The sequence below is a fragment of the Cupriavidus sp. CPT47-8839-RL05A genome (assembly GCF_058792255.1).
The window spans coordinates 56884-111029 of sequence record NZ_JBYTEG010000009.1; the positions used below are offsets into that span (position 1 = coordinate 56884).

Below are 54146 nucleotides of genomic sequence, written 5' to 3' on the forward strand. Positions count from 1 at the left end.
TCGAGAAGGTCAATGAAGCGGTGGCCGAGCCGGTGGTGTACATGATCGACCGCTACGTGGTCGGCGGCTTCTACCGCGTGCACACGGGCCGCGGCAACGACGAGAACCTGAACGCGCCGGGCATGCATTTCGTGCCGCTGGCGTTTGCGCCCAACGGCATCCCGGACAGCCACGCCAAGCCTGGCGCCGCCGTGCCGAACCGCTTCTACATGTATGGCGTGGTGGCCCGGCTGGCACTGCTGGCGGCGTCGCTGGAACTCGAGAAGACCGACCCGAACCCGATTATCTGAGCCGCCGCCATGCGCATCCTCTTCATCACCGATCCGCTGGAGACCTTCAAGACATACAAGGACTCCACCTACGCCATGATGACCGAGGCCGCCGCGCGCGGCCACGAGTTGTACTGGTGCCTGCAGCCGCAGCTGGCGCTGTCCGGCCGCACCGTCGAGACCGTGGCCACGCGCCTGCACCTGACCGGCGAGACCAGCGACGCCGACCACAGCGCCTGGTACCGCGAGGGCAACAGCGCGCTGGAGCCGCTGTCGGCCTTCGACGCGGTGCTGATGCGCAAGGACCCGCCCTTCGACATGGAGTACGTCACCAGCACCTGGCTGCTGGAGCTGGCCGAGACGCAGGGCGCGCGCGTGTTCAACAAGCCGCGCGCGATCCGCGACCATTCCGAGAAGCTGGCCATTGCCCAGTATCCGGAATACATCACGCCGACCCTGGTCACGCGCGACCTGGCACGCATCCGCGACTTCCACGCCGAGCATCGCGACATCATCGTCAAGCCGCTGGACGGCATGGGCGGCATGGGTGTGTTCCGCGTCGGCGCGGACGGCATGAACCTGGCCGCGATCGTCGAGACGCTGGGCCACGACGGCGCCCGCACGCTGATGGTGCAGCGCTATATCCCGGCGATCAAGGACGGCGACAAGCGCATCCTGCTGATCGGCGGCGTGCCGGTGCCATATTCGCTGGCGCGCGTGCCGATGGCCGGCGAGGTGCGCGGCAACCTGGCTGCCGGTGGCACCGGCCGCGCGCAGGAACTGAGCCCGCGCGACCGCGAGATCGCCGAGGCACTGGCGCCGGGGCTGTGGGAGCAGGGCCTGCTGCTGGTGGGCCTGGACGTCATCGGCGACTACCTGACCGAGGTCAATGTGACGAGTCCGACCTGTTTCCAGGAGATCACCCAGCAAACCGGCTTCCATGTCGCGGCGATGTTCATCGACGCGCTGGAGCACGCCGTGGACGCGGCCGGGCGCTGAGCCTGGCCGGCAGCGGGAGCGCGGGGGGCGCCTGCTACAATCGGGGCAATCCAACGGATTCACCATCATGGCAGGCATTCTGATCATTGCGCACACCCCGCTGGCTTCGGCGCTGCGCGATTGCGCCGCCCACGTCTACTGCGGCCAGCCGCAGCGGCTGGAAGCCATCGACGTCCTTCCCGATGCCGACCCCGCCGTCGTGCTGGCCGAGGCCAGGCGCCGGCTGGCGGCCATCTGCGAAGACAACGGCGCGCTGGTCCTCACCGATATCTTCGGCGCCACCCCCGCCAATATCGCCGCACGCCTGGCCGAGCCGGGCCGCGTGCGCGTGCTGGCCGGCGTCAACCTTCCCATGCTCGTGCGCGCGATCTGCTACCGCGGCGAAAAGCTCGACCAGCTTGCCACCAAGGCCCTGGCCGGCGGCTCGCAGGGGGTGCTGCAGGTCGGCACCACGACTGTCCAGAACCAAACCGCAAACCATCCCGACAAATATGCTGCAGAGGGACACCACCATCATCAATAAGCTCGGCCTGCATGCGCGCGCGTCCGCCAAGCTGACCCAGCTCGCCGGCAACTTTGTCAGCCAGGTCAAGATGTCCCGCAATGGTCGCCAGGTCGACGCCAAGAGCATCATGGGTGTCATGATGCTGGCCGCCGGGATCGGCTCCACGGTGACCCTCGAGACCGACGGCCCCGACGAGCAGGAGGCGATGGACGCGCTGCTGGCGCTGATCGCCAACCGCTTTGGTGAGGGAGAGTGAGGCCGGCGGCCTCGACCCGAATTCTTAAACGTTCCTGACGGAGCGGTACATGCCTTTCGCCCTGCACGGCATCCCGGTCTCGCGCGGCGTCGCCATCGGTCGCGCGCACCTGCTTGCGCCCGCGGCGCTGGACGTGTCGCACTACCTGGTCGATGAAGACCAGCTCGACGCCGAGGTCGAACGGCTGCGCGCAGCGCGCGCCGCGGTGCGCGCGGAACTGGCCGCGCTCAAGCGCGACCTGCCGCGCGATGCGCCCGAGGAGCTGGGCGCGTTCCTGGACGTGCACGCGATGATCCTCGACGACGAGGCGCTGGCGCGCGAGCCCGAGGCCCTGATCCGGGGCCGCCGCTACAATGCAGAGTGGGCACTTACCACGCGCCTCGAAGAGCTGATGCGCCAGTTCGACGAGATCGAGGATGAATACCTGCGTGAGCGCAAGACCGATATCCGGCAGGTGGTCGAGCGCATCCTGAAGGCGCTGGCCGGGGCTCCGGTGCTGGTGCCCGCGCCGGTGCCGGCGCTGGCCGCCGACGGCGAGGCCGCGACCGGGGTGATCGTGGTGGCCCACGATATCGCCCCGGCCGACATGCTGCAGTTCCGCCATACCATCTTCCACGGCTTTGTCACCGACATGGGCGGGCGCACCTCGCATACCGCCATCGTCGCGCGCAGCCTGGACATTCCGGCCGCGGTCGGGGTGCAGAGCGCGAGCGAGCTGATCCGCCAGGACGACTGGATCATCATCGACGGCGATGCCGGGCTGGTGATCGTCGACCCGACCGCCATCATCCTGGAAGAATACCGCCACCGGCAGAGCGAGCGCGCGCTGGAAAAGAAGCGCCTGCAGCGGCTGCGGCATACCCCGGCGGTGACGCTGGACGGGCTGGAAATCGACTTGCTGGCCAATATCGAGATGGCCGAGGACGCCGGCGCGGCGCTGTCGGCCGGCGCGGTCGGCGTGGGCCTGTTCCGTTCTGAATTCCTGTTCATGAACCGGCGCGACGAGTTGCCGGGCGAGGACGAGCAGTTCCAGGCCTACCGCGGCGCGGTCGATGCCATGCACGGGCTGCCGGTGACCATCCGCACCATCGACATCGGCGCCGACAAGCCGCTCGATGCCCGCGGCGACGGCCGCGGCGAGGAATTCGAGACCGCGCTGAACCCGGCGCTGGGCCTGCGCGCGATCCGCTGGTCGCTGTCCGAGCCGGGCATGTTCCTGACCCAGCTGCGCGCGCTGCTGCGGGCTTCGGCCTTCGGCCCGGTGCGGCTGCTGGTGCCGATGCTGGCGCACGCCAGCGAGATCGACCAGACCCTGGCGCTGATCGCCAAGGCCAAGCGCCAGCTCGACGAGCGCGGCGAGGCCTACGACCCGGGCATGAAGGTCGGCGCCATGATCGAGATCCCGGCGGCGGTGCTGCTGCTGCCGCTGTTCCTGCGCAAGATGGACTTCCTGTCCATCGGCACCAACGACCTGATCCAGTACACGCTGGCGATCGACCGTGCCGACAACGCGGTGGCGCACCTGTTCGACCCGCTGCACCCGGCGGTGCTGCAGCTGGTGGCGCGCACCATCCGCGAGGCCAACCGCGCCGGCGTGCCGGTGGCCGTGTGCGGCGAAATGGCGGGCGACCCGTCCATGACCCGGCTGCTGCTGGGCATGGGGCTGCGCGAGTTCTCGATGCACCCGGCGCAGCTGCTGCGGGTCAAGCAGGAGATCCTGCATGCCCACTGCGAGCGGCTCGAGCCGCTGGTCGACCAGGTCCTGCAGGCCTTCGATCCCGAGGAGCAGGCGGCCGCCCTGCGGCAGCTGGCACGACCCTGAAGGCATCAGGGTTTTCTGATGCAGAAAGGCGGCTGGTGCAGCACTTCCGCAAGCCGGAAAGTGCCGCAAAAGCCGCCTTCTTTTTGCATCCTGTGGCGTCTACCCGACCTCTCCCAATGTGGCTTAATGGGAATTGTTATCATTATTGATCTCTGATATTCTGACGTTCATTCGCAGTGGCATGCCGGTGCCACGCGCCCCAACGGAGGGACTTGTGTACGTCTGCATCTGCAACCAGATCACCGATCGTGAGATTCACGGTGCTGCGCACCTGGGCATCGAAACCCTCGACGAACTGGCCGAAACGCTTGGCGTCGGCACCTGCTGCGGCCGCTGCCGCGAGTGCGCGCACCAGGTGTTGCAGGAAGGCGTGGCGGCGGTGCGCAACGTCACCGTGGCGACCCTCGCCAACATCCAGGTTGTGGAGATTTCTTCCTGTTCCGCGTCGGGCCCATGTACCATAATGGACACTCGGGACCCGGCAGTCGCGAACGACCAGCGCAAGGCGCTGGTGGCCTGAACGCGCCCATGAACTGAAGATCCAGTTCACGGCGCGCTTTTGCGCTTTTTCCTTTTTCACTGACTGCACGGCGCCATTGGCGCCGTTTCGTGTTTTTGCGCGGGCCCGATGCAACAGGAGCCGCCAATGAAAGGTGACAAGAAGGTCATCCAGCATCTGAACGCCCAGCTCAAGAACGAGCTGACTGCGATCAACCAGTATTTCCTGCACGCCCGCATGTATCGCCACTGGGGCCTGAAGAAGCTCGGCGACGTGGAGTACAAGGAATCGATCGGCGAAATGAAGCACGCCGACCGCCTGATCGAGCGCATCCTGATGCTGGACGGCCTGCCCAACCTGCAGGATCTGCACAAGCTGCTGCTCGGCGAAGACACGCCCGAGATGCTCAAGTGCGACCTGAAGCTCGAGCAGACCGCGCATGCCACCGTCAAGGAAGGCATCGCCTACTGCGAATCCGTGGGCGATTACGTCAGCCGCGAAATCCTGGTCGATATCCTCACCGATACCGAGGAACATATCGAATACCTGGAAACGCAGCTGGACCTGATCGACAAGGTCGGGCTGCAGAACTACCTGCAGTCGCAGATGGAGCCGGGCGAGCAATAAGCCGGTCTCCGGCGTGGCCGCTCTCGATGAGCGGCCGCCCCAGCGCGCGGCGCCGTTCGGCTCCGCCTTGTTGCTCGCCTGCAGGCAGTAACCCTTCTCATTCCGATTCCTGTTCTTTATCCAGGCGTCCCTGGCGGGCAAAGGCTCCTGTCCCGCCATGGCGCCGCGCAAATCTCACCCTATGACCAATGATGCGCCCTGACACCGCGGACTTCCGCACCCTGTTCCTCAGCGGCGTGGCCATGCTGGACGTGCGCGCGCCGCTGGAATTCGCACGCGGGGCCTTCCCCGGCGCGGTCAACCTGCCGCTGATGGATGATGCCGAGCGCCACGAGGTGGGCCTGTGCTATGCGCAGAAGGGCCAGCAGGCGGCAATCGAACTTGGCCACCAGCTGGTGGCCGGGCTGCGCAAGGCCGCGCGGATCGCGGCCTGGGCGGAGTTTGCGCGCGCGCATCCGGACGGCTACCTCTATTGCTTCCGCGGCGGGCTGCGCTCGCAGCTGGTGCAGCAATGGCTGCACGCGGCCGGTGTCGATTACCCCCGCGTGACCGGCGGCTACAAGGCCATGCGCGGCTTCCTGATCGAGACCACCGATGCCGCGGCGGCCGAGCAGCAGTGGTTCGTGCTGGGCGGCCTGACCGGCAGCGGCAAGACCGATGTGCTGGCCGATGTGCCCGCCGCGATCGACCTCGAAGGCCATGCGCGGCACCGCGGCTCGGCCTTCGGGCGGCGCGCGCTGGCGCAGCCGCCGCAGATCGATTTCGAGAACGCGCTGGCCATCGACGTGCTGCGGCATATTGACGCAGGCTGGCGCGCGCTGCTGGTGGAGGACGAGGGCCGCTTTATCGGCAGCCGCGACGTGCCGCAGGCGCTGACGCAGCGCATGCAGGCCAGCCCGCTGGTGTGGCTGGAAGCGTCGTTCGACGAACGCGTGGAGCGCGTGCTGCGTGACTATGTGCAGGGGCTGGCGGCGGAGTTCATTGCCGAGAAGGGCAGCACGGAAGGCTTCGAAGCCTACGCCACGCGCCTGCGCGAGGCCATGGCCGGGATCTCGCCGCGGCTGGGCGGTGCCCGCTACGGCAAGCTGTCGGCGTTGCTGGACCAGGCGCTGGCGCAGCAGGCGGAGCGGGGCGAGGTGGATCTGCACCGCGGCTGGATCGAAGTGCTGCTGCGCGAGTACTACGATCCGATGTACGCCTTCCAGCGCGAACAGCGCGAGGCGCGCATCGTCTTTCGCGGTGACCGCGCCGCAGTCACCGACTGGCTGCGGGCGCACACGGCGCAGCGCGACTAGTCTGCGGCTTCAGTGCCCGGCGCAGACCGGGCAATCCGGCGTGCGTGCCAGCCGCATCGTGGTCCATTCCATCGACAGCGCATTGACCATCAGCAGCCGGCCCGCCAGGCTCTCGCCGACACCCGCGAGCAGCTTGAGCGCCTCGGCCGCCTGCACCGTGCCGACCATGCCGACCAGCGGCGCGAACACGCCCATGGTGGCGCAGGCCACTTCCGGCGCGGGTTCGGCCGGCGGGAACAGGCAGGCGTAGCAGGGCGCGTCGGGCTGGCGCCGGTCGAACACGCTGATCTGGCCATCGAAGCGCAGCGCCGCGCCTGACACCAGCGGCACCTTGTGGCGCACGCAGACGCGGTTGACTGCCTGGCGCGTAGCGAAGTTGTCGCAGCAGTCGAGCACCACGTCGGCCGTGGCGACGAGCTGGTCAAGCTCTGCGTCGCCCACGCGCGCGGTCACCGTCACGATCTCCAGCCCCGGGTTGATGCGCAGCATGCCTTCGCGCGCCGAATCCACCTTGGGCCGGCCCACGTTGGCGGTGGTGTGGATGATCTGGCGCTGCAGGTTGGTCAGGTCGACTTCATCGTTGTCGACCACCGTGATGCGGCCCACCCCGGCCGAGGCCAGGAAGGGCAGCGCGGCTGCGCCCAGGCCGCCGGCGCCGATCACCAGCGCATGGCCGGCAAGCAGGCGCCGCTGGCCCTCGATGCCGAGCTCGTCCAGCAGGATGTGGCGCGAGTAGCGCAGCAGTTGTTCGTCGTTGAGGCCGTCGTCGCTCATGAGGTAATCCCTCGAGTGCTGAAGGGGAGGGCGGTTTTGGGTGCTCCAAAGCCGCCCGAGCTAGCCCAAGCAAGGTGTTCTCCCTCTCCCCTCAGGGGGAGAGGGTTGGGGAGAGGGGTGGACTGGCAAGGAACCACTTCAAGCGAAGCCAGGGGTGTTAACCCGCCGCCCTCAGCCTTTGACACTCCTGCCCTCTCCCCCTGCCCCTCTCCCGCAAGCGGGAGCGGGGAGCAAACCGGCAGCCTGACTAAAGCCCCAGGGTCTCAGGGTGCCTTGCCCGTCGGCGTGCCCAGCGGCTCGCCGATCGGGGCGCTGGCCGGCGGCTGCTTGCCGGGGGCCGGTGCCGCCGGCTTGGCTGCCGGTGCGCTGGCACCCTTGGCGCCGCTCTTGCCCGAGGGCTTTGCCGCCTTGCCGTTGTCGGCAGGCGGATTGGTTTCCAGCTTCGACTTGGAGCGCTTGACCGGCTGGCCGTTGAGCTGGGCGATGGCCTGCTGCAGCATGAAGTCGTCGGCCGTGCCGAATTCCACCGGCTTCTTGCGGCGATCCTTCTCGCGCTCTTCCGGCGTCTTCTTCGCGTTCTCTTCTTCCAGGCGGCGCAGCTCGTCCACGCGGCGCTGCTCGCGCTCGGTCATTTCCGGCTGTTCCGATTCCTGCTTGTTGTGCAGGTGGCGCTCGGTGTCGATCTCGCGCGTGATCAGCGCGTCGTCCGGATCGCCTTCGGGGTTCTGGTCGACCGGGATGTCCGGACGGATGCCCTTGGCCTGGATCGACTTGCCGCTCGGCGTGTAGTAGTACGCGATGGTCAGCTTGATGCCGGTGTCGTTGGTCAGCGGGCGCACGGTCTGCACCGAGCCCTTGCCGAAGGTGGTCTTGCCCATGATCTGCGCACGGTGATGATCCTGCAGCGCGCCCGCCACGATCTCGGAGGCCGAGGCCGAGTAGGCGTTGGTCAGCACCACCATCGGGATCTTCTTGTAGAGCGCGGGCAGGTCCTTGAGCGGATCGTCTTCCAGCGACGACAGGCGGTAGTTGTTGTACGTCGCCTTGTACACGCGCTTGGCATCTGGCACCTGGCCGTTGGTGGACACCACCGTGGCGTCTTCCGGCAGGAAGGCCGCGGCCACGCCGACCGCGCCCTGCAGCACGCCGCCGCCGTTGTTGCGCAGGTCCAGCACCAGGCCCTTCATGTTGGGGTTCTTCTGCGCCAGCTCGGCCAGCTTGCGGGACAGGTCGGCGATGGTGCGTTCCTGGAAGCTGGTCAGGCGGATCCAGCCGATATTGTTGTCCAGCATCTTGGCCTTGACCGACTGCACGCGGATCTCGGCGCGCGTGATCGAGACCGGGAAGGTGCGTTCCTCGCTCTTGCGGTAGATGGTCAGCGTGACCTTGGTGCCGGGTTCGCCGCGCATGCGCTTGACCGCCTGCTCCAGCGGCAGGCCGCGCACGGGCTTGTCGTCGATGCGGGTGATCAGGTCGCCCGGCTGGATGCCGGCGCGGAAGGCAGGGGTGTCCTCGATCGGGTTGATCACCTTGACCAGGCCTTCTTCCTGCGAGATCTCGATGCCCAGGCCGGCGAAGCGTCCGCGCGTGCCTTCCTGCAGTTCCTTGAAGTCTTTCTCGTCGAGATAGGATGAATGCGGGTCGAGGCTGGCGACCATGCCCTTGATGGCTTCGGTCAGCAGCTTCTTGTCATCGACCGGCTCCACGTACTCGCGCTTGATCTGCCCGAAGATATCGGCCATCAGCCGCAGCTGGTCAAGCGGCAAGGGCCCCGATGAATTCTGGGCGGTCGCCGAAATCTGCAGCGTGGCGAGCACGCCGGCGACGAGACCGACAGAAACTAGGCTGATGTTCTTGAGCGTCTTGCGCATGAGGGCTGCCTGAACGTGTACTCGAAGTACTGGTGTACGGTATGGGGATTATGCCGGCTGCGGCCGCCCGGCGCCGGGCGGTTTGTCCGACAGTATAAGTGCGAGTGGTGAAAAGGGCCTGTCCCGTCCCGGCTCAGGGTGGGCGGCCGCACATCCGCGCGCGGCCGCCCGGGCGGGCTTCAGCGTGCCTTGCCCTGGCTGGCCACGGCCGCCAGCGAGGCGGCGATGGCGTCCTGGTCACCCAGGTAGTAGTGGCGCAGGGGGCGCAGGTCGGCGTCCAGCTCATAGACGAGCGGGGTGCCGTTGGGGATATTGAGTCCGACGATATCGTCATCCGAGATCTGGTCCAGGTATTTCACCAGCGCGCGGATGCTGTTGCCATGGGCGGCAATGACCACGCGCTTGCCGGATTGGATGTCGGGGGCGATGGATTCGTTCCACAGCGGCATCACGCGGGCCACGGTGTCCTTCAGGCACTCGGTCAGCGGGATCTCATTGCGCGGCACATTGGCGTAGCGCGGATCGTCGTACGAGGCACGCGGATCGGTGGGCTCCAGCGCGGGCGGCGGCGTGTCATAGCTGCGGCGCCACACCAGCACCTGCTCGTCGCCGAACTTGGCGGCCGTTTCTGCCTTGTTCAGGCCGGCCAGCGCGCCGTAGTGGCGCTCGTTCAGGCGCCATTCGTTGCGCACCGGGATCCACATCAGGTCCATTTCATCCTGCACATGCCACAGCGTGCGGATGGCGCGCTTGAGCACCGAGGTATAGGCCACGTCAAAGCCCAGGCCGGCATCCTTGAGCAGCTTGCCGGCCTGGCGCGCCTGGTTGGCGCCGGTTTCGGTCAGGTCGACGTCGACCCAGCCGGTAAAGCGGTTTTCAAGGTTCCACGTGGATTCGCCGTGGCGGATGAGGACGAGCTTGTACATGCTGCTGCTTCCAGAGAGTAGGTAACCTGCATGCGTCCGCGCCGTCACCTGGAGGGGCTGATGAGTTCCTTTTGGACATCCCATGTCTCAGACAGGCGACAATGGCGGATGGCCATGCGACGGCAGGGCCTGGACGCCAAACCGCGTATTTTATAATGCCGCCGACCCAACCTACCGGAATGCCAACGTGAATTTCTTCGCCGACTACAACAACCTCGCTCTGATCGCCCTTGCCGTGGTCTCGGGCGGCCTGCTGGCCTGGCCCGCGATCTCGCGCAGCACCCGCGGCAAGACCGTCAATACGGCCACCGCGACCCAGCTGATCAACAAGCGCGGCGCGGTCGTGGTCGACATCCGCGAGCCCGCCGAGTATGCCAAGGGTCACCTGCCGCAAGCCAAGAGCGCGCCGCTGGCCGACCTGCCCTCGCGCGCGGCCGGCCTTGCAAAGGACAAGGCTGCCCCCATCATCGTCGTATGCCAGACCGGCCAGCGCTCGGGCAAGGCCCAGGCAGCGTTGAAGGAAGCCGGTTACAGTGAGATCTACGCGCTCGAGGGCGGCATCGCCGCCTGGCAGCAGGCAGGCCTGCCGCTGGTGAAGTAATCCCGGGCAGCACCGCCATATCCGTCACAGCGCGCGCGCCCGGCCAGGCCGGGCCGCGCGCGCATTGCAGTCAAGGAGAACCCGCATGGCCCGTGTCGTCATGTACAGCACCGTGGTGTGCCCGTATTGCCTGATGGCTGAACGCCTGCTCAAGTCCAGGGGCGTGGAAACGATCGAGAAGATCCTGATCGACCGCGAACCGGGCAAGCGTGAAGAGATGATGGCCCGTACCGGTCGCCGCACCGTGCCGCAGATCTACATCGACGAGACCCACGTGGGCGGCTTCGACGACCTCTCGGCGCTGGACCGCCAGGGCGGCCTGGTGCCGTTGCTGGCCGCCTGAGCCGGTTGCGCCGGCGCTGGCGCGGAATCGTCTGATTCCGCGCCGCGCTGGTTCCGGCATACCCCGGCGCGGGTGAATTCGCCACCCGCGTCATGTACCATATGCGTTTTCCAAGCGGGCACCGGCCAGCCTTGCACGACGCAAGGACTGCGGCCGCCGCGCCCGATGCACATCCAGCCCATCCTCCCGGAAGCCTTTCATGAGCGACCAGCAAAACACCCAGCAGGACGATCAACCCTTCTTCAACATCCAGCGCGTCTACCTGAAAGACATGTCGCTGGAGCAGCCCAATTCGCCCGGCATCTTCCTGGAATCGGAAGCCCCGTCGGTGGAGGTGCAGGTCAACGTCGGCGCTTCGCAGCTGCAGGAAGGGATCTTCGAGGTGGTGGTGACGGGCACCGTGACGACCAAGGTGCAGGACAAGGTTGCCTTCCTGGTGGAAGCGCACCAGGCCGGCATCTTCGATATCCGCAACGTGCCGGTGGAGCAGCTGGACCCGCTGCTGGGCATCGCCTGCCCGACCATCCTGTACCCGTACCTGCGCGGCAATATCGCTGACGTGATCACCCGCGCCGGCTTCCAGGCCATCCACCTGTCGGAAATCAACTTCCAGGCGCTGTATGAGCAACGCCTGCAGGCCGCCATGGAAGAAGCCCAGGGTGCCGAAGGCGGCAACAGCGGCATCGTGATGCCCGACGGCAGCCAGGCCCGCCACTGATTCCGGCGTCCTGAGCCATCATCGGAAACGGGGCTGCGGCCCCGTTTTGCCTTTGGGCTACCATCGACTGCGTCCATCCTCGGATCGAGCTGCCATGAAACTGACCTTCCTCGGTGCCGGTGCCTGGGGCACCGCCCTCGCCAGCCATGCCGCGGCCACCAATGACGTGGTGCTGTGGGGGCGCGACCCCGCGCAACTCGCGGCCATCGCGGCCACGCGTGAGAACGCCGCCTACCTGCCCGGCGTGACGCTGTCCGAGAGGCTGGCGGTGCAGGCAGACTTCGAGCAGGCCGTGGCGCATGCCGCCGACGATGCCGACGGCATCGTGGTGGTGGCCACGCCGGTGGCGGGCCTGCGCGAGATGACGCGCCGGCTGGCCGCGCGCGGCGCCAGGCCGGTGTCGATGCTGTGGCTGTGCAAGGGCTTCGAGTCCGGCACCCACCTGCTGCCGCACCAGATGGTGCGGGCCGAACTCGACGCCGCCGGGCGCACCGAGGGCTTTGCCTACGGCGTGCTGACCGGCCCCAGCTTCGCGCGCGAGGTGGCGCTGGGGCTGCCGTGCGCGCTGACCGTGGCGGGCAACGAGCCGTCGCTGGCGGAGCGCGCGCAGGCGGCCTTCCACCATCATGCGATGCGCATCTACGGCAGCGACGACCTGACCGGCGTGGAAGTCGGCGGTGCGGTCAAGAACGTGCTGGCCATTGCCACCGGCGCCAGCGACGGGCTGGGCCTGGGCCTGAACGCGCGCGCCGCGCTGGTGACGCGCGGGCTGGCCGAGATGACGCGCCTGGGGCTGGCGCTGGGCGGGCGGGTCGAGACCTTCATGGGCCTGGCCGGCGTGGGCGACCTGATCCTGACCGCCACCGGCGACCTGTCGCGCAACCGCAAGGTCGGCCAGCAGCTGGCGGCGGGGCAGAGCCTGGAGCAGATCCTGGCCGGTCTGGGCCACGTCGCCGAGGGCGTGCGCTGCGCCCAGGCCGTGGCAGAGCTGGCCTCGGCTAACGGTGTCGAGATGCCGATCGCCCGCGCGGTCTGCGCGGTGCTGTTCGACGGGCTGAGCGCCGCCGATGCGGTGGCGCAGCTGCTGCAGCGCGACGCGCGCGACGAATGATGACTCGCGTATCCACCTTCTGATCCTCCGCACCGCATGCCCACACGACGACAAGCGCTGATCGCGCTGGCTGCCGCCTGCGCCGCCGGGACTTCCGGCAGCGTCTTCGCCCAACCCTGGCCCGCGCGCCCGGTCCGCATGGTGGTGCCGTTCCCGCCGGGCTCATCGCCCGACCTGATCGCGCGCATCGTGACCGAAAAGCTGGCCGCCGCGCTGGGCCAGCCGGTGGTGGTGGAAAACCGTCCCGGCGCCGGCGGCAATATCGGCACCGGCATGGTGGCGCGCGCCGCCCCCGATGGCTATACGCTGCTGTTCACCATCAACGGCCCGCTGGTGACAGCGCCGACGCTGTCGCGCAACCTGAACTACGACCCGTTCCGCCAGCTGGCGCCGGTCACGCTGGTGGCGACCTCGCCCAACGTGCTGGTGGTGGATGCACGCCTGCCGGTGCACAACCTGCGCGAGTTCGTCGCGCTGGCCCGGTCGAAGCCGGCCGAGCTGAACTATGGCTCGCCCGGCAACGGCAGCGCCTCGCACCTGGCGATGGAGCAACTCAAGGCGATGGCGGGCATCGACCTGCAGCACGTGCCATACCCCGGCTTCCCGCAGATCACCACGGCGATGGTGGGCGGGCAGGTGCAGGCGGGCTTCATGGTGCCGGCGATCGCGATGCCGCAGGTCAACGCGGGCAAGCTGCGCGTGCTGGCCGTGACCACGACGGGGCGCACGGCGGTGTTGCCGTCGGTGCCGACGGTGGCGGAATCCGGCTACCCGGGCTTCGAGGCGATTTCCTGGCAGGCGGTGCTGGCGCCGGCGGGCACGCCGCAGGCTGTGATCGACCGGCTCTACCGCGAGCTGGTGGCGATCATCGGCAGCGCCGACGTGCGCGACAAGATGCGCGCGCAGTATTTCGTGCCGGCCGGCACCGCGCCGGCCTCGCTGCGCCAGACCATGGTGAGCGAGAAGGCGCGCTGGGACAAGGTGATCCGCGCCGCCGGCGTGCAGCCGGAGTAGGCACTGGCCGGGCGGCTCAGCTGCCGCCTTCGAACCCGTTCTGGCGCCACGCCTCGAACACCACCACGGCGACCGTGTTCGACAGGTTCAGGCTGCGGTTGTCGGGCCGCATCGGCAGTCGGATGCGCTGCGCGGCCGGGAACCAGTCGCGCCGCTCCGGCGATAGCCCGCGTGTTTCGGAACCGAACACGAACCAGTCCCCGGGGCGGAACGCCACCTGGCCGAACGGTGTCGAGCCGCGCGTGGTCAGCGCGAACATGCGCGCCGGGTCGGGCTGCTCGCTGGCCATCAGCGCGTCCCAGCTTTCATGCACGCGCATGGTGGCGTACTCGTGGTAATCCAGTCCCGCGCGGCGCATGCGCGCGTCTTCCAGCGGAAAACCCAGCGGTTTGACCAGGTGCAGCTGCGCGCCGGTGTTGGCGCACAGGCGGATCACATTGCCGGTATTGGGCGGGATTTCCGGTTCGACCAGGACGACGTTGAACATGATGCGGGGGATGGCGGGCGCACTGCGCCTTTCGTCAGAACGGTGCGCAGCTTACCGCGCGCACCGGCCACTGTCATCCAAAGCTACGGCGTGCGCAGCGCGACGATCACGCTGACGCGGGCCGCGCCATGCGCCTTGAGCACGCCGGCGGCCTCGTGCAGGGTGGCGCCGGAGGTCATCACATCGTCCACCAGTGCCACGTGCAGGCCGTCCAGCCGCGCGGCGCGCGCCAGCCTGAAGGCGCCGCGCAGGTTCACCTGACGGGCGGCCAGGTCCAGCGCACTCTGGCTGCCGGTGTCGCGCTGGCGCTGCAGCAGCACCGGGTCGGCGCGCAGTCCCAGGTGGCGCGCCAGCGGCCGCGCGATTTCCCAGGCTTGGTTGAAGCCGCGCGCGGCCAGCCGCTGCGGCGACAGCGGGATCGGCGCCAGCAGGTCGGGCGCGGGCTGTCGGGCCCAGGCCCCCTGCAGTCCTGCGGCCAGCCTGGCCGCGAGCCAGCCCGCCAGCGGCAGGGCGTGGCCGAACTTGAGCGCCAGCACCAGCTGGTCCTGCGGCGAAGCGTAGTCGCCCAGCGTGTGGGCTTGGTCGTAGGCCGGGGGCGATGCCGCGCAGGCCGGGCAGTGGAAGTGGCGCCCCAGCGCCAGCGCGCAGGCGGGGCAGCGCCGCACCGGGCGCAGCAAGTCGGCGGCACAGGGCGCGCAGACCACCTGCCGCTGCACCGCGCCGCACAGCGCGCAGGCGCTCGGCAGCAGCAGTTCGCCGGCGCCGGCCAACACCTTGCCGGCGGCGCCGGCAGCCAGCGCGGCGCGCGCGTATACTTGCCGTCCGGCCGCGGCCCATCGGGCGCGGCGGCCGCGTTCATCCGGCGCCCGGGCCTGATCCTGTATCTGTCCCCGCGCCGGTTCCTGGTTTTCTTGCTGCCCTGTCTGCCCGTGTCCCTGCATGCCGCTGATTCCCCCGATGCCTTCCTGCCGCCCGCGCGCCTGACCCGGCTCGCCTTCGACCGGCGCAGCCGCGGCTTCGGCCAGCTGGACTTCCTGCTGGGCGAGATCGGCCGCCGCATGCAGGAGCGCATGGAAGTGATCCGCCTGGCGCCGCAGCGCGCGCTGGATATCGGCTGCGGCCACGGCCAGGGCCTGGCCGGGCTGCGCGCGCGCTTCCCGGATGCGCAGATCGCCGGGCTGGACATCTCCGGCGCGATGCTGGCCGAGGCCGGCCAGCGCGACCCGCAGCGCCGGCCCGGCTGGATCGGCCGCATGCTGGGCAAGCGGCCGCTCTTTGACCTGGTCCAGGGCGATCTTGCCACACTGCCTTTTGCGCCCGCGAGCTTCGACCTGCTGTGGTCCAACCTGGCGCTGCACTGGCATCCGGAGCCGCACCGCGTGTTTCCGGAGTGGCACCGCGTGGCGCGGGACGAAGGTCTGGTGCTGTTCTCGCTGTTCGGCCCGGATACCCTGAAGGAGCTGCGCGCGGCCTTTGCCGAAGTCGACCAGGCACCCCATACGTTGCGCTTTGTCGACATGCACGATATCGGCGACATGCTGGTGCACAGCGGCTGGTCCACCCCGGTGATGGACATGGAGGCGCTGACCGTGACCTACGAGTCCCCCGCCACGCTGCTGCGCGAGGTGCAGGCCTTCGGCGGCCTGCGCGGGCCGGCCGGGGCGCTGCCGCAGGGCCTGCGCGGCCGCGGCTGGTACCAGGCGCTGGCGCAGGCGCTGGAGCGCCGGCGCAACGCCGACGGCGTGATCCCGCTGACCTTCGAGATCGTCTACGGCCACGCCTGGAAGCTGGCCCCGCGTGGCGGCCAGGCGCTCGACGACCAGGGCCGCGCGGTGGTGCCGCTGGACCAGATCGGCCGTGCAAGGCCGCGTCGGACAAGTTAAAACAGAGTTAACTTGCGCCGGTGCGGAATTGCCGCAAACATAGCGCCGGCGCGGCGGGCAGGGCGATGGCGGGGCCCTTCCCTATGCACAGAATCAAGCGGCGCGCAAGCCGTCCGGTCAAGGCGCGCCCTTGTCCGTGTATGGGAAGCGCCCTATAATGCGCCAGTTTGTCGCAGTGGTCCCCTGGCACAAGAACGTCCTGGTTTTGCACTTGCACTGTGCGGCCCGGACGCCATCGTCCCGGGTGTGCATCCGATGCAGAGTGGTTGGCGATGCAAGACTTGGGTATCGCATTCCAGACGGCAGGTGGTGACTCCGGCGGAAATCTCGACGGACCTCCCCCCGCGCCCCACGACTGGCTGATGAAGCGGAATTGCTCGCTGAGTCCACGCCAGGTCGGCTGGTTTTACCTCTCGATCCTCACGGTTTCGCTTGCCATCGCGTTGTTTTTCGCGTGGCAAGGGTCCTGGCTCGTGCTGCCGTTTGCCAGCATCGAGCTGATCGGGCTGGGGATCGCGCTGCTGGTGTATGCGCGCCATGCGACAGACTATGAGCGCGTCAGCATTACCGACGGCATGCTGGTCGTGGAGACAGCCAGCGGCACAAAGGTGACGCGCCAGGAATTCAACCCGCGCTGGGTGCGGGTCGAACTGGGTGAATCGTTCCGCGCGCTGGTGACGCTGCGCTCGGGCGGACGTGAGGTACAGGTGGGGTGTTACGTGGACCCGTACCGGCGACGCAAGTTCGCGCAGGAGCTCGCAGCGGCCTTGCGCCGCCTCTGAGAGGCGGCGGTGGCGGCGGCGGGGACAGATTTGAATCTGTAAATTGGGTAGATAACAAATGAAAATGTGGAAGAAGGCATCCGCAGTTTGTCTGGCCGGCGCGTCCCTGCTTGCCAGCCAGGCGGCGTCCGCGGTCAGCGACATGCCGGGCGGCCCCGCCGTGCGCCAGCTCAACCTGACCGAGCCGGTAACCAAGATCGCCGAACAGATTCACTGGCTGAACTGGATGATGTTGATCATGTGCACGGTGATCTTCATCGCGGTATTCAGCGTGATGTTTTATTCCGTCTTCAAGCACCGCAAGGCCAAAGGTGCCAAGCCGGCTGCCTTCCACGAGAGCATCACGGTCGAAGTGATCTGGACCATCGTCCCGTTCATCATCGTGATCGCGATGGCCCTGCCGGCGACCAAGACCGTGGTGGCGATGAAGGACACCACCAACTCCGACATCACCATCAAGGCCACCGGCTACCAGTGGAAGTGGGGCTATGACTACCTGAAGGGCGAAGGCGAAGGCATCTCCTTCGTGTCGACCCTGACCACCCCGCGCGAGCAGATCAACAACGAGCAGCCCAAGTCGAACACCTACCTGATGGAGGTGGACAACGAGCTGGTCGTGCCGGTCAACAAGAAGATCCGCATCGTCACCACCGCCAACGACGTGATCCACGCCTGGATGATCCCGGCCTTCGGCGTCAAGCAGGATGCGATCCCCGGCTTCGTGCGCGACACCTGGTTCAAGGCCGAGAAGATCGGCGTGTACCGCGGCCAGTGCGCCGAGCTGTGCGGCAAGGAACACGCCTTCATGCCGATCGTGGTGCGCGTGGTTTCGGACGCCGACTACACCAAGTGGGTCGACGGCAAGAAGAAGGAGCTGGCGGCCAAGGCCGACGATCCCAACAAGACCTGGACGCTGGACGAGTCGAAGGTGCGTGGCGAGAAGGTCTACGCCGCCAACTGCGCGGTCTGCCACCAGCCCAACGGCAAGGGCGGCGGCGCCTTCCCGGCGCTGGACGGCTCCAAGCTGGTCAATGGCCCCAAGGCCGGCCAGATGCACATCATGATGGAAGGCAAGGGTGCCATGCCGTCGTGGAAGCAGCTCTCGGACACCGAGCTAGCCGCGGTCATGACCTACACGCGCAACGCCTGGAGCAACAAGACGGGTGAAGTGGTCCAGCCGAGCGACTTCGTGGGTGCCCGTGCGGGCAAGTTCCCCGAGGGCGGCGGCGCGGCAGGCGGCGCGGCGCCGAAGGCCGAAGCCAAGCCGGCCGACAAGGCTGACAAGCAGGCCAGCCTCGCGGGCAACCGCGTCGCGGGCTGACCCGCTGAAGACAGAACAGGATTAGAGGAGCATTTGCGATGAGTACTGCTACCCCGGACGCGCTCGCCCATCCGCACGATCATGCGCATGACGACCACGCGCACGACCACCCGCATGGCTGGCGCCGCTGGCTGTTCGCGACCAACCACAAGGACATCGGTACGCTGTACCTGCTGTTCTCGTTCATCATGCTGCTGTCGGGCGGCTTGCTGGCACTGCTGATCCGCCTGGAGCTGTTCGAGCCGGGCCTGCAGTTCTTCCGCCCCGAGCTGTTCAACCAGTTCACCACCATGCACGGCCTGGTGATGGTGTTCGGCGCGATCATGCCGGCCTTCGTCGGCTTCGCCAACTGGATGATCCCGCTGCAGATCGGCGCGTCCGACATGGCGTTCGCGCGCATGAACAACTTCAGCTTCTGGCTGATGCCGCCGGCCGCGCTGCTGCTGGCCGGTTCGTTCCTGGTCCCGGGCGGCGCCACCGCCGCCGGCTGGACCCTGTACGCGCCGCTGTCGGTGCAGATGGGCCCGGGCATGGACATGGCCATCTTCGCGATGCACATCATGGGTGCGTCGTCGATCATGGGCTCGATCAACATCATCGTGACCATCCTCAACATGCGCGCCCCGGGCATGACGCTGATGAAGATGCCGATGTTCTGCTGGACCTGGCTGATCACCGCCTACCTGCTGATCGCCGTGATGCCGGTGCTGGCCGGCGCCATCACCATGGTGCTGACCGACCGCCACTTCGGCACGAGCTTCTTCTCGGCCGCCGGCGGCGGCGACCCGGTGATGTACCAGCACATCTTCTGGTTCTTCGGCCACCCCGAGGTGTACATCATGATCCTGCCGGCGTTCGGGATCGTCTCGCAGGTGGTGCCGGCGTTTGCCCGCAAGCGCCTGTTCGGCTACAGCTCGATGGTGTACGCCACCGCCTCGATCGCCATCCTGTCGTTCATCGTGTGGGCCCACCACATGTTCACGACCGGCATGCCGGTGACCGGCCAGCTGTTCTTCATGTACGCGACCATGCTGATCGCGGTGCCCACCGCCGTGAAGATCTTCAACTGGATCGCCACCATGTGGCGCGGCTCGATGACCTTCGAGACCCCGATGCTGTTCTCGATCGGCTTCATCTTCGTGTTCACCATCGGCGGCTTTACCGGCCTGATGCCGGCCGTGGCCCCGATCGACATCCAGTTGCAGGACACCTACTTCATCGTGGCGCACTTCCACTATGTGCTGGTGGCCGGCTCGCTGTTCGCGCTGTTCGCGGGCTTCTACTACTGGGGTCCGAAGTGGAGCGGTTTCATGTACAACGAAACCCGCGGCCAGATCCACTTCTGGGGTTCGATCATCTTCTTCAACGTGACCTTCTTCCCGATGCACTTCCTGGGACTGGCCGGCATGCCGCGTCGCTATGCAGACTACCCGACCCAGTTCGCTGACTTCAATGCGATCGCGTCGATCGGTGCGCTGGGCTTCGGCCTGATGCAGGTGTACTTCTTCTTCTTCGTGGTGCTGCCGTCGTACCGCGGTGGCGAGAAGGCCGCCGACAAGCCCTGGGATGGCGCCGAGGGCCTGGAGTGGACCGTGCCGTCGCCGGCGCCGTTCCACACCTTTGAAGTTCCCCCGCAGGTCCGCTAAGGCGCGGCCAGCGTAATCAGGCAGCGGGAGGCGGCAGCGTCGCCTCCCGCGCCGGCAAGCAACAGAAGCAGCTATGCAGTCTCCAGACAAAAGCCCATCACGCCCGGACCAGAAGGCCGCCAACCGGCGCCTTGGCCTGATCCTGCTGTCGATCGTGGTGGTTTTCTTTCTGGGGTTCTTCGCCAAGATGATGTTTCTTGGCTGAGGCGGCAGGGTAGCGAGATGAGCATCGACCAGCAGGCTGGCAAAGAAGCGGATAAGCGGTTCAACCGCGGCATGATGCTGCGCCTGGTCGTGATCGTGGCCGTGATGTTCGGCTTCGGCTATGCGCTGGTGCCGCTGTACAAGAAGATCTGCGAGATCACCGGCATCAACGTGATCACCACGCGCGAGCTGCACGGCGCGGTGAAGAACACGCAGGTCGACAAGAGCCGCACCGTCACGGTGGAGTTCGACTCCAACGCGCGCGGGCCCTTCGCCTTCCGGCCGGTGAAGAACAGCATGGAAGTGCATCCGGGCGAGATGGCGACGATCGTCTACGAGGTGGCCAACGGGCAGCCGCGCGATATCTCGGCGCAGGCGATCCCGAGCTACGCGCCCAAGCAGGCGACCCAGTATTTCATGAAGCTGGAGTGCTTCTGCTTCAAGCAGCAGACGCTCAAGGCGAAAGAGGCGCGCGAGATGCCGGTGGTGTTCGTGATCGATCCCGCGCTGCCCAAGGATGTGAAGAATATTACGCTGTCGTACACCTTCTTCGAGGTGGGTGCGCCGGTGGCGCAGGCGCCCGAGGGCCAGCTGGCGCCGCAGCCGGCACCGGCCGGCAAGGGCATCTGAGGCGGCCGCGGTGCATGCCGGGGCTGAGGAGGACGGGCGATGGATGAGATGAAGGACGCGGTCAAGCGCAAGATGTCGTTCGGGCAGACCATGCGCGCGGTGTTGTGGTCGTTCATCGGCCTGCGCAAAGGCGCCGAGCACGAGCGCGACATGGCCCGGCTGAACCCGGTGCATGTGGTGATCGCCGGCGTGATCGCGGCGGCCATCTTCATCGCGGTGCTGGTGCTCATCGTGCGCACCGTGGTGGGGCAGGCAGCGGGATAGCAGGGCAGGAAGGGTAGACAACAAAAGCAGTCGCAGAACAAAGCAACCGCGGCGGCGGGGCTGGCCCGGAGGAGGGGACGGCCCGCAGTGCCAAAGCGCGGATCACGAATACTGAATCAAAGACTCTGAGCTGGAGATAAAAGAATGAGTGCGAATCGCGCAAACGCTCCGTACTACTTCGTACCGGGCCCGTCGCGCCACCCGATCACGGCAAGCTTCGGCCTGCTGATGACGGGCGCGGGAGCCGCCGGTTGGGTAAACGGGCAGCCCTGGGCGCCGTACCTGTGCGGCTTCGGCCTGCTGTGGTTCCTGTTCGTGCTCAAGAGCTGGTTTGGCGACGCCATCAGCGAGTCCGAAGGCGGCATGTACGGCAAGAACATCGACCTGTCGTTCCGCTGGTCGATGGGCTGGTTCATCTTCTCGGAGGTGATGTTCTTCGCGGCCTTCTTCGGCGCGCTGTTCTATGCCCGCACCATCGCCATGCCCTGGCTGGGCGACCTGAACAACAAGATCCTGTGGCCCGACTTTGCCGCGGTGTGGCCCAACACCGGCCCGGCCGGCGTGGTGGAAAATTTCCAGACCATGGGTCCGTGGCCGATCCCGACCATCAACACCGCGCTGCTGCTGATGTCCGGCCTGACGCTGACCTGGGCGCACCACGCGCTGCTGGCCGGCAAGCGCAACCAGCTGATCCAGGGCCTGTCGCTGACCATCCTGCTGGGCGCGGTCTTCATGTGCTTCCAGGTGTACGAGTACATGCACGCCTACTCGGAACTGAACCTGAAGCTGACCTCGGGCATCTACGGCTCGACCTTCTTCCTGCTGACCGGCTTCCACGGCTTCCACGTGACCATGGGCGCGATCATGCTGGCCGTGGTGCTGGTCCGCGTGCTGAAGGGCCACTTCACGCCTGACCACCACTTTGCATTCGAAGGCGCTGCCTGGTACTGGCACTTTGTTGACGTGGTGTGGCTGTTCCTCTACGTCGTGGTGTACTGGCTGTAAATCCGGCTGCCGTACCCGCCGGCGCGTCTCCCGGAGGCCGCCGGCGCCAACGCAAAAGAGAAACGCCGCAGGAGGTGGTCCAGCCTGCGGCGTTTGTCTTTTGCGAGCCTGGTGCCCGCTTGCTGGCGTTCAGGGCGCCATGCGGATGCCCGTGCTGTGGATCCAGCCCATCCAGTTCGCGAACAGGATGAACAGGAACAGCGCCACCGAGAAGCCGACGCGCAGCATCAGCGAGCGCATCATGTTGGGGGTCGTGCCGCGGTCGCGCATCATGAAGAACAGGGCGGAGGCCAGGCTGGCGATGATCAGGATGAAGGCAACGATGATGACAAAGCGCATGGCGGGGCAGGTCGGGGCCAGGAGCGACGGAAAAGCCCATTATCGCACCGGCCCGCGTAGCGGTCCCGCCTGGCGATGACGGTGCGCCGCTGGTTCAGCCCGCTGCCGCTGGCCGCTGCGCTGGTGGTGATCGCCGTGACCTGCGCGCTGGGCAACTGGCAGCTCAACCGCGCGCACGACAAGGAGGCGCGCGCGGCGCGGCTGCAGGCGCTGTCGGCGCAGCCGCCGGTGGTGCTGGGCACGGCCCCGCTGCCGCAGGTTGTGACCGACCGCACGGTCCGCGTGACCGGGCGCTTTGACACAGCCCGCACCGTATTGCTGGATAATCGCCCCCACGGCAATGGCAGCAGCCCCGGGGATAGCCGCGCCGGCTTCCTGGTGCTGACGCCGCTACGGATTTCAGCCGCCTCGCCGGCGCCCGCAGGTGCCGCCGGCGCCATGCAGGCGGTGCTGGTGCTGCGCGGCTGGTTGCCGCGCGACGCCCAGGACCGCACCCGGATTGCGCCGTTCCCCACGCCCGAGGGCGAGGTGACGATCGAAGGCACGGCACTGGCGGCCGTGCCGCGGGTCTATAGCCTGGGCCAGGACGCCGCCGGCAGCAAGATCCGCCAGAACCTGGACCTCGCTGCCTATGCGGCCGAAACCGGCCTGGCGCTGCACCCGCTGGTGCTGGAGCAGCGCAGCGACAGCGGCGATGGCCTGGCGCGCGACTGGGCCCCGGCCGACCTGGGCGCGGAGCGGCACTACGGCTATGCCTTCCAGTGGTTCGGGCTGGCCGCGCTGACGGTGGTGCTGGTGGTCGTGCTGGGCTGGCGCCGCGCGCGCCGGGTGGCAGCACCGTAACTCGAATGAACCGGGCGCATGCGCTCGCCGAAGACAAAGGACAGACGTACTCCATGGCACAGCAAGACTCCGCCCCGGCCACCGCGGCCTCGCCGCCGGATACCCGCATCGATGCGCGCACGCGCCGCGGCCGCCTGCAGATGCTGATGCTGTTGCTGGTGTGCGCGTCGCCGGTGATCGCCTCTTACTTCACCTATTACGTCATCAAGCCGCGTGGCGGCGCCACCAACTACGGCACGCTGGTCGACCCGCAGCGGCCGATGCCGCCGGTGCGCGTCACCGACGAGCAGGGCCGGGCCGTGCCGCTGGAGCAGTTCCGCGGCAAGTGGCTGCTGGTGACCACCGATCCGTCCGCCTGCGACGAGGCCTGCGCGAAGAAGCTCTTCACCATCCGCCAGATCCGCGCGGGGCAGGGCCAGGACCGCGAACGCATCGTGCCGGTGTGGCTGGTGACCGACGACGGCAAGATCGACGAGCGCCTGAACGCCGCCTACAACGAGCCCTACGCGGGTGTGCGCTTCCTGCGCATCGACCGCCAGGCCGCGCATCAGTGGCTGCCGGCCGAACCCGGCAAGCGCGCCGAGGACACCCTGTTCCTGGTCGACCCGCTGGGCAACCTGATGATGCGTTTCCCGCAGGACCCGGACCCCAAGAAGATGAGCGGCGACCTGAAGAAGCTGCTCAAGGTCTCGCGCATCGGCTAAAAGGGGACGGCATGCTGCTGCAACTGGCCATCATCGGCATCCTGATCGCGTTGTTCCCGCTGTCCTACGTGCTGGTGAAGGGGGACCGCAACAAGTACCGCAAGCTCGCCTGGATCACGGCGTTCCTGACGCTGGACCTGATCATGTTCGGCAGCTTCACGCGCCTGACCGACTCTGGCCTGGGCTGCCCCGACTGGCCCGGCTGCTACGGGCACTCCAACCCGCACGCCGCGATGGAGCCGATCCGCGCGGCCGAGACCGCGCTGCCCAGCGGCCCCGTGACGCTGGCCAAGGCGTGGATCGAGATGATCCACCGCTACTTCGCCATGGCGGTCGGGGTGCTGATCATCACGCTGATGGTGCTGGCGTGGGTCAAGCGGCGCGAGCTGAAGCAGTCGCCGTGGTTCGCCACCGGGGTGCTGCTGCTGGTGTGCGTGCAGGGTGCGTTCGGCGCCTTCACCGTGACCCTGAAGCTGCAGCCGATCATCGTGGTCACGCACCTGATGCTGGGCATGGCTCTGCTGGCCGTGCTGATCCAGCTGGGTTCGCGCAACGATCCACCGCACCCGGTCGCGGCGCAGGCCGCGCGGCTGCGCTGGCCGGTGCGCATCGGCCTGCTGCTGCTGGTGATCCAGATCTTCCTGGGGGGCTGGGTCAGCACCAACTACGCGGTGCTGGCCTGCACCGACTTCCCGCTGTGCAACGGCCAGCTGGTGCCCGAGATGGATTTCCGCCACGGCTTCACCCTGTGGCGCCAGCTTGGCATGACCGCCGACGGCGACTACATCCCGCACGCGGCGCTGGTGGCGATCCACTGGGTGCACCGCGGCTTTGCCTTTGTCGTGCTGGGCTACCTGGCGTGGCTTGGCCTGCGCGCGCGCAGGCTTGAAGGGCTCGCGCGCGCGGCCGGCTGGCTGCTGGCCACGCTGGTGCTGCAACTGGCCACCGGGATGTCCAATATCGTGTTCGACTGGCCGCTGGTGGCCGCGGTTGCGCACAACGGCGGCGCGGCGCTGCTCCTGCTGCTGCTGGTCCGCCTCCACTACAATACAGGGCTCGCAGGGCTCACCATGCGGGCCGCCGGCGCCCCCGCTGCCGTGCCGAACGCCGCCCGCGCCACATGAAAGACAAGACCCCTTCCGTGGTTACCGCTACCCACCCCCATTCGCTGGGCAAGTTGAGCCGGATACGGCACCTTGCCCGACAATATGCCGCCCTGACCAAGCCGCGCGTGACGCAGCTGGCCGTGTTCTGCGCCATCATCGGCATGTTCCTCGCCACGCCCGGCATGGTGCCGTGGCGCGTGCTGATCGGCGCCGCCGCCGGCATCTGGCTGCTGGCCGGTGCGGCCTTTGCCATCAATTGCCTGGTCGAGCAGAAGATCGATGCGCTGATGCGCCGCACCGCGTGGCGCCCGTCGGCCACCGGCGAGATCACCACGCCGCAGACCCTGGTGTTCTCCGCCATCCTGGGCGGCGCCGGCATGTGGCTGCTGCATGTCTACGCCAACGACCTGACGATGTGGCTGACCTTTGCCACCTTCCTCGGCTACGCGGTGGTCTACACCATCCTGCTCAAGCCGGCCACGCCGCAGAACATCGTGATCGGCGGGCTGTCGGGGGCGATGCCGCCGGCGCTGGGCTGGGCCGCGGTGGCGGGCGAGGTGCCGGCCGAGGCCTGGTTCCTGGTGCTGATCATCTTCACCTGGACCCCGCCGCACTTCTGGGCCCTGGCGCTGTACCGCCGCGCCGACTACGCCAAGTCCGGCCTGCCGATGCTGCCGGTCACGCACGGCGAGCGCTACACGCTGCTGCATATCCTGCTGTACACGCTGATCATGATCGCCGCGACGCTGCTGCCCTTTGTCTACGGCATGAGCGGCTATATCTACCTGGCGGCCGCGCTGGCGCTGGGCGCGGGTTTCCTGGCCTACGCCTGGAAGATGTACCGCAACTATTCAGACGAGCTGGCGCAGCGCACCTTCCGCTTCTCGATCCTGTACCTGTCGCTGCTGTTCGCCGCGCTGCTGGTCGACCACTACTTCAAGTTCGTGCCGCAGGTCTGACCTGTGGCCGACCGGCTGCGGCATCTTGTCGCGGCCGGCGCAGCGTGGCGGCACGATCGGCGATACTGCGTGATGTCGCCGCCCTCCGCTGCCGCTGTTTCCTCCCACCCCTGACCGGTCTCCGCCGCATGCCCCGCCTAAGCCCCGCCTCCGGCCTGTTCGCCGCCTTCCGCCGCTTTTCCCTGCTGGCCGCGCTTGCGCTGGCCGTGGCTGCCTGCGGGCAGCAGAAGGCCTCGTTCCGCAATGTCGACATCACCGGCGCGGCGGACTTCGGCAAGGACTTCTCGCTGACCGACCATCACGGCAAGGTGCGCACCATCGCCGACTTCAAGGGCAAGGCGGTGGTGATGTTCTTCGGCTACACCCACTGTCCCGACGTGTGCCCGACGACGATGGCCGAACTGAAGGCGGTGATGGAGAAACTGGGCCCCGACGCCGACCGCGTGCAGGTGCTGTTCGTCACGGTCGACCCGGAACGCGACACGCAGGCGCTGCTGGCCCAGTACGTGCCGGCCTTCGATGGGCGCTTCCTGGGGCTGCGCCCGGCCGATGAAGCCGCACTGCAGAAGTTGACCAAGGACTTCAAGGTGTTCTACGCCAAGGTGCCGGGCAGCTCCCCGACCAACTACACGGTTGACCACTCCGCGGGCAGCTATGTGTTCGACCCGGACGGCAAGCTGCGGCTGTTCATCCGCCACGGCCAGGGTCCGGATCCGATCGCGCACGACCTGAAACAGCTGCTGTCGTGACGTGAAAGGGAGGGAAGGGTGCGGCATAAGGTCGCACTAACCCCTCGCGGGCAACAAAAAGGCCGGTCCAGTGGACCGGCCTTTTGCATGGCTGGGGGTGCGGATCAGGCGAACGCCTGCAGCGCCCCCTTCATCTTCTTCATGGCCGCGGCCTCGATCTGGCGGATGCGCTCGGCCGAGACGCCGAACTCGTCAGCCAGCTCATGCAGCGTGGACCCGCCCGAGCCATCGTCTTCGACGTGCAGCCAGCGCGCCTCGATGATGCGGCGGCTGCGTTCGTCCAGCTTGCCCAGCGCTTCTTCCAGGCCCTCGACCTGCATGCGGTCGTGGCGCTTGGCTTCCAGCACGCGGGTGGGCTCGTTGTGGTTGTCCGCCAGGTAGGCGATGGGGGCGAATTCCTCTTCGCCGTCGTCGATCTGGCCTTCCAGCGCCAGGTCGCCGCCCGACAGGCGGGTCTCCATCTCCATCACTTCTTCGGGCTTGACGTTCAGCTCGCGCGCCACGGCCTCGACCTGCTCCGGCGTGAACGTGTGCGCGCCCTGCTTGTGGCTGCGCAGGTTGAAGAACAGCTTGCGCTGGGCCTTGGTGGTGGCCACCTTGACCATGCGCCAGTTCTTCAGCACGTATTCGTGGATCTCGGCCTTGATCCAGTGCATCGCGTACGACACCAGGCGCACGCCCTGGTCGGGGTCGAAGCGCTTGACCGCCTTCATCAGGCCGATATTGCCTTCCTGGATCAGGTCGGCGTGGGGCAGGCCATAGCCCAGGTACTGGCGGGCGATCGACACCACCAGACGCAGGTGGGACATCACCATCTGGCGGGCAGCATCAACGGAATCGTGGTCGCGGAGCTCGCGCGCCAGACGCTGCTCTTCCTCCGCGGTCAACAGCGGAATCCGGTGGACAGCCTGGATATAGCTGTCGAGGTTGCCAACGGTGGCCGGGAAGGTCAGCGCGAAGCTGCCCGTGCTCCGGGGTGCCGTCGGCAGACGGTTATTCAGGGTTTGGTCGGCAGACAAGACTGCGTTCACTCAATGGCTCCTTTCGCATCCGGCGGTTCGGTTGCCGGGGTGCCGCGCCTGTTGGGGCGGTGGCACTGCAACACATATTAGCACTCAGGCCGGGTGAGTGCTAATTGGAGCCCCGATGGTCGTGATAGTTCCTCTCGATCGCTCTTGCTGCTGGCATAGCTACTTGCCACTTCGAGCGGCGGGAACGATACCCACGGTTCGGCGCACTGGATGTTAGAGCGGTGCGGGGCACGGCGGTTCTGCCCGCTGCTGCAATGATTTGTTGCAGCAGCGGCTACACTCGACCAAGCTGCGGCGCGCTGGCATCCTTGCAAGCCTCTCTCATTCCACCGGAGGAGTTATGTCTGCTATCGAACACTTGCTCAAGCCGCATGTGCGCGACCTGGGCGATTTTACCGTGCGCCGGCTGTTGCCCGCCGCCGCCGCCCAGACTGTCGGGCCGTTTATCTTCTTCGACCATATGGGGCCGGTGCAACTGCCGCCGGGCGGCGGAGCCGACGTGCGCCCGCATCCACATATCGGGCTGGCCACGGTCACTTATCTGTTCGAGGGCGAGATCATCCACCGAGACAGCCTGGGCAGCGACCAGGCGATCCGCCCGGGCGATGTCAACTGGATGACCGCCGGGCACGGCATCGTGCACTCGGAGCGCTCGCCCGAGCATGTGCGCCCCGCCGGGGCCCGCCTGCACGGCATCCAGACCTGGGTGGCACTGCCGCAGGAGCATGAGGGTGCCGAGCCGTCGTTTTTCCACCATCCAGCCGCCACGCTGCCACGGATCGAGCGGCCGGGCGTGCGCATGGTGGTGATTGCGGGCGATGCCTTTGGCCAGGTCTCTCCGGTCAAGATCTTCAGCCGCACCCTGTATGTGGCGATCGAGCTGGATGCGGGCGCGAGCGTGGAGATCCCGGCCGATCATGCCGAGCGGGGCATCTATCCGGTGGATGGCGCGGTGGCGCTCGACGGCGAGCCGCTGCCGGCCGAGCATATGGTGGTGCTCACGCCGGGCCAGCCCGCGACGCTGACGGCCACGACACCGTCGCGCGTAATGCTGCTGGGCGGTGACCCGACCGACGGGCACCGTTTTATCTACTGGAATTTCGTTGCCAGCAGCAAGGTGGCGATCGAGGCCGCCGCCCAGCGCTGGGAGGACGACCAGTTCCCGCACGTGCCGGGCGAGACCGAGCGCATCCCGCTGCCCCCGCGCAAGCCCTGACAGCGGTCCCGGGGCTGGCTCAGACCGGGCTGGCCCAGGTCACGCGGGTGCCTTGCCGCAGGCATTCGCGGATAGCCTCGACCTGGATCGCGATCGGCGCCGGCACCGGCGCCGCGCCGTCCAGCACGCGCCGGATCCAGGCCACGGTCTGGCCGGCGTCGCTGCCGGGCGGCAGTTCAGGCACTTCGGCCAGCGAACCCACGGCCGGATCGACCAGCGTCTGCTGGTGCCCCTCGTGCAGCCAGTCGATGCGGCTGGTGCGGCGCGCATCGGCCACCACTTCGCCCTCGGTGCCGCGTGCCAGCAGCACGTTGGCGGGTTCATGCGAGAAGTAGTCGGTCAGCGTCTCGCGGTATTCGGGGTGGGTGTAGCTGTACAGGCGCAACCCTTCCGCGGGCGAATGCTCGCCCACCGGCTGCAGCATCTTGGCCACCGTGTGCGCCGAATTGCGCAGGCCGATCACGGTGCGCCGCTCCAGCAGCTGCGACAGCCCGGGCGACAGCACATCCACCGGCAGCACCGCCAGCGGCCCGAGGTCGCTGCCCTCGCGCAGCCGTGCCGAGGCCTCGCCGGTAGTCGCGCACAAGGGCACGCCCAGCGCCTCGAACAGCGTCATGCTGGTCACGCGGCCATTGAACAGGCGCGTGCCGTGCACCAGCACGGGGACATCTTCGCGCGCCAGCAGCAGCGCCAGCAGCGGCACCAGGTTGGGTTGCTTGCGCGCGCCGTTGTAGCTGGGGATCACCACCACCTGCCGGTCAGGCGGCGCCGGCAGCGGCTGGCAGTGCGCATGGGCGGCTTCCAGCATGCCGGCCAGCTCGTGCGGGGCCTCGCCCTTGATGCGGTAGGCCATCAGGATGGCGCCAAGCTCCAGGTCCGAGACGCGCCCGGCCAGCATGGCGTCGAACAGGGCCTGCGCGTCTTCGCGCGGCAGCGCCCGCGCGCCGTTGACGCCGCGGCCGATCTCCTTGATATAGCGGGCAGCAGGGAAGGACGTGGCTGGCGTGGTCATGGCGGCGTGGGGGTAGTCTGTTCTGGGTTCATGATAGCGGAGCCAGGCCGCCGCGCCCATCGCCGCCTGTGCCACATAGGGCCGCCCACCCGCACGCGGCCGGCGGGCACTACGCGGCTTCCTGCAGCGCCGGGTTGCGCTGCTTGCGGTAGAGGAAGTCCAGCACCGCGGTGCGGCAGGCGTGGTAGCCCTTGTCGTCGGCCAGCGCGACGCGGTCGCGCGGACGCGGCAGCTCCACCTTCAGGATCTCGCCGATGGTCGCGGCCGGACCGTTGGTCATCATGACGATGCGGTCGGCCAGCAGCACGGCCTCGTCGACATCGTGGGTCACCATCACCACGGTGCTGCGGGTGCGCGCCACGATCTTGATCAGCTCGTCCTGCAGGTGCGCGCGCGTGAGCGCATCGAGCGCGCCGAAGGGCTCGTCCATCAGCAGCACCTTGGGCGCCATCGCCAGCGCGCGGGCAATGCCCACGCGCTGCTTCATGCCGCCGGAGATCTCATGCGGGTACTTGTTCTCGGCGTGCGTCAGGCCCACCAGCGCCAGCGTGTCGTGCGTGCGCGCCTTGAGCTGCGGCTTGCTCTCGCTGGCGGCGAAGACGCGCTCCACGCCCAGGTAGACGTTCTCGAAGCACGTCAGCCACGGCAGCAGCGAATGGTTCTGGAACACCACCGCGCGCTCCGGCCCCGGCCCGGCGATCTCGCGCCCGGCGCAGATCAGCGCGCCGGTGGTGGGCGTGGCCAGTCCCGCGACCAGGTTCAGCAGCGTGGACTTGCCACAGCCTGAATGGCCGATCAGCGTGATGAACTCGCCCTCGGCGATATGCAGGTTGATATCGCGCAGGGCGACGAACGGGCCCTTGCGGGTCTTGAAGGTCTGGCCGACGTTTTCGATGCTGACGAACTTGTCCATGGCGATTCTCCCCGCGTGTCAGTTGGTGCCGTAGCTGAAGCGCCGGGCCAGCGCCAGCAGCGCGTGCTCCAGCAGCAGCCCGATGATGCCGATCACGAAGATCGCGATCACGATGTGCTCGACCTTCAGGTTGTTCCATTCGTCCCACAGCCAGAAGCCGATGCCGGTGCCGCCGGTCAGCATCTCGGCCGCGACGATCACCAGCCACGCGGTGCCGATCGACAGCCGCACGCCGGTCAACATGTAGGGCAGCACCGCGGGGAACAGCACCCGCGTGAACACCTTCCATTCCGACAGGTCCAGCACGCGCGCCACGTTCAGGTAGTCCTGCGGCACGCGCGTGACGCCGACCGCGGTGTTGATCACCATCGGCCAGATCGAGCAGATGAAGATCGCCCAGATCGCGGCCGGGTTGGCGGCCTTGAACAGCAGCAGGCCGATCGGCAGCCACGCCAGCGGCGAGACCGGCCGCAGCAGGCTGATCACCGGCGCGGTCATCGCGTTCAGGAAGGCGAAGCGCCCGATCAGGAAGCCGGCCGGGATGCCGACCAGCGCGGCCAGGCCGAAGCCCGCCGCGACGCGCGCCAGCGATGCCAGCACGTTCCAGCCGATGCCCTGGTCATTGGGCCCGTTGCGGTAGAACGGGTCGGCAAACAGCGGCACCGCGGCGTTCCATGTGGCCTGCGGCGTGGGGATGGCCGGGATCATCGTGGCGATGCCGTGCCAGGCCAGCACGAACAGGGCAAAGCCCAGTGCCGGTGGCACGGCCTTGAGCACCAGCGCGGCGACCGCCTCGCGGCGTTGCGAGCGCCGTGCCTGCGCGGCGATTTCCTGCTCGCGCCGGCGCGCCCGCTCCTTGGTGTCGGGGTCGGCGCTGGCGGCTACGGTTGCACCATCGGGCGTGGGGTGGGCTATGGCATTCACGTCTGGCTCCTTTCGTCAGGGGCACTGCGGATCAGTGGGGGAAGGCTTGCGTCAGGCCTTGATCTTGAAACCGTCGGCGTAGGCCTTGGGGTCCTTGCCGTCCCAGACCACGCCGTCGATCAGCTTGGCGCTGCGCATGTCGCTCTTGGGCAGCGGCACCTGCGCGGCGGCGGCGGCCTGCTTGTAGACGTCGATGCGGTTGACCTGCCTGGCCACGGCGAGATAGTCCGGATGTTCCTTCAGCAGGCCCCAGCGCTTGTGCTGGGTCAGGAACCACATGCCGTCTGACAGGTACGGGTAGTTGGCGCTGCCGTCCTGGTAGAACTTCATCGCGTCGGGGTCGTCCCAGGTCTTGCCCAGGCCGTTGGTGTAGCGGCCCAGCATGCGGTCCAGGATGATGTCCATGTCGGTGTTGACGTAGGACTTGGCGGCAATGGTCTCGGCGGTCTTGCGGCGGTTGGAGGCCGACGCATCGATGAACTTCGATGCCTCCAGCACCGCGGCCACCATCGCGCGCGCGGTGTTGGGGTATTTCTGCACGAACTCCGCGGTGGTGCCCAGGGTCTTCTCGGGGTGGCTCTTCCAGATGGCCTGCGTGGTCTCTGCGGTGAAGCCGATCTTGTCGGCGATGGCGCGCGCGCCCCAGGGCTCGCCCACGCAGAAGCCATCCATATTGCCCACGCGCATATTGGCCACCATCTGCGGCGGCGGCACCGTGATGGCCTTGGCGTCCTGCATCGGGTTGATGCCGTTGGCCGCCAGCCAGTAGTACAGCCACATCGCGTGCGTGCCGGTGGGGAAGGTCTGGGCGAAGGTGTAGTCGCGCTTCTCCTTCATCATCAGCGCCTTCAGGCTGGCGCCGTCCTTGACGCCTTTCTCGGCGAGCTTGGACGACAGCGTGATGGCCTGGCCGTTGTGGTTCAGGTTCATCAGCACGGCCATGTCCTTCTTCGGGCCGCCGATGCCCAGCTGCACGCCGTAGATCAGGCCGTACAGCACGTGCGCCGCGTCCAGCTCGCCGTTGACCAGCTTGTCGCGCACGCCGGCCCATGAGGCTTCCTTGGTCGGCGTGATCTTGATGCCGTATTTCTTGTCCAGCCCGAGCGTGGCGGCCATCACCACCGAGGCGCAGTCGGTCAGCGGGATAAAGCCGATGCGCACGTCGGCCTTCTCGGGCGCGTCCGAGCCCGCTGCCCACGCACCGGCGCGCACCAGCGGATCGACCAGCGTCATCACGCTGGCGCCGGCGATGGTGGCCAGCGCGCGGCGGCGGCCGCTGCTGGCCGGCACGGCGTCGGCAGCCGCGTCGGGAACGTGGACGGCTGCGTGCAGCGGCTTGGCAATCCTGAGGCGAGAGGGCATTGCATGGCTCCAAGAAAAAAGGCGTCCCCTCCGCGACCGGCTTCGCCAGAAGACCGGTGCGGCGCAGGGACGCCGTTGTCCGTGGCGTGACGCAGCCCGCGTTGGCCGTGTCCGCCGAAATTGTTGGTCGGCCGCCGTTGGCCGATACCTGCATAACGCAAGGCGTGTGCCAGCCTGTGCAGTGCAGCATTCGAGGGCGGATTTGTGACGGATCGGGAGGTAATGATCGGATGCGGTGCGCGCGCGCTGGCCGCCGCCACATTCGGGGGAGCATAGGAGGGAGGTGGAGCAGCGCGGCAGCGCCAGGAGCGTGCATTGCACCAGTCGCGTGCGGCAGCGCACCACGGCTGGCAGGCGGGAGCGGCTCAGCCCATCACGTCGATCACGCGCTGGGCCGCGTCCACCAGCTTCAGGCCGCGCTCCATCGCCATGCTGCGCAGGCGCTTGTAGGCCTCGTCCTCGCTGAGGCCGCGCGCCTGCATCAGCAGCCCCTTGGCGCGCTCGACCACTTTGCGCTCGGCCAGCTTGAGCCGGGTGGCATCGAGCTCGGCGCGCAGCTGCTGGTCCAGTTCGAAGCGTGCGTAGGCCACGTCAAGCACGGTCTTGACGCGCTCGGCGCGCAGGCCGTCGACGATATAGGCGGTGATCCCCGCCGTCAGCGCTGCCTTGATGCGCTGGCTGTCGTCGTTGTCGGTGAACAGCACGATCGGACGCGGCGCATGCTGGGTCGAGACGCAGACATGCTCGATGGTGTCGCGCGCGGCGGATTCGGACGCGATGATCAGCATGTCAGGCTGGGTGGCCGTGATCACATCCGGCAGGCGCAGGTCGGCGTCGACGATCTGGATCTCGGTAAAGCCCGCGCTGACCAGCCCGCCGCGGATGGTCTCGACGTTCAGCGGGTCGGCGTCATGCGGGTCGCGCACGAGCAGGATCCGCAACACCCGGCCGCCGGCAGTGGGCGGGGCAGGTGCAGCAGCGGTGGGCGATGGGGGCGGGTGGCGTCGTGTCATGGCTAGGCTCTGTTGCAGTGCGCCATGCAAGATTCGCGCCGGGCAAGTATCCGGTACCTGCGCCAGTCCGGTGCGCTGGCGCTGCGAGGATGCCTGGATTCATTGTATGCGGTCGTACGCAGAGCCAACTCTCGCGGTGTATCCTGTTGCCCTGCTGCGCCGGGGCGTCTGCTGGCGACGCCGCGCATGGCTGCATCCTGCAATCCTGCCCACCCGCGCCGCAGCACCGATCAGAACAATCTGGAGAGATGCATGACCGAATTCGTGTTCGCCCCGGCCGCGCCCGTTGGCGTGCCGGTGCGCGGCAGCAATGCTAGTTTCCCGGTCCGGCGCGTGTACTGCGTCGGCCGCAACTATGCTGCCCACGCCCGTGAAATGGGCTCGGACCCCGACCGCGAGCCGCCGTTCTTCTTCTGCAAGCCGTCCGACGCGGTCAGCTACGTCGCCGACGGCACCGAAGGTGCCTTCCCGTACCCGCCGGGCACCAGCAACTGCCACTATGAAGTGGAGCTGGTGGTGGCGATCGGCAAGGGCGGACGGGACATCCCGGTCGACCAGGCAGCCGGCCACGTGTTCGGCTACGCCGTGGGCCTGGACATGACCCGCCGCGACCTGCAGAACGAATCGAAGAAGACCGGCCGCCCCTGGGAGACCGGCAAGGCCTTCGACCAGTCCGCGCCGATCGGCCCGATCGTGCCGGTCTCGGCCATCGGCCATCCGGAGAAGGGCGCGGTGACGCTGGCGGTCAACGGCGTGGAGAAGCAGCGCGGCGACCTGTCCGACCTGATCTGGTCGGTGCCGGAGATGGTGTCGTACCTGTCGAAGCTGTTCGAGCTGCAGCCGGGCGACCTGATCTTCAGCGGCACGCCCGAAGGCGTGGGCCCGGTGGTCAAGGGCGATGTCATGCGGTGCCACGTCGGCGGCGTGGGCGATCTCACCATCAAGGTAGTCTGATCCAATGCTAAAGCTTTACAGCTATTTCCGCAGTTCGGCCTCATTCCGCGTGCGCATTGCGCTGGAACTCAAGGGGCTGTCGTATGACTATGTGCCGGTGCACCTGCTGAAGGAAGGCGGCCAGCAGCTCAAGCCGGAGTTTCGCGCCGTGAATCCCGACGGCCTGGTGCCGGCGCTCGCCGACGGCGAGCACGTGCTGCAGCAATCGCTGGCCATCGTCGAATACCTGGACGAGGTCCATCCCGAGCCGAAGCTGCTGCCCGGCACGGCGCTGGACCGCGCCTATGTGCGCGGACTGGCCCAGGAGATCGCGTGCGAGATCCACCCGCTGAACAACCTGCGCGTGCTGAAGTACCTGAAGCACACCGTGGGCGTGACCGACGAGGTCAAGGACGCGTGGTACCACCACTGGATCGAGCTGGGCTTTGCGTCGCTGCAGGCCAACCTGGAGCGCGGCGGCAAGGCCGGGCGCTTCTGCTTTGGCGATACGCCCACGCTGGCCGATATCTGCCTGGTGCCGCAGGTATTCAACGCGCAGCGCTTCAATATCGACCTGGCCCCCTACCCGGCGATCGCCAGGATCTATGAAACCTGCATGGAGCTGCCTGCTTTCCAGAAGGCGGAGCCGAAGGCGCAGCCTGACGCGGAATAAGCGTTCGCAGGCCTGCAAGGCAAAACGCCCCGGCACTGCCGGGGCGTTTTTGCTTTGCACGGGTTGCCGGGCCTTACCCCAGCAGCGCTTCGGCGAACTCATCCGCCTTGAACGGCTGCAGGTCCTCCACCTTCTCGCCCACGCCAATGAAATAAACCGGCACCGGGCGCTGGCGCGCGATCGCCGCCAGGATGCCGCCCTTGGCGGTGCCGTCGAGCTTGGTCACGATCAGGCCGGTCAGGCCCAGCGCGTCGTCGAAGGCGCGGGTTTGCTGCAGGGCGTTCTGGCCGGTATTGGCGTCGATCACCAGCAGCACCTCGTGCGGCGCGCTCGGCATGGCCTTGCTGATCACGCGCTTGACCTTCCTGAGCTCTTCCATCAGGTGCAGCTGCGTCGGCAGGCGGCCGGCGGTGTCGGCCATGACGATGTCGATGCCGCGCGCCTTGGCCGCATTGACGGCGTCGAAGATCACCGCCGCCGGGTCGCCGCTTTCCTGCGCCACCACGGTGACGTTGTTGCGTTCGCCCCAGATCGTCAGTTGCTCGCGCGCGGCGGCGCGGAAGGTATCGCCGGCGGCCAGCAGCACCTTCTGGTCATAGCGCTGGAAGTGCTTGCACAGCTTGCCGATGCTGGTGGTTTTGCCGGCGCCGTTGACGCCCGCGATCATCATCACCAGCGGCTGCTCGCGGCCCAGCGCCATGGTTTTTTCCAGCGGGCGCAGCAGCTGCGTCAGCAGCTCGCGCAGCGCCGCCTTGACGCCTTCGGCGGTCTCGATGCGCTCGGCCTTGACGCGCTTGCGCAACTCGCCCAGCAGGTACTCGGTGGCTTCCACGCCGGCATCGGCCATCAGCAGCGCGGTTTCCAGTTCTTCGAACAGGGCCTCGTCGACCTTGACGCCGACGAACAGCGTGCCGATGTTGCGGCTGGTCTTGGACAGCCCGGTACGCAGCCGATGCATCCAGCCCAGCTTCGCTTCAGCAGTCTGGGCGGGCGGCGGGACCAGCTCGAGCGCTTCGGCCGGTGCGGGCGCCGGCACGGGGATCGGGGCCGCCACGGGCGCTGGGGCAGGGGGTGGCACTTGCGCCGGGACCGGTGCCGGTGCGGGCGCAGGGACTGGCGCAGGCGTGGGGGCCGGTGCCGGTACGGGGGCGGGAACCTCGACCGGAGCGGGGGCCGGGGCTGGCGCCTCGGCGGGCTCGGCCTTGCGCTTCTTCCAGAAACTAAACATTGGGGAATGGGGTCAATACCGGGGCCGATACCCTGGCGGCAGCCAATGCCAGCAGGCAACCGGTTATAAATCAATGGGTTACGCAGGCGTCGCGATGGCTGGGGAGAAACCGTTGTGGTCCCGGCCGGCGATTGCGTATAGTTCGCTACATGGCAGATTCATGCGCGCAGTCTTGCGCACGTGAGTCGATCGGCAAAATTCTAGCAGACGGGGTCGCATGAACCATTGCGCTGTCCTGACCGCTGCGGGCGCACAAGGCACCAAAGCCTGCGTCCCAACGCGCTTCCAACGCCTTTCATCCTCCTCCGAACCGCTTCCCGCCCGCGCCGCGCGTCTCGCGCGGCGAGTCATTCCCACGCTGCTGCTGGCCTTGCTGCCGTGGTCGATGCCGGCAGGGGCGCAGGGCGTGGTGGCCTCGCCGATGCCCGGCACGCAGACCGCCCCGGCCGGCGCGACCGCGCATGGCACGACCGAATACCGCCTGTCCAACGGGCTGCGGCTGATCGTCAAGGAAGACCACCGCGCGCCCACGGTGGCGCACCAGATCTGGTACCGCGTGGGCGGCATCGACGAGGTCAGCGGCACCACCGGCGTGGCGCACATGCTCGAGCACATGATGTTCAAGGGCACGCCCAAGGTCGGCGTGGGCGAGTTCTCCAAGCAGGTGGCCGCGCTGGGCGGGCGTGAGAACGCCATGACCAACCGCGACTTCACCATGTACTACCAGCAGATCGGCAAGCAGTACCTGCCGAGGATGATGGAGCTGGAGGCCGACCGCATGGCCAACCTCGTCATCACCAAGGACGAGTTCGAACGCGAGATGAAGGTGGTGATGGAAGAACGCCGCCTGCGCACCGACGACTCCGCGCGCGGCACCGTCTACGAGCAATTGCTGGCCACGGTCTACACCGCCGCCGCGTACCGCCACCCGGTGATCGGCTGGATGGACGACCTGGTCAATATGCGCGTGGACGACGTCAAGGAGTGGTACCGCCACTGGTACGTGCCCAACAACGCCATGGTGATTGTCACCGGCGACGTCAAGGCCGAGGAAGTGCGCGCCCTGGCCGAGCGCTATTACGGCAAGCTCAAGCCGCGCACGCTGCCGCTGCGCAAGGACCAGGAAGAGCCGGCGCAAAAGGGCATCAAGCGCATCTGGGTCAAGGCGCCGGCCGAGAACCAGTACATGGTGATGGCCTACAAGGTGCCGCGCCTGCGCGATATCGAGAAGGACGTCGACCCCTACGCGCTGGAGGTGCTGGCCGCCGTGCTCAACGGCTACGACAACGCACGACTGACGCGCGAACTGGTGCGCGAGCAGCGCCTGGCCGACGACGTCAACGTCGGCTATGACAGCATCAACCGCGGCGAGTCGCTGTTCGTGCTCGACGGCACGCCCGCCACGGGCCACAACACCGACGAGATCGAGCGCGCGCTGCGCGCCGAGGTCCAGCGTATCGCCAAGGAGGGCGTGTCGCCGGAGGAGCTCAAGCGCGTCAAGGCGCAGGTGGTGGCCGGCCAGATCTACAAGCGTGATTCGGTGTTCGGGCAGGGCATGGAAATCGGCGTGTCCGAGATCTCGGATATCTCCTGGCGCCAGATCGACCGCATGCTCGACAAGATCAAGGCCGTCACGCCGGCGCAGGTGCAGGCCGTCGCCGCGAAGTATTTCAACGACGACAACCTGACCGTGGCCACGCTGGTGCCGCAGCCGATCGATCCGAACAAGCCCAAGCCCCAGGCCCCGTCGGGCCTGCGCCACTGAGGAAAGGCGATGACTCAGTACGTCACCATCCCGCAGCGTGCGCTGCGCAAACTGGCCGGCGCCGCATTGGGCGCCATGGTCCTGCTGGCTGCGCAACTGGCGCAGGCCGCGATCCCGATCGAGCACTGGACCGCGTCAACCGGCGCCAGGGTGTTCTTCGTGCACAGCCCGTCGATCCCGATGCTCGACGTCAATATCGACTTCGACGCCGGCAGCCGCTATGACCCGCCGGGCAAGGCCGGGTTGGCCACGCTGACCGCCGCGCTGCTGGACAAGGGCGCCGCGGCGCTGGAGGGCCAGCCGGCGCGCGATGAAGCGAAGATCGCCGATGGCTTTGCCGATACCGGTGCCGCCTTTGGCGGCGCCGCCGGCGGCGACCGCGGCGGCATCGGGCTGCGCACGCTGACCGCCCAGCCGGAGCTGGACCAGTCGGTCGCGCTGGCCGCGCAACTGATCAAGGCGCCGACCTACCCGGACGCCGTGGTCGGGCGCGAGAAGCAGCGCCTGATCACCGCCATCCGCGAAGCCGACGCCAAGCCCGGCGTGATCGCCGACAAGGCGCTGGCCAAGGCCATGTACCCCGACCATCCCTACGGCGTGGCCGCGACCCCGGACAGCGTGGCGTCGATCACGCGCGACGACATCGTCAGGTTCTGGCGCGACAACTACGGCGCGCAGCGCGCGGTGGTGACGCTGATCGGCGCGGTCGACCGCAAGCAGGCCGAAGCCATTGCCGAGCAGCTCACGCGCGGGCTGCCGCCCGGCAGCGCGGCGCCGGCCATGCCGCAGGTGCGCCTGAACATCGCCCCGAGCGAGCAGCGCATGCCGCATCCGGCACAGCAGTCCAGCGTGGCCATCGGCCAGCCGGCGATTGCCCGCGGCGACCCTGATTATTTCGCGCTGCTGGTGGGCAACTACGTGCTGGGCGGCGGCGGCTTCAGTTCGCGCCTGACTGACGAGGTGCGCGAGAAGCGCGGCCTGACCTACGGCGTGGACAGCTACTTCGCGCCGTCCAAGCAGCCGGGTCCGTTCGGCATCAGCCTGCAGACCAAGAAGGCGCAGACCGACGAAGCGCTGGCGCTGGTGCGCCAGGTGCTGGCGCGCTTTGTCGCCGAGGGCCCGACCGAGAAAGAGCTGCGCGCGGCCAAGGACAACCTCATCAACGGTTTCCCGCTGCGCATCGACAACAACCGCAAGCTGCTGACCAACGTCGCCAATATCGGCTGGTACGGGCTGCCGCTGGATTACCTGGACACCTGGACCGCCCAGATTGGCAAGGTCACGCGCGAGCAGGTCAGGGCCGCTTTCCAGCGCCATGTGCGCCCGGACAATATGGCGACGGTGATCGTCGGCGGCCCGGTCGCGGCGCCTGCGACCGCCGCCAGGCAGTGATGCCGGCACCGCTTGGGCCCGTCATGCGCGCCGGGGCTCCGGTGCGTGCGGCGAACCGGCCCGCAGGCTCTACAATCACGGGATGAATTCGCGTTCCCGATTGCCGTCGCCCGCCACCGGCGGGCGACCCGCCTCTCCTGCCGCTGCCAGCGGCGGGCGTTCCCCCGTTTCCGCGGCGCCACGCCAGGCACCGCGCCAGGAGCCGTCCCAGGTCCGCATCATCGGCGGCCGCTGGAAGCGCACCTTGCTGCCCGTTCCCGATGCCCAGGGCCTGCGCCCCACGCCCGACCGCGTGCGCGAGACGCTCTTCAACTGGCTCGGCCAGGACCTGTCCGGGCTGGAATGCCTGGACCTGTTCGCCGGCTCCGGCGCGCTCGGCTTCGAGGCCGCCTCGCGCGGCGCCGCCGCGGTCACGCTGGTCGAGTCCAATGCGCGTGTGGCCAAGCAGCTGCGCGACAACCAGTACCGGCTCGATGCGGCCCAGGTGCGCGTGATGCAGGGCGATGCCTTTGCCATTGCCGCGCAACTGCCCGATGCCAGCTTCGATGTGGTCTTCCTGGATCCGCCCTTCGCCGAGGACTGGATCGGGCCGGCGCTGGAGCACGCGGCGCGGCTGTCGCGGCCCGGCGGCGCAGTCTATGTCGAGACCGACCATGCGCTGACCGGTGCCGACGCGCCGGTGCCGGCGTCGCTTGAAATCGTGCGCCACGCGCGCGCCGGCGCGGTGCATTTCCACCTGCTGCAGCATCGCGTGCCGGGCAACGGCGCTGCCTGATGCACCAGTCCGGGGCGATGGTCCGGGTAGGCCTGTTCCGCAATGAGGAAGGTCCCCTTCCTCAATGGGAAACGGTTTCATAGCTGCGCTGCGGCAAAACGGTGTGCCGGGCGGCTTCCAAGTGGCGCATTTGGGGTTACACTACGCCGCTGTTACAACGCTCGCGACGCAGCACCCACGCCGGTCCGGCCGGCGCAAGAGGCGGCCCAAGGCCGGCAGCGGGCAGATCAAGGAGGAAGTATGGTCATCGCGGTCTATCCCGGCACGTTCGATCCAATGACCCGGGGACACGAGGATCTGGTCCGCCGTGCGTCGAACATCTTCGACGAACTGGTGGTCGGCGTGGCGCACAGCCCCAACAAGCGCCCGTTCTTTTCGCTCGAAGAGCGCATCGGCATTGCCCGTGAAGTGCTCGGGCATTATCCCAATGTGCGCGTCGAAGGCTTTTCCGGCCTGCTCAAGGACTTTGTGCGCAACAACAATGCGCGCGTGATCGTGCGCGGCCTGCGCGCGGTGTCCGACTTCGAGTACGAATTCCAGATGGCAGGCATGAACCGCTACCTGCTGCCCGACGTGGAAACCATGTTCCTGACGCCGTCGGACCAGTACCAGTTCATCTCCGGCACCTTCGTGCGCGAAATCGCGGTGCTGGGTGGCGATGTCAGCAAGTTCGTGTTCCCGTCGGTGGAACGCTGGCTGCAAGAGAAAATCGGCAAACCGGAATAAAATAGCAGACTCAGATACGTCGAGTCGCGGCCAGTCGGGCGCGGGCGTGTCCGCAGGAAGGAAACACCATGGCGCTGATGATCACTGACGACTGCATCAACTGCGACGTTTGTGAACCCGAGTGCCCGAACGAAGCCATTTCGATGGGGCCCGAGATCTATGAAATCGACCCCAACAAGTGCACCGAGTGTGTCGGGCACTTCGACGAGCCGCAATGCCAGCAGGTCTGCCCGGTCGCCTGTATCCCCAAGGATCCGAACCGCGTCGAAACGCATGAGATCCTGATGCAGCGCTACCGGCTGCTGACGGCTGCCAAGCACGCGGCCTGACCCGCAGCTTCAGCAAGGCAAAAAAAGCCCCCGGCACCGCAAGGTGACGGGGGTTTAACTTTTCCCCAGTTACTGCTGGTACTACCTACTACACTGCGCGGTCACGCCCCCATCGGCTTGCCGTCGCTACGGCGCACCACGATGGTGGACGAGCGCGGCGGCTTGGCCGCGTCCGGCCACGCGCCGGTGGGGTGCTGGATGTTAATGAAGCAGGTGGTCAGGTCCGGCGTGTAGGCGATGCCGGTGATCTCGCAGCCGGTCGGGCCGACCAGGAAGCGCCTGGACTGACCCGTCGGCGAGATGTAGTACATGCTGTTGTTGCCGAACGTGCTGGTGTAGGTGGCGCTGGTGCTGGAGTCGGTCTGCACCCACAGCCGGCCCTGCGGGTCGACGCGCAGGCCGTCGGGGCTCGAGAACGTGTCGCCGTTGATGTTGCCCTTCAGGTTGTCGGTGGCCAGCGACGGGTCGCCGGCCTGCAGCAGGATGCTCCACGTGAAGGTGGTCGCCAGCGGCGAATTACCGGCTTCGTTCCACTTGACGATATGGCCGTGCAGGTTGTTCTTGCGCGGGTTGGCGGCGTCGGTCTGCTGGCGGCCGCTGTTGTTGGTCAGCGTGCAGTACAGGGTCTTGTCCGGTGCGGCCGTGATCCACTCGGGGCGGTCCATCAGCGTGCCGCCGGCCACGCGCGCGGCCGACTTGGTGTTGATCAGCACGTCGGCCTGGCTGGCGAAGTCGACGGTGGTCGGCGCCGGCGAGACTGCCGACTGGGTCCAGTTGCCCGGATCCGAAGCGCCCACGGTCAGGCCGTTCTTGCCCTGCGACAGCTCGATCCACTGGCCGCTGCCGTCGGCATTGAACCTGGCCACGTACAGCGTGCCGGTGTCCAGGATGTTGGCGTTGGCGGCGCGGTTGTTAGGGTCGAACGCCTTGCTCGGCACGAACTTGTAGATGCAGCCCGGCGTGCCGTCGTCGCCCATGTAGAACGCGACGTTGTTGTTGGCGTCGGTCAGGAAGGCGACGTTCTCATGGTCGAAGCGGCCCATTGCGGTGCGCTTGGCCGGCGCGCCCAGCGTGCCGTACGGATCGACTTCCACCACCCAGCCGTAGCCGTTGTCGGCCTGGGTCGGGTCGATGTAGTTGTCGGTGCTTTCCTCGCAGGTCAGGTAGGTGCCCCACGGGGTATGGCCACTCGAGCAGTTGTTGAGCATGCCGACCACGGTCGAACCCACTACCGATGCCGCCGGACCGCCCACGCGGTACAGCGTGTTACCGGTGTAGCGCTTGTTGTAGATCGAGTCGCGCTTGACCTGCCACTTGCCGCTGGCGGCCAGTTCCACTTCGATCACCGAGATGCCGACGGCCGACAGCGCGATGCGCTTCTGTTCGGAGCTGGCCGTGCCGGCGTCATAGGTGCCGCCCGCGAACAGGATCTTGTAATCCGGCAGCTCGTGGTTGATGGCGAGCAGGCCGCCCTTCTGCGGATCGACGCCCGGCAGCGCGAAGTAGTGCATGCCGTCGTGGTTGCCGCCGGCCTGGCGCTCGGTTTCGGCCGAGGACTGGAAGGCGCCGGCATAGCCGGTGGCGCCGGCTTCGACCGGGTCGCCGGCGGAGAACAGCACGTCGACGCTGTAGCCGTTGGGCACGACCACGGCATCGGCGGTCGACTTGGCGACCGGCTCGAAGGTGACTTCGTAGCTCGGGCTGACCGGGCCGGGCGCGGGGGCAGGAGCGGGGGCCGGTGCCGGTGCCGGTGCGGGATCGTCATCGCCGCCACAGGCGGCCAGCAGGCCGCTGCCGAACGCCGAGGCCAGCGACAGGCCCAGGCCGCCGCGCAGCACCCGGCGGCGGGCCGGGTTGGCGGCTACGATGTCTTCGAGCATCTGGCCGGGCACGTCAACGTCGGGCTTGGCAGCGCGACTGGCGGCCCGCGCTTCATCGGTCAGGTACGACATGGGCTTTCCTCCTGTGGGTTGTCATGCGCATCGGCCACCATGCGATACCGACGCGATTGGAAACCACGGAATCTATGTGCCGCCCATGGCACTTTGATGACATATTGTCTGCAACAGCAGTCTTGGGCCGCCAAACCACGACGGGCCGCAGATGCGGCCCGTTTTCATACTCTTGTCGCAGGAATATGCGTATTTGTCAGCGCGTGGTATGCAGCTGCGCCATGGCGCGTTCGGCGTCGCCGCGTGCCAGCAGGCCGAGCGGCTCGATGCAGCGGTCGATGGCGGCATCGATGGCTTCCTGCTCCTCGCGCCGCGGTGGCTTGAGCACGAAGTTGACCACGTCCTCGCGGCCCGTGCCGGCGCCGCCGGGCGCGTTGCGCGGATGGCCCACGCCCAGGCGCAGGCGCCAGTAGTCCTGCGTGGACAGGTGGGCCGAGATGTCCTTGAGCCCGTTGTGGCCGCCCGCGCCGCCGCCGCGCTTGAGCTTGGCCGCGCCCGCCGGCAGGTCCATCTCGTCGTGCGCGACCACGATCTCGTCGGGAAGGACCTTGTAGAAGCGCGCGAGCGAGACCACGGCCAGGCCGGAGCGGTTCATGAAGGTCGACGGCTTGAGCAGCCAGATGTCCTGGTCCCACAGCCGCGCACGCGCGGCCAGGCCGTGGAAGCGGCCTTCCACGCGCATCGTGGCGCCGCCCATGCGGGCCAGCTGGTCCACCAGCCAGAAGCCGGCGTTGTGTCGGGTGGCCTCGTACTCCGCACCGGGATTGCCGAGGCCGACGATGAGCTTGATCATGCGTTTGACTGGGTCGTTGGCGCGCAAGGCTGTGCCACAAGCGCCAAGGATACCGAAAAACCGGCAGACGGCTGCCGGGCGAAAAAAAACCGCCGCAAGAAGCGGCGGTTTCTTCCTGGCGCGGCCGGCAGGCCGCGACCGCTGCTGCAGCTTAGGCAGCCGGCGTTTCGCCAGCGGCTTCGCCGCCTTCGGCAGCTTCCGACACGGCACCAGCCGGTTGCGAGATGCTGGCGATGGCCGGGTTGTCGTCACCGTGGGTGATCACGGTCACGCCCTTCGGCAGCTTGATGTCCGACAGGTGGACGGTCTGGTTCAGCTCGACGGCGGCCAGGTCCACTTCGATGAACTCGGGCAGGTCGGCCGGCAGGCACGACACTTCCAGGTCGTTCAGGATGTGGTTGACGATGCCGTGGCCCAGCTTCACGCCAGGAGCGGTTTCCTGGTTCATGAAGTGCAGCGGCACCTTGACGTGGATCTTGTCGTTGGCCGACACGCGCTGGAAATCGACGTGCAGCACCAGCGGCTTGAACGGGTGCATCTGGAATGCGCGCAGCAGGGCCTGTTCCGACTTGCCAGCGACTTCCAGTTCCAGGATCGACGAGTGGAACGCTTCCTTCTTCAGGGCGTGCCACAGCGCGTTGTGATCCAGTTCGATCATCTTCGGTTCGGCGGCGCCGCCGTAGATGATGCCGGGGGTCTTGCCCGAATTGCGCAGGCGGCGGCTCGCACCCGTTCCCTGTACGCTACGCTCGAAAGCGACAACTTTCATGATGACTCCAAAAGTAAGAAGGCCGTCCGCGACCAGACAGCCTCGTTGCGGCGCAAACAGAAAATGATGCGCCGATCAAGCCACGTTGATCGCCGAAAAACGGCGATCAACGCAGTAAAGCTTTAAATTCTATCAGGAACCCGCAAACAGCGACATGATCGAGTCGCCCTTGACGATGCGGGTGAAGGTCTCGGCCAGCAGCGGGGCGGTCGAGAGCTGGCGGATCTTGGTGCACTTGGCGGCTTCTTCGGACAGCGGGATGGTGTCGCACACCACCACTTCGTCCAGCGCCGAGTCCGCGATGCGGGCGGCCGCGCCACCCGACAGCACCGGGTGCGTGCAGTAGGCGAAAACCTTCAGCGCGCCGCGCTCCTTCAGCACCTGGGCGGCCTTGCACAGCGTGCCGCCGGTGTCGATCATGTCATCCATGATGACGCAGTTTCGGCCGTCGACTTCACCGATGATGTTCATCACCTCGGCCACGTTGGCCTTGGGACGACGCTTGTCGATGATCGCCAGGTCGCAGTTCAGTTCCTTGGCCAGTGCGCGGGCACGGACCACGCCGCCGACGTCCGGCGACACCACCAGCAGGTCGCCGTAGTTCTTCTCGCGCAGGTCGCCCAGCAGTACCGGCGAAGCGTAGATGTTGTCGACGGGAATATCGAAGAAGCCCTGGATCTGGTCAGCGTGCAGGTCCATCGTCAGCACGCGCTCGACACCGGCGACTTCCAGCATGTTGGCCACGACCTTGGCCGAGATCGCGACGCGCGCCGAACGCGGGCGGCGGTCCTGGCGGGCATAGCCGAAGTAGGGCATGGCGGCGGTGATGCTGCGTGCCGAGGCGCGCTTGAGCGCGTCGACCATCACCATCAGCTCCATCAGGTTGTCGTTGGTCGGCGCGCAGGTGGACTGCAGCACGATGACGTGCTTGCCGCGAACGTTTTCCTGGATATCAACTTGAACTTCGCCGTCGGAGAAACGGCCAACCAACGCCTTGCCCAGGGGAATGCCGAGGTGCTGTACGACAGCCTCCGCGAGTTTGGGGTTGGCGTTGCCGGTAAATACCATCAAGCCTTCGCTGCTCATTCGGGGCACCTGTCTTGCTGCTGGGGGAGCTTGGCGTCACCGGCAAAGCCGGTGACTGATACAGAGAGTCCGTAAGGACACTATAGGAATGTAATGGCAGGGGAAGAAGGATTCGAACCTTCGAATGCCGGAATCAAAATCCGGTGCCTTGACCAACTTGGCGACTCCCCTACACAACCGGGCCGTTCTTCGTGGTACCAGACTGCCGTACCGCGCCGAACGAAAACTTGCTACGCGAGCGCTGCGAGCGGATGACGTGCCAGACTGCGCACACACCTGCCGTCCCATTCGGGAGGCAACCTTTCCAAAACCTGCTGCGCTGTTGCTGCGTCGGGAAAACGCGCAAACACGCAGGCTCCGGAACCGGTCATCCTGGCATGCTGATTGTGTTGCTTCAGCCATGCCAGGGCTCGGGCGACTTCGCCGAACTTCGCTGTTGCTATCGGTTCCAGGTCGTTGCGACCGAAATCGAATTTGTTTGTGCGAGCAGCGAAGACCGCAATTATGGAGAGCGGCGTATCCCTTGTCAAGCACTCGTCCGAAAAAATTTCAGCAGTGGGGACATGCTGTTTCGGGTGGATGACCACGAACCAGCTCTCGGGCAACTCGACTGGCGTCAGGTCCTCGCCGATGCCCTGTGCAAAGGCGTTCTGGCCCAACACGAATACTGGCACGTCGGCGCCCAGCGCCAGCCCGATGCGCATCAGTTCGGCACGCGCAAGGCCCAGTCCCCACAGGTGATTCAGCGCCAGCAGCGTGGTGGCGGCATCGGACGAGCCGCCACCGATGCCGCCGCCCATCGGCAGCGCCTTGTCGATGGCTATGTCGGCCCCGAACGTGGTACCGGTGGCCGCCTGTAACGCGCGCGCGGCGCGTACCACCAGGTCGGTCTCGGCCGGCACGCCGGGCACGTCGGTGACGCGTGCGACCACGCCGTCGTCGCGCCGGCGGAAATGCAGCGTGTCGCACCAGTCGACCAGCTGGAACACGGTCTGCAGCGTGTGGTAGCCGTCGGCGCGGCGGCCGGTCACGTGCAGGAACAGGTTGAGCTTGGCCGGCGCGGGGCAGTCGCGCAGTTCGGGCGGGGGCAGGGGCTGGCTGCGATGCATGGCGTGGTTCACGGCGTCCGGGGATCGATCACGAGGCGCACCGACAGCGGATTGCTGCCGGCGTCGCGCGCCAGGTCGATGCGGCGCGGCAGCTGGGCGGCTGCGTCCTGCCAGGCGACGTAGCGTACGGTCCAGCCGTTCTGCGCCAGCGTGGCCAGCCGGCCCTGCTCGTCGCGCGTGGTGCGCGCGGGCGCGCCCTGCGTGGCGCGGCCGTGCAGCCAGTCGCGCATGCCGGCCACCGGCAGCGCAAAGCCGAGCGCCTCCTCCATCAGGGTGTCGACCTCAGGCGCGTTGCGCGGCGGCTGGTTGGGCAGGTCGAGCGTGGCGCCGGACGGCGTTGCGGTGACCACGGCCAGGGTCTGGCCGAGCGGGGACACCAGGTCCAGCCGCACGTTGCGGCCCTGTTCTTCCCAGCGGAAGCTCCCCTGCACGCCTTCGTCGCGCCCGTAGCGCACGTAGTTGGCGGAGAAGCGGCCGGTGTATTGCTGGCTGGCGGCGGCCTGGTCGCCATCAAAGCTGCGCGACGGTGCCACGCTGGCACACGCCTGCAGCAGCAGCGGGGCGCCAAGGCAGAAGAGCGCCAGGCGTCGGGATCGGTTCATAGGCTTGGTCGTGAGAACGGCGGCGCGGCGGCGTCCGCCGGCTGACGGAAATCCGGCGCCGCGGACCCGGGCTGCGGGCCGCGGCGGGCGGGGTTACTTGGACACTTGCACGTTGACCTTGTAGCGGCGCAGCGTGTCGACCAGGGTCTCGTTCTCGGGATCGATGCGGACGGCCTCGGTCCAGGTCTTGCGCGCTTCGTCATGCTCGCCGAGCTGCCACAGCACCTCGCCCAGGTGCGCGCCGATCTCGGCCTCGGGCGCCTTGGAATAGGCGTTGCGCAGCAGGTCGGCCGCCGGGCGCAGGTCGCCCATGCGGAATTTGACCCAGGCCAGGCTGTCCATGATGTACGGATCGTCCGGCCCCAGCTCGGAGGCGCGCTCCAGCAGCTTGAGCGCCTCCGGCAGCCGCTCGTTGCGGTCCGCCAGCGAGTAGCCCAGCGCGTTGTAGCCCTGCTTCTGCTGCGGCTGCAGCGCAATCACCTTGCGCAGGCCCTTCTCCATGCTGTCGTAACGCTTCTGGCGCTCGTCGAGCATGGCCAGTTCGTAGATCCAGTCGGCGTTGTCGGGCTCGGCCGTAATGCGGTCGTTGAGCAGCTTGCGGGCGCGGTCATAGGCTTTGCTTTCCATCAGCGTGGCCACCTCGGCCTGGCGGATGGCGGTCATGCGCTGCGCGCGCTGGCCAGGATCGGAGATGTCCTCGGCGTCGGTGAGCATCTCGCCGAAGAGCGCCTGGGCGTCGTCGAGCTTGCCCATGCGCGCCAGCAGCTGTGCGCGCTTGGCGGTCGCCGCGGGCGCCAGCCGGATGTCCTCGATGCGGTCCAGCCACCGGATGGCGCCGGCGTAGTCCTTGCGCTCCTCGGCGATCTGCGCCAGGTACTGGTAGGCAATGTCGGGGTTGGCGGTGGGCTGCTTCTCGACCAGCTGCAGGTATTCCTTCAGGTACTGCTCGGCCTCGCCGTAGCTCTTGGCCTGCAGGCTGGTCAGGCCCAATGCCAGCGGCACGCGCGGGTCGCCCGGGGCTACCTTGCGCAGGGTCTCGAACTCCTGCCGGGCCGACTGCATGTCGTTGCGCAGCAGGTACAGCCGCGCCAGCGTGATATGGCCGTTGACCGAATCGGGCGACTTGTCGAGGAAGCGCTTCAGGATCGCGACGGCTTCGTCCGGCTGCTTCTCGGCGCGCAGCTCGGCCGCCATCAGCGCGGCCGCTTCATAGCCCGGGCGCAGCCGCAATGCCTGGTCGAGCGCGGCGAGCGCGCCCGGCTCGTCGCCGGCGACTTCCCTGGCGCGCGCCAGGGCCAGCTGCGTTTCCGGCAGCTTGGTGTCATTCTTGGTCAGGTCCTGCAGCAGTGTGGCCGCGCCGGCCGCATCGCTGGTGCGCGACAGCTGCTGCTGCAGCTGCAGGATGGCCTCGCCGCGATGGCTGGCCGGCACCGCCGCCAGCTGTTGCTGCAGCAGGGGCCGGGCATCGTCCCAGCGCCCGTTGAGCACCAGCAGCGTCGACAGCACCTGCGCTGCCGCGGGCGAAGTCGGAGAAATCTCCTTCCACAGGCGCGCGGAGTCCAGTGCCTGCTGCGGGATGCGCGCATTGAAGGCGATCTCGGTGGCGCGCTGCGCGAAGCGCGGGTCGCGGGTCTGCCGGGCCAGTTCCATGTAGGTCCGGTAGGCCGGGCCGACCAGGCCGCGCTGCATGGAAATCTCCGCGGCCAGCACCATATAGACGATGTCGTCGGTCAGCTCCAGCGACGGCAGCGCGCTGCGTGCGGGCTTGGCGGCGGCGGGGCGCTCGCTTTCGGCCGCGGCCAGCTGCAGTGCCGATGGCAATGGCATGGCGCCCGCAGGCGGCGCGGCGTGGCTGGTGCCGGCGGCCAGGGCCAGCAATGCCGAGGCGGCCAGCGCACGCGCATGGCGGCGGGGCGCCTGGAAAAACCGGGCCAGGGCGCCAGCCGTGCGCGCTGTGCGGGAAACGGCGCCTGGAAAGGCGATCGGGAGGCCGCCCGCGGTGGCTTGCAATGTGGAGTCCGGCATCAGGTCCGGCATGAGGTCCGACATGTAGTGATTGCTCCGGCGCGCGCTGGCGAGGGATGGGAGAAAGCGCATTGATAAGGGCATTGTAGCCTGCCGCTACAATGCGCTGCTTGGCGCCGCAGGCCGGTGCCCGCAGGCGCCGCTGGAGTTTTGAGCGGTAACCAACGGAGAGGTTCGATGCCAGAATTGCCCGAGGTCGAGGTGACCCGGCGCGGCTTGCTGCCGCATGTGGTGGGACGGCGCATCGCCGCGGTCACGGTGCGCCACCGCGGCCTGCGCTGGCCGGTCGATCCGGAACTGGAAATGCGGCTGGCCCAGCGCGTGGTGCGCCGGATCGAGCGCCGCGGCAAATACCTGCTGCTGGAATGCGTGAGCGAGGCGGCGGGCGAGCCGGCCGGCTGGCTGCTGGTCCACCTGGGCATGACCGGCACGCTGCGGGTGCTGCCCGAGGCGCCGCCGCCTGGCGCGCACGACCACCTTGACCTGGTGCTGGCGCCGGCGTCCGGCGCCGCGGTGGATACCAAAGCGGGCACCATCGTGCTGCGCTTCCGCGATCCGCGCCGCTTCGGCGCCATCCTGTGGAGCACGCTGCCCGAGGCCGAACTGCCGTCGCACCCGCTGCTGCGCACGCTCGGCATCGAGCCCTTCGATCCTGCCTTCGACGGCGCCTGGCTGCACCGCCACACGCGCGGGCGCAGCGCCGCCATCAAGACCGTGCTGCTGGCCGGCGCCATCGTGGTGGGCGTGGGCAATATCTATGCGTCCGAAAGCCTGTTCCGCGCCGGCATCCGCCCGACCACCCCGGCCGGGCGCCTGAGCCGCGCGCGCTGCGACCGCCTGGCGCAGGCGGTGCGCGAGACCCTGGCGCAGGCGATCGAGCGCGGCGGCAGCACGCTGCGCGACTTTGTCGGCAGCGACGGCGCCAGCGGCTATTTCCAGCTTGATTGCCTGGTCTACGACCGCGCCGGCCAGCCGTGCCGGGTCTGCGCCACGCCGGTGCGCCAGATCGTGCAGGGCCAGCGCTCCACCTTCTACTGCCCGAACTGCCAGCACTGAGCCTTGGCGGCCACCCCGGGCAGGCGCCGTGTGGCGCACAATGCGCGCCGCCGGCGATTGTCGATGGGTCGGCGCAACACTCCTTGTGCAAGCCATTACGGAGGGGCGTGAATTCCACAAAACCGCCGTGGAAACCTGTATCGTGTGCGCAGTCATAAAAAGTTACAAAACGGCCCAACCGCTTGCAGGGTAGGCAGTGGCCAGGCCGGCATTGTGCGAACACGGGCGCAGCGCGCAAGCGGCGTGCCCCGAGGTAAAACCAAGTCAGCCGAACAGCTCCATGACAACGCTCGCCCACCAATTCGAACAATACGGCGCCTGGAGAACCGGGGTCCTCCAGTCACTGGCCGAATTCCAGTCCTGGCTGCAGCAGCACGACCTGTACGACGCCCAGGCCGATGACCGCGTGCAGCGCATCCAGAGCGTGCTGCGCAGCGACCGGCTCAAGGTCGCGTTCATTGCCGAGTTCTCGCGCGGCAAGAGCGAGCTGATCAACGCCATCTTCTTTGCCGACTACGGGCGCCGCATCCTGCCGTCGTCGGCGGGGCGCACCACGATGTGCCCGACCGAGCTGCGCTATGACGAGGCCGAGCCGCCGTGCATCCGGTTGCTGCCGATCGAGACACGCCTGCAGGAGGCCTCTACCGCCGACTTCCTGGAGGCCGGCACCTCGGCTTCGCACTGGCATTCGGTGCCGCTGGACCCGTCTTCGCCCGAGGGCATGCTGGCTGCGTTCCAGCACGTGGTGCAGACCGTGCGCGTGCCTCCCGCGCAGGCCGAGGCGCTGGGCCTGTACCACGAGAACGATCCCGATGCCGCCTACGCGGTCGATGCCGAGGGCATGGTCGAGATCTCGCGCTGGCGCCACGCCGTCATCAATTTCCCGCACCCGCTGCTGCGCCAGGGCCTGGTGATCCTGGACACGCCCGGCCTGAACGCGATCGGCACCGAGCCCGAGCTGACGCTGCGGCTGATCCCCGACGCCCATGTGGTGGTGTTCGTGCTGGCCGCCGATGCGGGTGTCACCAAGAGCGACCTGGAGCTGTGGCGCAGCCATGTCGGCGCCGGCCACCGGCGCGGCTGCCTGGCGGTGCTCAACAAGATCGACGGGCTGTGGGATCCGCTGCGCGAGCCGGGCGAGATCGCGCAGGAGATCGCGCGGCAGGTGTCCACCACCGCGCAGGTGCTGGGCATCGAACAGTCGCGCGTCTATCCGGTATCGGCGCAGAAGGGCCTGGTGGCCAAGGTCACGCACGACGACGAGCTGCTGGCGCGCAGCGGCCTGCCCGAGTTCGAGCACGTGCTGTCCGACCAGCTGATCCCGCGCCGGCGCGAGATCGTCTCGGACCAGGCGCACCGGCTGGTGCAGGATATGGCGCGCGCCGCGCAGCAGCTGCTGCAGAGCCGCCGCCGCGATATCGTCGAGCAGCTGTTCGAGCTGCGCGGCCTGCGCGGCAAGAACCACGCGATGGTCAAGCACATGCTGATGCGGGTGCAGGGCGAGAAGGAAGAGTTCGAGCAGAGCATCAGCAAGTTCCAGGCGCTGCGCCTGGTCTTCGGCCGCCACAGTGCCGACATCATCAAGAGCCTGCAACTGCGCGACGTGCGCCTGACCATGCGCAGCGCGCGCGAGCAGATGAAAGAGCGCTTCTTCTCGCGCGGACTGCGCGAAGACATGGACGCGCTGTTTGCGCAGCTGACCAGGCTGGTGACCGATGCCGACAACAAGATCGGCCAGCTGCACCAGCTGATCGAAAGCATGTACCGGCGCTTCAACGCCGAGCACGGCTTCACGCTGCCCGCACCGATGCAGTTCACTGCCGAGCGCTACGTGGCCGAGCTTGAGGAAACGCTGCGCCTGGTGCATGCGCACTTCGGCACGGTCAGCATGCTGACGCGCTCGCGCCCGCAGCTGGTCCAGAGCGCCTTCAGCACCATGGCCAGCCGCGTGCTGGAGAACTTCCGCGACCTGAACCGCGATATCGAGGTCTGGCTAAAGTCGGTAATGACGCCGCTGGAAGCGCAGGTGCGCGAGCACCAGAAGCAGCTGCGCCGGCGCGTCGATTCGATCGAGCGCATCCACGAGGCCACCGACACGCTGGAAAGCCGCATTGCCGAGCTCGAGGAAGTGCTCAACGGCCTGGACGAGCGCAGCGGCCGTATCGAGGGCTACGCGCAGCGGCTGCTGCGGCCGACGGCTGCAGCCGACAGCGCGAGCCTTGCGGTGGCCTGATCCTGAAGCCGGTATATCATGTGGCGCCGCACTTAGCGGCGCCTTTTTCTTTGGTGCGCCGCGCGCCCCCGCGCTTCAGAACGTTTTACCCAGATGCCCCGCAAACCAGCCCCCCGCGCCGTTCCCGCCATCCCCGACGATATCTGCGTGCCGCCCGACTTCGGCGCCAGCGTGGTCGACTGGCAGCGCCAGCATGGCCGGCACGACCTGCCGTGGCAGAACACGCGCGACCCGTACCGCATCTGGCTGTCGGAGATCATGCTGCAGCAGACCCAGGTGAGCGCGGTGATCGACTACTTCCAGCGCTTTGTCTCGCAGCTGCCCACGGTGCAGGCGCTGGCGGCGGCGCCTGCCGACCAGGTCATGGCGCTGTGGGCGGGGCTGGGCTATTACTCGCGCGCACGCAACCTGCACCGCTGCGCCATGCAGGTGGTGAGCGAGCATGGTGGCCGTTTCCCGACCGATCCCGCGGTGCTGGCCACATTGCCCGGCATCGGCCGCTCCACCGCCGCGGCGATCGCCGCGTTCAGCGCCGGCGTGCGTTCTCCTATCCTGGATGGCAACGTCAAGCGCGTGTTCGCGCGCTGCTTCGGCATCCACGGCCATCCGGGCGAGCGCGTGGTGGAAACGCGCATGTGGCAGCTGGCCGAGCTGGCCTTGCCGGCCGCAGGCCCGCG

At 67.6% G+C, this 54146-nt stretch carries 57 protein-coding genes and 1 tRNA gene (2 of these 58 only partly in view); 37 read left to right on the plus strand and 21 right to left on the minus strand.

The window, feature by feature from the left end; translation table 11 throughout:
- The 8 genes from gshA to mnmH all read left to right on the plus strand — a co-directional run.
- A protein-coding gene (gshA, locus tag AC3WVS_RS12765; protein ID WP_492318922.1) for a glutamate--cysteine ligase crosses the window boundary here: on the plus strand, positions 1 to 290 show its 3' end. Its footprint begins 1006 nt before the window's first position; only the last 290 of its 1296 coding nucleotides appear in the window; its start codon lies off the left edge, out of view; it ends in the stop codon at positions 288 to 290.
- 9 nt (positions 291 to 299) lie between these two features.
- Positions 300 to 1268, plus strand: coding sequence for a glutathione synthase (gene gshB, locus AC3WVS_RS12770; RefSeq protein WP_492318923.1), 969 nt, complete (start codon positions 300 to 302; stop codon positions 1266 to 1268).
- Between the two features lie 67 nt (positions 1269 to 1335).
- On the plus strand, positions 1336 to 1791 hold the full coding sequence (locus AC3WVS_RS12775) for a PTS sugar transporter subunit IIA (protein ID WP_013955422.1): 456 nt from the start codon (positions 1336 to 1338) through the stop codon (positions 1789 to 1791).
- Positions 1760 to 2029 carry an HPr family phosphocarrier protein gene (locus AC3WVS_RS12780; protein ID WP_010814838.1) on the plus strand — a complete coding sequence of 90 codons (270 nt, stop codon included), beginning with the start codon at positions 1760 to 1762 and terminating at the stop codon, positions 2027 to 2029. The genes AC3WVS_RS12775 and AC3WVS_RS12780 overlap by 32 nt, the downstream gene beginning before the upstream one ends.
- A gap of 49 nt (positions 2030 to 2078) precedes the next feature.
- Positions 2079 to 3851 carry a phosphoenolpyruvate--protein phosphotransferase gene (gene ptsP, locus AC3WVS_RS12785; protein ID WP_492318924.1) on the plus strand — a complete coding sequence of 591 codons (1773 nt, stop codon included), beginning with the start codon at positions 2079 to 2081 and terminating at the stop codon, positions 3849 to 3851.
- A 214-nt stretch (positions 3852 to 4065) separates the two neighbouring features.
- Positions 4066 to 4371 (plus strand): (2Fe-2S)-binding protein, encoded by a 306-nt coding sequence (locus tag AC3WVS_RS12790; protein ID WP_010814836.1) that lies wholly within the window; start codon positions 4066 to 4068, stop codon positions 4369 to 4371.
- A gap of 126 nt (positions 4372 to 4497) precedes the next feature.
- Complete coding sequence (gene bfr, locus AC3WVS_RS12795) at positions 4498 to 4977, plus strand: bacterioferritin (RefSeq protein ID WP_010814835.1); 480 nt, start codon at positions 4498 to 4500, stop codon at positions 4975 to 4977.
- A 191-nt stretch (positions 4978 to 5168) separates the two neighbouring features.
- Positions 5169 to 6272: a tRNA 2-selenouridine(34) synthase MnmH gene (gene mnmH / locus AC3WVS_RS12800; protein ID WP_492319068.1), complete on the plus strand. Its 1104-nt coding sequence runs from the start codon at positions 5169 to 5171 to the stop codon at positions 6270 to 6272.
- A gap of 9 nt (positions 6273 to 6281) precedes the next feature.
- Here mnmH and AC3WVS_RS12805 read toward each other — a convergent pair whose 3' ends face one another.
- The 3 genes from AC3WVS_RS12805 to gpmA form a co-directional block, all read right to left on the minus strand.
- Positions 6282 to 7046, minus strand: coding sequence for a HesA/MoeB/ThiF family protein (locus tag AC3WVS_RS12805; RefSeq protein WP_492318925.1), 765 nt, complete (start codon positions 7044 to 7046; stop codon positions 6282 to 6284).
- Positions 7047 to 7309: 263 nt separating this feature from the next.
- Positions 7310 to 8917: a S41 family peptidase gene (locus tag AC3WVS_RS12810; protein WP_010814832.1), complete on the minus strand. Its 1608-nt coding sequence runs from the start codon at positions 8915 to 8917 to the stop codon at positions 7310 to 7312.
- 179 nt (positions 8918 to 9096) lie between these two features.
- Positions 9097 to 9843: a 2,3-diphosphoglycerate-dependent phosphoglycerate mutase gene (gpmA, locus tag AC3WVS_RS12815; RefSeq protein ID WP_492318926.1), complete on the minus strand. Its 747-nt coding sequence runs from the start codon at positions 9841 to 9843 to the stop codon at positions 9097 to 9099.
- Between the two features lie 187 nt (positions 9844 to 10030).
- Here gpmA and AC3WVS_RS12820 point away from each other — a divergent pair, with 187 nt between their 5' ends.
- From AC3WVS_RS12820 to AC3WVS_RS12840, 5 genes are all read left to right on the plus strand, one after another.
- Entirely contained in the window at positions 10031 to 10444 is a 414-nt protein-coding gene (locus tag AC3WVS_RS12820) for a rhodanese-like domain-containing protein (protein ID WP_010814830.1), read from the plus strand.
- Positions 10445 to 10529: 85 nt separating this feature from the next.
- Positions 10530 to 10787 carry a glutaredoxin 3 gene (grxC, locus tag AC3WVS_RS12825; RefSeq protein ID WP_492318927.1) on the plus strand — a complete coding sequence of 86 codons (258 nt, stop codon included), beginning with the start codon at positions 10530 to 10532 and terminating at the stop codon, positions 10785 to 10787.
- Between the two features lie 199 nt (positions 10788 to 10986).
- Positions 10987 to 11505: a protein-export chaperone SecB gene (secB, locus tag AC3WVS_RS12830; protein WP_010814828.1), complete on the plus strand. Its 519-nt coding sequence runs from the start codon at positions 10987 to 10989 to the stop codon at positions 11503 to 11505.
- Positions 11506 to 11599: 94 nt separating this feature from the next.
- Complete coding sequence (locus AC3WVS_RS12835) at positions 11600 to 12616, plus strand: NAD(P)H-dependent glycerol-3-phosphate dehydrogenase (protein WP_492318928.1); 1017 nt, start codon at positions 11600 to 11602, stop codon at positions 12614 to 12616.
- Positions 12617 to 12652: 36 nt separating this feature from the next.
- Positions 12653 to 13630 (plus strand): Bug family tripartite tricarboxylate transporter substrate binding protein, encoded by a 978-nt coding sequence (locus AC3WVS_RS12840; RefSeq protein ID WP_492318929.1) that lies wholly within the window; start codon positions 12653 to 12655, stop codon positions 13628 to 13630.
- A gap of 16 nt (positions 13631 to 13646) precedes the next feature.
- Here AC3WVS_RS12840 and trmL read toward each other — a convergent pair whose 3' ends face one another.
- Positions 13647 to 14117, minus strand: coding sequence for a tRNA (uridine(34)/cytosine(34)/5-carboxymethylaminomethyluridine(34)-2'-O)-methyltransferase TrmL (gene trmL / locus AC3WVS_RS12845; protein ID WP_492318930.1), 471 nt, complete (start codon positions 14115 to 14117; stop codon positions 13647 to 13649).
- 83 nt (positions 14118 to 14200) lie between these two features.
- Positions 14201 to 15058, minus strand: coding sequence for a ComF family protein (locus AC3WVS_RS12850; protein ID WP_492318931.1), 858 nt, complete (start codon positions 15056 to 15058; stop codon positions 14201 to 14203).
- Here AC3WVS_RS12850 and AC3WVS_RS12855 point away from each other — a divergent pair.
- From AC3WVS_RS12855 to AC3WVS_RS12890, 8 genes are all read left to right on the plus strand, one after another.
- On the plus strand, positions 15047 to 16000 hold the full coding sequence (locus tag AC3WVS_RS12855) for a methyltransferase domain-containing protein (protein ID WP_492318932.1): 954 nt from the start codon (positions 15047 to 15049) through the stop codon (positions 15998 to 16000). The two genes, AC3WVS_RS12850 and AC3WVS_RS12855, sit on opposite strands and share 12 nt — an antisense overlap.
- Positions 16001 to 16272: 272 nt before the next feature.
- On the plus strand, positions 16273 to 16782 hold the full coding sequence (locus AC3WVS_RS12860) for a DUF2244 domain-containing protein (RefSeq protein ID WP_492319069.1): 510 nt from the start codon (positions 16273 to 16275) through the stop codon (positions 16780 to 16782).
- Between the two features lie 58 nt (positions 16783 to 16840).
- On the plus strand, positions 16841 to 18103 hold the full coding sequence (gene coxB / locus AC3WVS_RS12865) for a cytochrome c oxidase subunit II (protein WP_492318933.1): 1263 nt from the start codon (positions 16841 to 16843) through the stop codon (positions 18101 to 18103).
- Between the two features lie 38 nt (positions 18104 to 18141).
- A complete protein-coding gene (gene ctaD / locus AC3WVS_RS12870) occupies positions 18142 to 19749 on the plus strand; it encodes a cytochrome c oxidase subunit I (RefSeq protein ID WP_010814820.1) in 1608 nt (535 codons plus the stop codon).
- Positions 19750 to 19822: 73 nt separating this feature from the next.
- On the plus strand, positions 19823 to 19954 hold the full coding sequence (locus AC3WVS_RS12875; RefSeq protein ID WP_010814819.1) for a cytochrome oxidase small assembly protein: 132 nt from the start codon (positions 19823 to 19825) through the stop codon (positions 19952 to 19954).
- A gap of 17 nt (positions 19955 to 19971) precedes the next feature.
- Positions 19972 to 20583 (plus strand): cytochrome c oxidase assembly protein, encoded by a 612-nt coding sequence (locus AC3WVS_RS12880; protein ID WP_492318934.1) that lies wholly within the window; start codon positions 19972 to 19974, stop codon positions 20581 to 20583.
- A gap of 39 nt (positions 20584 to 20622) precedes the next feature.
- Positions 20623 to 20847: a DUF2970 domain-containing protein gene (locus AC3WVS_RS12885; protein WP_010814817.1), complete on the plus strand. Its 225-nt coding sequence runs from the start codon at positions 20623 to 20625 to the stop codon at positions 20845 to 20847.
- Positions 20848 to 20991: 144 nt separating this feature from the next.
- Positions 20992 to 21852, plus strand: coding sequence for a cytochrome c oxidase subunit 3 (locus AC3WVS_RS12890; RefSeq protein ID WP_492318935.1), 861 nt, complete (start codon positions 20992 to 20994; stop codon positions 21850 to 21852).
- Between the two features lie 129 nt (positions 21853 to 21981).
- On the opposite strand, the gene AC3WVS_RS12895 is transcribed toward AC3WVS_RS12890, so the two are convergent.
- On the minus strand, positions 21982 to 22191 hold the full coding sequence (locus AC3WVS_RS12895) for a twin transmembrane helix small protein (RefSeq protein ID WP_492318936.1): 210 nt from the start codon (positions 22189 to 22191) through the stop codon (positions 21982 to 21984).
- A 75-nt stretch (positions 22192 to 22266) separates the two neighbouring features.
- Between AC3WVS_RS12895 and AC3WVS_RS12900 the strand changes: the two genes are divergently transcribed.
- The 5 genes from AC3WVS_RS12900 (at position 22267) to AC3WVS_RS12920 (ending at position 26552) form a co-directional block, all read left to right on the plus strand.
- Positions 22267 to 23034, plus strand: coding sequence for an SURF1 family protein (locus tag AC3WVS_RS12900; protein ID WP_492318937.1), 768 nt, complete (start codon positions 22267 to 22269; stop codon positions 23032 to 23034).
- Positions 23035 to 23087: 53 nt separating this feature from the next.
- Complete coding sequence (locus AC3WVS_RS12905) at positions 23088 to 23738, plus strand: SCO family protein (RefSeq protein WP_492318938.1); 651 nt, start codon at positions 23088 to 23090, stop codon at positions 23736 to 23738.
- Positions 23739 to 23749: 11 nt separating this feature from the next.
- Positions 23750 to 24862: a COX15/CtaA family protein gene (locus AC3WVS_RS12910; protein WP_492318939.1), complete on the plus strand. Its 1113-nt coding sequence runs from the start codon at positions 23750 to 23752 to the stop codon at positions 24860 to 24862.
- Positions 24859 to 25803 carry a heme o synthase gene (gene cyoE, locus AC3WVS_RS12915; protein ID WP_492318940.1) on the plus strand — a complete coding sequence of 315 codons (945 nt, stop codon included), beginning with the start codon at positions 24859 to 24861 and terminating at the stop codon, positions 25801 to 25803. Before AC3WVS_RS12910 ends, cyoE begins: the two co-directional genes overlap by 4 nt.
- Positions 25804 to 25931: 128 nt before the next feature.
- Positions 25932 to 26552 carry an SCO family protein gene (locus AC3WVS_RS12920; protein WP_492318941.1) on the plus strand — a complete coding sequence of 207 codons (621 nt, stop codon included), beginning with the start codon at positions 25932 to 25934 and terminating at the stop codon, positions 26550 to 26552.
- A 104-nt stretch (positions 26553 to 26656) separates the two neighbouring features.
- Here the strand turns inward: AC3WVS_RS12920 and rpoH are convergent, their stop codons facing one another.
- Positions 26657 to 27583, minus strand: a complete 927-nt coding sequence (rpoH, locus tag AC3WVS_RS12925) for an RNA polymerase sigma factor RpoH (RefSeq protein ID WP_011614472.1) — start codon at positions 27581 to 27583, stop codon at positions 26657 to 26659.
- A 340-nt stretch (positions 27584 to 27923) separates the two neighbouring features.
- Here rpoH and AC3WVS_RS12930 point away from each other — a divergent pair, with 340 nt between their 5' ends.
- A complete protein-coding gene (locus tag AC3WVS_RS12930) occupies positions 27924 to 28799 on the plus strand; it encodes a pirin family protein (protein WP_492318942.1) in 876 nt (291 codons plus the stop codon).
- Positions 28800 to 28818: 19 nt separating this feature from the next.
- Here AC3WVS_RS12930 and ybiB read toward each other — a convergent pair whose 3' ends face one another.
- From ybiB to AC3WVS_RS12955, 5 genes are all read right to left on the minus strand, one after another.
- The gene (gene ybiB / locus AC3WVS_RS12935; protein WP_492318943.1) at positions 28819 to 29811 is read right to left on the minus strand and encodes a DNA-binding protein YbiB; all 993 of its coding nucleotides are present in this window, start codon (positions 29809 to 29811) and stop codon (positions 28819 to 28821) included.
- Between the two features lie 109 nt (positions 29812 to 29920).
- The gene (locus AC3WVS_RS12940) at positions 29921 to 30724 is read right to left on the minus strand and encodes an ABC transporter ATP-binding protein (RefSeq protein WP_492318944.1); all 804 of its coding nucleotides are present in this window, start codon (positions 30722 to 30724) and stop codon (positions 29921 to 29923) included.
- A gap of 18 nt (positions 30725 to 30742) precedes the next feature.
- Entirely contained in the window at positions 30743 to 31648 is a 906-nt protein-coding gene (ntrB, locus tag AC3WVS_RS12945; RefSeq protein ID WP_492318945.1) for a nitrate ABC transporter permease, read from the minus strand.
- Between the two features lie 51 nt (positions 31649 to 31699).
- Complete coding sequence (locus AC3WVS_RS12950; protein ID WP_492318946.1) at positions 31700 to 33010, minus strand: CmpA/NrtA family ABC transporter substrate-binding protein; 1311 nt, start codon at positions 33008 to 33010, stop codon at positions 31700 to 31702.
- Positions 33011 to 33375: 365 nt separating this feature from the next.
- A complete protein-coding gene (locus AC3WVS_RS12955) occupies positions 33376 to 34023 on the minus strand; it encodes an ANTAR domain-containing response regulator (protein WP_035822600.1) in 648 nt (215 codons plus the stop codon).
- 252 nt (positions 34024 to 34275) lie between these two features.
- Between AC3WVS_RS12955 and AC3WVS_RS12960 the strand changes: the two genes are divergently transcribed.
- Together AC3WVS_RS12960 and maiA are read left to right on the plus strand one after the other, a co-directional pair.
- Complete coding sequence (locus AC3WVS_RS12960) at positions 34276 to 34977, plus strand: fumarylacetoacetate hydrolase family protein (protein WP_492318947.1); 702 nt, start codon at positions 34276 to 34278, stop codon at positions 34975 to 34977.
- Positions 34978 to 34981: 4 nt separating this feature from the next.
- The gene (gene maiA, locus AC3WVS_RS12965) at positions 34982 to 35629 is read left to right on the plus strand and encodes a maleylacetoacetate isomerase (protein ID WP_492318948.1); all 648 of its coding nucleotides are present in this window, start codon (positions 34982 to 34984) and stop codon (positions 35627 to 35629) included.
- Between the two features lie 73 nt (positions 35630 to 35702).
- Here maiA and ftsY read toward each other — a convergent pair whose 3' ends face one another.
- Positions 35703 to 36857, minus strand: coding sequence for a signal recognition particle-docking protein FtsY (ftsY, locus tag AC3WVS_RS12970; RefSeq protein WP_492318949.1), 1155 nt, complete (start codon positions 36855 to 36857; stop codon positions 35703 to 35705).
- 217 nt (positions 36858 to 37074) lie between these two features.
- Here ftsY and AC3WVS_RS12975 point away from each other — a divergent pair, with 217 nt between their 5' ends.
- The 5 genes from AC3WVS_RS12975 (at position 37075) to AC3WVS_RS12995 (ending at position 41844) form a co-directional block, all read left to right on the plus strand.
- On the plus strand, positions 37075 to 38622 hold the full coding sequence (locus AC3WVS_RS12975; RefSeq protein ID WP_492318950.1) for a M16 family metallopeptidase: 1548 nt from the start codon (positions 37075 to 37077) through the stop codon (positions 38620 to 38622).
- A gap of 9 nt (positions 38623 to 38631) precedes the next feature.
- On the plus strand, positions 38632 to 40014 hold the full coding sequence (locus tag AC3WVS_RS12980) for a M16 family metallopeptidase (RefSeq protein ID WP_492318951.1): 1383 nt from the start codon (positions 38632 to 38634) through the stop codon (positions 40012 to 40014).
- Between the two features lie 82 nt (positions 40015 to 40096).
- A complete protein-coding gene (gene rsmD / locus AC3WVS_RS12985; protein WP_084187366.1) occupies positions 40097 to 40789 on the plus strand; it encodes a 16S rRNA (guanine(966)-N(2))-methyltransferase RsmD in 693 nt (230 codons plus the stop codon).
- 240 nt (positions 40790 to 41029) lie between these two features.
- On the plus strand, positions 41030 to 41515 hold the full coding sequence (coaD, locus tag AC3WVS_RS12990; protein ID WP_010814369.1) for a pantetheine-phosphate adenylyltransferase: 486 nt from the start codon (positions 41030 to 41032) through the stop codon (positions 41513 to 41515).
- 68 nt (positions 41516 to 41583) lie between these two features.
- Positions 41584 to 41844 carry a YfhL family 4Fe-4S dicluster ferredoxin gene (locus AC3WVS_RS12995; protein WP_035822613.1) on the plus strand — a complete coding sequence of 87 codons (261 nt, stop codon included), beginning with the start codon at positions 41584 to 41586 and terminating at the stop codon, positions 41842 to 41844.
- A gap of 101 nt (positions 41845 to 41945) precedes the next feature.
- Here the strand turns inward: AC3WVS_RS12995 and AC3WVS_RS13000 are convergent, their stop codons facing one another.
- From AC3WVS_RS13000 to AC3WVS_RS13035, 8 genes are all read right to left on the minus strand, one after another.
- Positions 41946 to 43796, minus strand: a complete 1851-nt coding sequence (locus tag AC3WVS_RS13000) for a PhoX family protein (protein WP_492318952.1) — start codon at positions 43794 to 43796, stop codon at positions 41946 to 41948.
- 196 nt (positions 43797 to 43992) lie between these two features.
- Positions 43993 to 44589 (minus strand): aminoacyl-tRNA hydrolase, encoded by a 597-nt coding sequence (gene pth, locus AC3WVS_RS13005; RefSeq protein WP_492318953.1) that lies wholly within the window; start codon positions 44587 to 44589, stop codon positions 43993 to 43995.
- 151 nt (positions 44590 to 44740) lie between these two features.
- Entirely contained in the window at positions 44741 to 45358 is a 618-nt protein-coding gene (locus tag AC3WVS_RS13010; protein WP_492318954.1) for a 50S ribosomal protein L25/general stress protein Ctc, read from the minus strand.
- A gap of 132 nt (positions 45359 to 45490) precedes the next feature.
- Positions 45491 to 46444 carry a ribose-phosphate pyrophosphokinase gene (locus AC3WVS_RS13015; protein ID WP_010814374.1) on the minus strand — a complete coding sequence of 318 codons (954 nt, stop codon included), beginning with the start codon at positions 46442 to 46444 and terminating at the stop codon, positions 45491 to 45493.
- Between the two features lie 94 nt (positions 46445 to 46538).
- A tRNA-Gln gene (locus AC3WVS_RS13020) sits at positions 46539 to 46615 on the minus strand.
- 59 nt (positions 46616 to 46674) lie between these two features.
- Positions 46675 to 47553 (minus strand): 4-(cytidine 5'-diphospho)-2-C-methyl-D-erythritol kinase, encoded by an 879-nt coding sequence (gene ispE / locus AC3WVS_RS13025; RefSeq protein WP_492318955.1) that lies wholly within the window; start codon positions 47551 to 47553, stop codon positions 46675 to 46677.
- A gap of 8 nt (positions 47554 to 47561) precedes the next feature.
- Positions 47562 to 48155, minus strand: coding sequence for a lipoprotein insertase outer membrane protein LolB (gene lolB / locus AC3WVS_RS13030; RefSeq protein ID WP_492318956.1), 594 nt, complete (start codon positions 48153 to 48155; stop codon positions 47562 to 47564).
- Between the two features lie 93 nt (positions 48156 to 48248).
- Entirely contained in the window at positions 48249 to 50204 is a 1956-nt protein-coding gene (locus AC3WVS_RS13035; protein WP_492318957.1) for a tetratricopeptide repeat protein, read from the minus strand.
- 153 nt (positions 50205 to 50357) lie between these two features.
- Here AC3WVS_RS13035 and mutM point away from each other — a divergent pair, with 153 nt between their 5' ends.
- The 3 genes from mutM to mutY all read left to right on the plus strand — a co-directional run.
- Complete coding sequence (gene mutM / locus AC3WVS_RS13040; protein ID WP_492318958.1) at positions 50358 to 51236, plus strand: bifunctional DNA-formamidopyrimidine glycosylase/DNA-(apurinic or apyrimidinic site) lyase; 879 nt, start codon at positions 50358 to 50360, stop codon at positions 51234 to 51236.
- A 280-nt stretch (positions 51237 to 51516) separates the two neighbouring features.
- Complete coding sequence (locus AC3WVS_RS13045; protein WP_011614482.1) at positions 51517 to 53469, plus strand: dynamin family protein; 1953 nt, start codon at positions 51517 to 51519, stop codon at positions 53467 to 53469.
- Between the two features lie 93 nt (positions 53470 to 53562).
- A protein-coding gene (gene mutY / locus AC3WVS_RS13050) for an A/G-specific adenine glycosylase (RefSeq protein ID WP_492318959.1) crosses the window boundary here: on the plus strand, positions 53563 to 54146 show its beginning. The gene runs 595 nt beyond the window's last position; only the first 584 of its 1179 coding nucleotides appear in the window; the start codon lies at positions 53563 to 53565; its stop codon lies beyond the right edge, outside the window.

Excerpts from the sequence above, each read along its gene's own strand:
- gshB (WP_492318923.1), top strand. The coding sequence starts at position 300 with ATGCGCATCCTCTTCATCACCGATCCGCTGGAGACCTTCAAGACATAC.
- AC3WVS_RS12775 (WP_013955422.1), top strand. The coding sequence starts at position 1,336 with ATGGCAGGCATTCTGATCATTGCGCACACCCCGCTGGCTTCGGCGCTG.
- AC3WVS_RS12780 (WP_010814838.1), top strand. The coding sequence starts at position 1,760 with ATGCTGCAGAGGGACACCACCATCATCAATAAGCTCGGCCTGCATGCG.
- ptsP (WP_492318924.1), top strand. The coding sequence starts at position 2,079 with ATGCCTTTCGCCCTGCACGGCATCCCGGTCTCGCGCGGCGTCGCCATC.
- bfr (WP_010814835.1), top strand. The coding sequence starts at position 4,498 with ATGAAAGGTGACAAGAAGGTCATCCAGCATCTGAACGCCCAGCTCAAG.
- mnmH (WP_492319068.1), top strand. The coding sequence starts at position 5,169 with ATGCGCCCTGACACCGCGGACTTCCGCACCCTGTTCCTCAGCGGCGTG.
- AC3WVS_RS12805 (WP_492318925.1), bottom strand. The coding sequence starts at position 7,046 with ATGAGCGACGACGGCCTCAACGACGAACAACTGCTGCGCTACTCGCGC.
- AC3WVS_RS12810 (WP_010814832.1), bottom strand. The coding sequence starts at position 8,917 with ATGCGCAAGACGCTCAAGAACATCAGCCTAGTTTCTGTCGGTCTCGTC.
- gpmA (WP_492318926.1), bottom strand. The coding sequence starts at position 9,843 with ATGTACAAGCTCGTCCTCATCCGCCACGGCGAATCCACGTGGAACCTT.
- grxC (WP_492318927.1), top strand. The coding sequence starts at position 10,530 with ATGGCCCGTGTCGTCATGTACAGCACCGTGGTGTGCCCGTATTGCCTG.
- secB (WP_010814828.1), top strand. The coding sequence starts at position 10,987 with ATGAGCGACCAGCAAAACACCCAGCAGGACGATCAACCCTTCTTCAAC.
- AC3WVS_RS12835 (WP_492318928.1), top strand. The coding sequence starts at position 11,600 with ATGAAACTGACCTTCCTCGGTGCCGGTGCCTGGGGCACCGCCCTCGCC.
- AC3WVS_RS12840 (WP_492318929.1), top strand. The coding sequence starts at position 12,653 with ATGCCCACACGACGACAAGCGCTGATCGCGCTGGCTGCCGCCTGCGCC.
- trmL (WP_492318930.1), bottom strand. The coding sequence starts at position 14,117 with ATGTTCAACGTCGTCCTGGTCGAACCGGAAATCCCGCCCAATACCGGC.
- AC3WVS_RS12850 (WP_492318931.1), bottom strand. The coding sequence starts at position 15,058 with ATGCAGGGACACGGGCAGACAGGGCAGCAAGAAAACCAGGAACCGGCG.
- AC3WVS_RS12860 (WP_492319069.1), top strand. The coding sequence starts at position 16,273 with ATGCAAGACTTGGGTATCGCATTCCAGACGGCAGGTGGTGACTCCGGC.
- coxB (WP_492318933.1), top strand. The coding sequence starts at position 16,841 with ATGAAAATGTGGAAGAAGGCATCCGCAGTTTGTCTGGCCGGCGCGTCC.
- ctaD (WP_010814820.1), top strand. The coding sequence starts at position 18,142 with ATGAGTACTGCTACCCCGGACGCGCTCGCCCATCCGCACGATCATGCG.
- AC3WVS_RS12875 (WP_010814819.1), top strand. The coding sequence starts at position 19,823 with ATGCAGTCTCCAGACAAAAGCCCATCACGCCCGGACCAGAAGGCCGCC.
- AC3WVS_RS12880 (WP_492318934.1), top strand. The coding sequence starts at position 19,972 with ATGAGCATCGACCAGCAGGCTGGCAAAGAAGCGGATAAGCGGTTCAAC.
- AC3WVS_RS12885 (WP_010814817.1), top strand. The coding sequence starts at position 20,623 with ATGGATGAGATGAAGGACGCGGTCAAGCGCAAGATGTCGTTCGGGCAG.
- AC3WVS_RS12890 (WP_492318935.1), top strand. The coding sequence starts at position 20,992 with ATGAGTGCGAATCGCGCAAACGCTCCGTACTACTTCGTACCGGGCCCG.
- AC3WVS_RS12895 (WP_492318936.1), bottom strand. The coding sequence starts at position 22,191 with ATGCGCTTTGTCATCATCGTTGCCTTCATCCTGATCATCGCCAGCCTG.
- AC3WVS_RS12900 (WP_492318937.1), top strand. The coding sequence starts at position 22,267 with ATGACGGTGCGCCGCTGGTTCAGCCCGCTGCCGCTGGCCGCTGCGCTG.
- AC3WVS_RS12905 (WP_492318938.1), top strand. The coding sequence starts at position 23,088 with ATGGCACAGCAAGACTCCGCCCCGGCCACCGCGGCCTCGCCGCCGGAT.
- AC3WVS_RS12910 (WP_492318939.1), top strand. The coding sequence starts at position 23,750 with ATGCTGCTGCAACTGGCCATCATCGGCATCCTGATCGCGTTGTTCCCG.
- cyoE (WP_492318940.1), top strand. The coding sequence starts at position 24,859 with ATGAAAGACAAGACCCCTTCCGTGGTTACCGCTACCCACCCCCATTCG.
- AC3WVS_RS12920 (WP_492318941.1), top strand. The coding sequence starts at position 25,932 with ATGCCCCGCCTAAGCCCCGCCTCCGGCCTGTTCGCCGCCTTCCGCCGC.
- AC3WVS_RS12930 (WP_492318942.1), top strand. The coding sequence starts at position 27,924 with ATGTCTGCTATCGAACACTTGCTCAAGCCGCATGTGCGCGACCTGGGC.
- ybiB (WP_492318943.1), bottom strand. The coding sequence starts at position 29,811 with ATGACCACGCCAGCCACGTCCTTCCCTGCTGCCCGCTATATCAAGGAG.
- AC3WVS_RS12940 (WP_492318944.1), bottom strand. The coding sequence starts at position 30,724 with ATGGACAAGTTCGTCAGCATCGAAAACGTCGGCCAGACCTTCAAGACC.
- AC3WVS_RS12950 (WP_492318946.1), bottom strand. The coding sequence starts at position 33,010 with ATGCCCTCTCGCCTCAGGATTGCCAAGCCGCTGCACGCAGCCGTCCAC.
- AC3WVS_RS12955 (WP_035822600.1), bottom strand. The coding sequence starts at position 34,023 with ATGACACGACGCCACCCGCCCCCATCGCCCACCGCTGCTGCACCTGCC.
- AC3WVS_RS12960 (WP_492318947.1), top strand. The coding sequence starts at position 34,276 with ATGACCGAATTCGTGTTCGCCCCGGCCGCGCCCGTTGGCGTGCCGGTG.
- maiA (WP_492318948.1), top strand. The coding sequence starts at position 34,982 with ATGCTAAAGCTTTACAGCTATTTCCGCAGTTCGGCCTCATTCCGCGTG.
- ftsY (WP_492318949.1), bottom strand. The coding sequence starts at position 36,857 with ATGTTTAGTTTCTGGAAGAAGCGCAAGGCCGAGCCCGCCGAGGCGCCA.
- AC3WVS_RS12975 (WP_492318950.1), top strand. The coding sequence starts at position 37,075 with ATGAACCATTGCGCTGTCCTGACCGCTGCGGGCGCACAAGGCACCAAA.
- AC3WVS_RS12980 (WP_492318951.1), top strand. The coding sequence starts at position 38,632 with ATGACTCAGTACGTCACCATCCCGCAGCGTGCGCTGCGCAAACTGGCC.
- rsmD (WP_084187366.1), top strand. The coding sequence starts at position 40,097 with ATGAATTCGCGTTCCCGATTGCCGTCGCCCGCCACCGGCGGGCGACCC.
- coaD (WP_010814369.1), top strand. The coding sequence starts at position 41,030 with ATGGTCATCGCGGTCTATCCCGGCACGTTCGATCCAATGACCCGGGGA.
- AC3WVS_RS12995 (WP_035822613.1), top strand. The coding sequence starts at position 41,584 with ATGGCGCTGATGATCACTGACGACTGCATCAACTGCGACGTTTGTGAA.
- AC3WVS_RS13000 (WP_492318952.1), bottom strand. The coding sequence starts at position 43,796 with ATGTCGTACCTGACCGATGAAGCGCGGGCCGCCAGTCGCGCTGCCAAG.
- pth (WP_492318953.1), bottom strand. The coding sequence starts at position 44,589 with ATGATCAAGCTCATCGTCGGCCTCGGCAATCCCGGTGCGGAGTACGAG.
- AC3WVS_RS13010 (WP_492318954.1), bottom strand. The coding sequence starts at position 45,358 with ATGAAAGTTGTCGCTTTCGAGCGTAGCGTACAGGGAACGGGTGCGAGC.
- AC3WVS_RS13015 (WP_010814374.1), bottom strand. The coding sequence starts at position 46,444 with ATGAGCAGCGAAGGCTTGATGGTATTTACCGGCAACGCCAACCCCAAA.
- ispE (WP_492318955.1), bottom strand. The coding sequence starts at position 47,553 with ATGCATCGCAGCCAGCCCCTGCCCCCGCCCGAACTGCGCGACTGCCCC.
- lolB (WP_492318956.1), bottom strand. The coding sequence starts at position 48,155 with ATGAACCGATCCCGACGCCTGGCGCTCTTCTGCCTTGGCGCCCCGCTG.
- AC3WVS_RS13035 (WP_492318957.1), bottom strand. The coding sequence starts at position 50,204 with ATGTCGGACCTCATGCCGGACCTGATGCCGGACTCCACATTGCAAGCC.
- mutM (WP_492318958.1), top strand. The coding sequence starts at position 50,358 with ATGCCAGAATTGCCCGAGGTCGAGGTGACCCGGCGCGGCTTGCTGCCG.
- AC3WVS_RS13045 (WP_011614482.1), top strand. The coding sequence starts at position 51,517 with ATGACAACGCTCGCCCACCAATTCGAACAATACGGCGCCTGGAGAACC.